Origin of the sequence: Allosalinactinospora lopnorensis (assembly GCF_000981225.1) — a bacterium.
Lineage (GTDB): Bacteria > Actinomycetota > Actinomycetes > Streptosporangiales > Streptosporangiaceae > Allosalinactinospora > Allosalinactinospora lopnorensis.
Genome location: NZ_LAJC01000004.1, coordinates 1 through 57,671, shown reverse-complemented (window position 1 = coordinate 57,671; position 57,671 = coordinate 1). Strand labels below are relative to the sequence as shown.

The 57,671-nt window shown below is 68.8% G+C and carries 41 protein-coding genes, 5 pseudogenes and 1 riboswitch (1 of these 47 running past the window's edge); of the genes and pseudogenes, 32 read left to right on the top strand and 14 right to left on the bottom strand.

Annotation, left to right across the window (positions count from 1 at the left end):
* The 5 genes and pseudogenes from VS93_RS30930 to VS93_RS02625 form a co-directional block, all read left to right on the top strand.
* A pseudogene (locus tag VS93_RS30930) lies at positions 1–3,053 on the top strand (beta-ketoacyl synthase N-terminal-like domain-containing protein); its annotated part reaches 1,543 nt to the left of the window's first position; the annotation flags it as partial.
* A gap of 123 nt (positions 3,054–3,176) precedes the next feature.
* A pseudogene (locus VS93_RS33205) lies at positions 3,177–5,035 on the top strand (acyltransferase domain-containing protein); the annotation flags it as partial.
* A complete protein-coding gene (locus VS93_RS33200; protein WP_394298784.1) occupies positions 5,033–7,030 on the top strand; it encodes a type I polyketide synthase in 1,998 nt (665 codons plus the stop codon). The pseudogene VS93_RS33205 and the gene VS93_RS33200, both read left to right, overlap by 3 nt.
* Position 7,031: 1 nt before the next feature.
* Positions 7,032–9,863 (top strand): type I polyketide synthase, encoded by a 2,832-nt coding sequence (locus tag VS93_RS32810; RefSeq protein ID WP_052745479.1) that lies wholly within the window; start codon positions 7,032–7,034, stop codon positions 9,861–9,863.
* A gap of 135 nt (positions 9,864–9,998) precedes the next feature.
* A complete protein-coding gene (locus VS93_RS02625) occupies positions 9,999–10,433 on the top strand; it encodes a CBS domain-containing protein (protein WP_046468415.1) in 435 nt (144 codons plus the stop codon).
* 136 nt (positions 10,434–10,569) lie between these two features.
* Here the strand turns inward: VS93_RS02625 and VS93_RS02620 are convergent, their stop codons facing one another.
* Complete coding sequence (locus tag VS93_RS02620; RefSeq protein WP_046468414.1) at positions 10,570–11,004, bottom strand: MerR family transcriptional regulator; 435 nt, start codon at positions 11,002–11,004, stop codon at positions 10,570–10,572.
* Positions 11,005–11,166: 162 nt separating this feature from the next.
* Here VS93_RS02620 and hrpA point away from each other — a divergent pair, with 162 nt between their 5' ends.
* The 9 genes and pseudogenes from hrpA (at position 11,167) to VS93_RS02575 (ending at position 22,105) form a co-directional block, all read left to right on the top strand.
* The gene (gene hrpA, locus VS93_RS02615) at positions 11,167–15,117 is read left to right on the top strand and encodes an ATP-dependent RNA helicase HrpA (RefSeq protein ID WP_046468413.1); all 3,951 of its coding nucleotides are present in this window, start codon (positions 11,167–11,169) and stop codon (positions 15,115–15,117) included.
* A gap of 387 nt (positions 15,118–15,504) precedes the next feature.
* Positions 15,505–17,079: a sensor histidine kinase gene (locus tag VS93_RS27555; protein ID WP_162231628.1), complete on the top strand. Its 1,575-nt coding sequence runs from the start codon at positions 15,505–15,507 to the stop codon at positions 17,077–17,079.
* A gap of 57 nt (positions 17,080–17,136) precedes the next feature.
* A pseudogene (locus tag VS93_RS02605) lies at positions 17,137–17,561 on the top strand (roadblock/LC7 domain-containing protein).
* A 70-nt stretch (positions 17,562–17,631) separates the two neighbouring features.
* On the top strand, positions 17,632–17,991 hold the full coding sequence (locus tag VS93_RS02600) for a DUF742 domain-containing protein (RefSeq protein WP_082126565.1): 360 nt from the start codon (positions 17,632–17,634) through the stop codon (positions 17,989–17,991).
* Complete coding sequence (locus VS93_RS02595; RefSeq protein ID WP_394298782.1) at positions 17,966–18,571, top strand: GTP-binding protein; 606 nt, start codon at positions 17,966–17,968, stop codon at positions 18,569–18,571. The genes VS93_RS02600 and VS93_RS02595 overlap by 26 nt, the downstream gene beginning before the upstream one ends.
* A 334-nt stretch (positions 18,572–18,905) precedes the next feature.
* Positions 18,906–19,973: a lactonase family protein gene (locus VS93_RS02590; protein ID WP_046468411.1), complete on the top strand. Its 1,068-nt coding sequence runs from the start codon at positions 18,906–18,908 to the stop codon at positions 19,971–19,973.
* A 140-nt stretch (positions 19,974–20,113) separates the two neighbouring features.
* Positions 20,114–20,719 carry a biotin transporter BioY gene (locus tag VS93_RS02585; RefSeq protein WP_173434240.1) on the top strand — a complete coding sequence of 202 codons (606 nt, stop codon included), beginning with the start codon at positions 20,114–20,116 and terminating at the stop codon, positions 20,717–20,719.
* A gap of 52 nt (positions 20,720–20,771) precedes the next feature.
* Positions 20,772–21,509 carry an energy-coupling factor ABC transporter ATP-binding protein gene (locus VS93_RS02580; protein ID WP_046468410.1) on the top strand — a complete coding sequence of 246 codons (738 nt, stop codon included), beginning with the start codon at positions 20,772–20,774 and terminating at the stop codon, positions 21,507–21,509.
* Positions 21,506–22,105, top strand: coding sequence for an energy-coupling factor transporter transmembrane component T family protein (locus tag VS93_RS02575; RefSeq protein ID WP_046468409.1), 600 nt, complete (start codon positions 21,506–21,508; stop codon positions 22,103–22,105). The genes VS93_RS02580 and VS93_RS02575 overlap by 4 nt, the downstream gene beginning before the upstream one ends.
* Here VS93_RS02575 and VS93_RS02570 read toward each other — a convergent pair.
* Positions 22,102–23,430 (bottom strand): Gfo/Idh/MocA family protein, encoded by a 1,329-nt coding sequence (locus VS93_RS02570; RefSeq protein ID WP_046468408.1) that lies wholly within the window; start codon positions 23,428–23,430, stop codon positions 22,102–22,104. The two genes, VS93_RS02575 and VS93_RS02570, sit on opposite strands and share 4 nt — an antisense overlap.
* A 307-nt stretch (positions 23,431–23,737) precedes the next feature.
* On the opposite strand from VS93_RS02570, the gene VS93_RS02565 reads away from it, so the two are divergent.
* Both VS93_RS02565 and VS93_RS02560 read left to right on the top strand, forming a co-directional pair.
* The gene (locus tag VS93_RS02565) at positions 23,738–24,685 is read left to right on the top strand and encodes a serine hydrolase (protein WP_052745477.1); all 948 of its coding nucleotides are present in this window, start codon (positions 23,738–23,740) and stop codon (positions 24,683–24,685) included.
* Between the two features lie 99 nt (positions 24,686–24,784).
* Positions 24,785–25,795 carry a threonine aldolase family protein gene (locus VS93_RS02560; protein ID WP_046468407.1) on the top strand — a complete coding sequence of 337 codons (1,011 nt, stop codon included), beginning with the start codon at positions 24,785–24,787 and terminating at the stop codon, positions 25,793–25,795.
* A gap of 89 nt (positions 25,796–25,884) precedes the next feature.
* Here the strand turns inward: VS93_RS02560 and fabG are convergent, their stop codons facing one another.
* The 3 genes from fabG to VS93_RS30905 all read right to left on the bottom strand — a co-directional run bounded on the left by fabG (position 25,885) and on the right by VS93_RS30905 (position 27,310).
* A complete protein-coding gene (gene fabG, locus VS93_RS02555; protein WP_046468406.1) occupies positions 25,885–26,643 on the bottom strand; it encodes a 3-oxoacyl-ACP reductase FabG in 759 nt (252 codons plus the stop codon).
* 129 nt (positions 26,644–26,772) lie between these two features.
* The gene (locus tag VS93_RS30910) at positions 26,773–26,982 is read right to left on the bottom strand and encodes a hypothetical protein (protein ID WP_236700302.1); all 210 of its coding nucleotides are present in this window, start codon (positions 26,980–26,982) and stop codon (positions 26,773–26,775) included.
* 46 nt (positions 26,983–27,028) lie between these two features.
* Positions 27,029–27,310, bottom strand: a complete 282-nt coding sequence (locus VS93_RS30905; RefSeq protein ID WP_236700301.1) for a pyridoxamine 5'-phosphate oxidase family protein — start codon at positions 27,308–27,310, stop codon at positions 27,029–27,031.
* 147 nt (positions 27,311–27,457) lie between these two features.
* On the opposite strand from VS93_RS30905, the gene VS93_RS30900 reads away from it, so the two are divergent.
* The 5 genes from VS93_RS30900 (at position 27,458) to VS93_RS02530 (ending at position 31,115) form a co-directional block, all read left to right on the top strand.
* Positions 27,458–28,057, top strand: a complete 600-nt coding sequence (locus VS93_RS30900; protein WP_236700300.1) for an amidohydrolase family protein — start codon at positions 27,458–27,460, stop codon at positions 28,055–28,057.
* On the top strand, positions 28,057–28,212 hold the full coding sequence (locus VS93_RS30895) for a hypothetical protein (protein WP_236700299.1): 156 nt from the start codon (positions 28,057–28,059) through the stop codon (positions 28,210–28,212). The genes VS93_RS30900 and VS93_RS30895 overlap by 1 nt, the downstream gene beginning before the upstream one ends.
* Before the next feature lie 234 nt (positions 28,213–28,446).
* Positions 28,447–29,208: a glycerophosphodiester phosphodiesterase gene (locus VS93_RS02540; protein WP_046468405.1), complete on the top strand. Its 762-nt coding sequence runs from the start codon at positions 28,447–28,449 to the stop codon at positions 29,206–29,208.
* Between the two features lie 289 nt (positions 29,209–29,497).
* The gene (locus tag VS93_RS02535; protein WP_052745476.1) at positions 29,498–30,046 is read left to right on the top strand and encodes an ATP-binding protein; all 549 of its coding nucleotides are present in this window, start codon (positions 29,498–29,500) and stop codon (positions 30,044–30,046) included.
* 247 nt (positions 30,047–30,293) lie between these two features.
* On the top strand, positions 30,294–31,115 hold the full coding sequence (locus VS93_RS02530; RefSeq protein WP_046468403.1) for a helix-turn-helix domain-containing protein: 822 nt from the start codon (positions 30,294–30,296) through the stop codon (positions 31,113–31,115).
* A gap of 117 nt (positions 31,116–31,232) precedes the next feature.
* Here VS93_RS02530 and VS93_RS02525 read toward each other — a convergent pair whose 3' ends face one another.
* The 5 genes and pseudogenes from VS93_RS02525 to VS93_RS02505 all read right to left on the bottom strand — a co-directional run bounded on the left by VS93_RS02525 (position 31,233) and on the right by VS93_RS02505 (position 35,918).
* Positions 31,233–31,466 (bottom strand): DUF397 domain-containing protein, encoded by a 234-nt coding sequence (locus tag VS93_RS02525; protein WP_046468402.1) that lies wholly within the window; start codon positions 31,464–31,466, stop codon positions 31,233–31,235.
* A 240-nt stretch (positions 31,467–31,706) separates the two neighbouring features.
* Entirely contained in the window at positions 31,707–32,630 is a 924-nt protein-coding gene (locus VS93_RS02520) for a metal ABC transporter substrate-binding protein (RefSeq protein WP_236700298.1), read from the bottom strand.
* Between the two features lie 106 nt (positions 32,631–32,736).
* Entirely contained in the window at positions 32,737–33,405 is a 669-nt protein-coding gene (locus VS93_RS02515) for a potassium channel family protein (RefSeq protein WP_046468400.1), read from the bottom strand.
* Between the two features lie 19 nt (positions 33,406–33,424).
* A pseudogene (locus VS93_RS02510) lies at positions 33,425–34,725 on the bottom strand (TrkH family potassium uptake protein).
* 281 nt (positions 34,726–35,006) lie between these two features.
* Positions 35,007–35,918, bottom strand: a complete 912-nt coding sequence (locus VS93_RS02505; RefSeq protein ID WP_046468399.1) for a cation diffusion facilitator family transporter — start codon at positions 35,916–35,918, stop codon at positions 35,007–35,009.
* A gap of 85 nt (positions 35,919–36,003) precedes the next feature.
* Between VS93_RS02505 and cmtR the strand changes: the two genes are divergently transcribed.
* The 3 genes from cmtR to VS93_RS29980 all read left to right on the top strand — a co-directional run bounded on the left by cmtR (position 36,004) and on the right by VS93_RS29980 (position 40,613).
* Positions 36,004–36,351 carry a Cd(II)/Pb(II)-sensing metalloregulatory transcriptional regulator CmtR gene (gene cmtR, locus VS93_RS02500; protein WP_046468398.1) on the top strand — a complete coding sequence of 116 codons (348 nt, stop codon included), beginning with the start codon at positions 36,004–36,006 and terminating at the stop codon, positions 36,349–36,351.
* 508 nt (positions 36,352–36,859) lie between these two features.
* Positions 36,860–40,117, top strand: a complete 3,258-nt coding sequence (locus VS93_RS02495; protein ID WP_046468457.1) for an efflux RND transporter permease subunit — start codon at positions 36,860–36,862, stop codon at positions 40,115–40,117.
* Between the two features lie 340 nt (positions 40,118–40,457).
* Entirely contained in the window at positions 40,458–40,613 is a 156-nt protein-coding gene (locus tag VS93_RS29980) for a hypothetical protein (protein ID WP_173434239.1), read from the top strand.
* Positions 40,614–40,761: 148 nt separating this feature from the next.
* Here the strand turns inward: VS93_RS29980 and VS93_RS02490 are convergent, their stop codons facing one another.
* Complete coding sequence (locus tag VS93_RS02490; RefSeq protein ID WP_046468397.1) at positions 40,762–41,190, bottom strand: ATP-binding protein; 429 nt, start codon at positions 41,188–41,190, stop codon at positions 40,762–40,764.
* Positions 41,191–41,754: 564 nt separating this feature from the next.
* Here VS93_RS02490 and mgrA point away from each other — a divergent pair.
* The 8 genes from mgrA (at position 41,755) to VS93_RS02450 (ending at position 52,926) form a co-directional block, all read left to right on the top strand.
* The gene (gene mgrA, locus VS93_RS02485) at positions 41,755–42,831 is read left to right on the top strand and encodes an L-glyceraldehyde 3-phosphate reductase (RefSeq protein WP_046468396.1); all 1,077 of its coding nucleotides are present in this window, start codon (positions 41,755–41,757) and stop codon (positions 42,829–42,831) included.
* 269 nt (positions 42,832–43,100) lie between these two features.
* Complete coding sequence (locus VS93_RS02480; protein ID WP_052745475.1) at positions 43,101–43,445, top strand: GNAT family N-acetyltransferase; 345 nt, start codon at positions 43,101–43,103, stop codon at positions 43,443–43,445.
* A gap of 566 nt (positions 43,446–44,011) precedes the next feature.
* Positions 44,012–44,995: an ABC transporter permease gene (locus VS93_RS02475; RefSeq protein ID WP_046468395.1), complete on the top strand. Its 984-nt coding sequence runs from the start codon at positions 44,012–44,014 to the stop codon at positions 44,993–44,995.
* A gap of 76 nt (positions 44,996–45,071) precedes the next feature.
* Positions 45,072–45,992, top strand: coding sequence for an ABC transporter permease (locus VS93_RS02470; protein WP_046468394.1), 921 nt, complete (start codon positions 45,072–45,074; stop codon positions 45,990–45,992).
* 19 nt (positions 45,993–46,011) lie between these two features.
* Complete coding sequence (locus VS93_RS02465) at positions 46,012–48,135, top strand: dipeptide ABC transporter ATP-binding protein (RefSeq protein ID WP_046468393.1); 2,124 nt, start codon at positions 46,012–46,014, stop codon at positions 48,133–48,135.
* A 46-nt stretch (positions 48,136–48,181) separates the two neighbouring features.
* Complete coding sequence (locus VS93_RS02460) at positions 48,182–49,891, top strand: ABC transporter family substrate-binding protein (protein WP_046468392.1); 1,710 nt, start codon at positions 48,182–48,184, stop codon at positions 49,889–49,891.
* Between the two features lie 326 nt (positions 49,892–50,217).
* Positions 50,218–50,387: riboswitch (M-box (ykoK) riboswitch) on the top strand.
* Positions 50,388–50,737: 350 nt separating this feature from the next.
* Positions 50,738–52,075, top strand: a complete 1,338-nt coding sequence (gene mgtE, locus VS93_RS02455) for a magnesium transporter (protein WP_046468391.1) — start codon at positions 50,738–50,740, stop codon at positions 52,073–52,075.
* Positions 52,076–52,416: 341 nt separating this feature from the next.
* Positions 52,417–52,926, top strand: coding sequence for an RDD family protein (locus VS93_RS02450; RefSeq protein ID WP_052745474.1), 510 nt, complete (start codon positions 52,417–52,419; stop codon positions 52,924–52,926).
* Between the two features lie 115 nt (positions 52,927–53,041).
* On the opposite strand, the gene VS93_RS02445 is transcribed toward VS93_RS02450, so the two are convergent.
* The 3 genes and pseudogenes from VS93_RS02445 to VS93_RS02435 all read right to left on the bottom strand — a co-directional run bounded on the left by VS93_RS02445 (position 53,042) and on the right by VS93_RS02435 (position 57,565).
* Positions 53,042–53,893, bottom strand: coding sequence for a MinD/ParA family ATP-binding protein (locus tag VS93_RS02445; protein ID WP_236700296.1), 852 nt, complete (start codon positions 53,891–53,893; stop codon positions 53,042–53,044).
* A gap of 1,596 nt (positions 53,894–55,489) precedes the next feature.
* Positions 55,490–56,173 (bottom strand): annotated as a pseudogene (locus VS93_RS33670) (ISL3 family transposase); the annotation flags it as partial.
* Between the two features lie 570 nt (positions 56,174–56,743).
* Positions 56,744–57,565 carry a hypothetical protein gene (locus tag VS93_RS02435; protein WP_236700295.1) on the bottom strand — a complete coding sequence of 274 codons (822 nt, stop codon included), beginning with the start codon at positions 57,563–57,565 and terminating at the stop codon, positions 56,744–56,746.
* Positions 57,566–57,671 lie beyond the last annotated feature (106 nt).

Genomic DNA, 57,671 nt, shown 5'->3' with positions numbered 1-57,671 from the left:
TGGTGCGCGGATCCCCTTCCGAGGGAGGGCTCGCCTTCCTCTTCCCCGGTCAGGGCTCCCAACAGGTGGGGGCGGGACGGCGACTGCACGAGCTGTACCCCGTGTTCGCCCGGGCGTTCGACGATGTCTGCGCCGAACTTGATGGACGGCTGCCCAGAAGCCTCCGCGATGTCATGTGGGCCGAGAAGGGCTCAAGCGACGCTGCCCTCTTGGATCAGACTCAGTACACCCAGCCTGCGTTGTTCGCGCTGGGCGTTGCGATGTACCGGCTGATGGAGTCATGGTCGGTGTGTCCAGCTCATCTCGCCGGGCACTCCATCGGCGAACTCGCCGCAGCCCACGTGGCCGGGGTGCTGTCGCTGCCCGACGCATGCGCGCTGGTCGCAGCGCGTGCTCGGCTGCTGCAGCAGTGTCCGAACGGGGCGATGATCGCGGTGCAGGCCAGTGAGGAGGATGTCCTTCCCCTCCTGGAAGGCCAGGGCCGGCGGGCCGGGATCGCCGCGGTCAACGGTCAGGAGTCCGTGGTCGTCTCCGGTGAGGAGGCGACGGTCAGCGGGATCGCGGAGCAGTTGGCCCGCCGGAACCACAAGATCCGGCGACTCAAGGTCAGCCACGCGTTCCACTCTCCGCTCGTGGAACCGGTCCTGGCGGAGTTCCGCGCTGAGACTCAGCAGCTGACCTTCGAGGCCCCGCGTGGTCCGCGCATCGTGTCGACGCTGACAGGGCGGCTCGCAACGGCCGAGCAGCTCTGCTCGCCGGACTACTGGGTGGAGCATGTCCGGCGGCCGGTCCGGTACGCCGACGGTGTGGCCACCCTGCACGACGAGGGCACCCGGGTGTTCTGCGAGCTCGGGCCCGGCGGCGCCCTGGCCACCATGGGGCACGAGGCGTGCGGCGACACTGGTGCGGTATTCCTGCCCGGCCTGCGCGACGGTGCTGAAGAGCGCTCGATCACCGCCACACTCACAGGGCTGTATGTCAACGGCGTCGACGTCGACTGGCGAGCTGTGTTCGAGGGTCGGGGACGGGTCGTGGATCTGCCCACCTACACGTTCCAGCGGCGGCGCCACTGGTTCGAGGCGCCCGCGAACGGCGTGGTCGACGCGCCGCGGGGCGCGGCAGACGGCGGCGCACGGCCGTCCGATGGAGCCGAGGCCGACGACGGCGAAGACGAAGGGGAGCAGGCGCCGATCCGAGGCCTGCTGGAGATGCCCAAAGCACGGCAGGAGCAGACCGTACACGAGCTGGTGCGGGTGAATACGGCGATCGTGCTGGGACACGACTCGCCGGAGGAGATCCGGACCACGCAGACGTTCCGGGACATGGGGTTCGATTCGGTCATGGCCGTGGAGCTGCGCACCCGGCTGGCCGAGGCCACCGGGCTGCGGCTGCCCGCGGCACTGCTGTTCGACCACCCCACACCCGAGGATCTGGCCGGCCACCTCTGCGTCCAGCTTCTGGGAGAGGTCGCCCCCGCATCCGAAGACGCCCCCGAGGCTGCCGGCGATCTGGGAGAGCCGATCGCCATCGTCGCCATGAGCTGCCGTTATCCCGGCGGCGCGGACTCCCCGGAGGAGCTGTGGCGGCTGGTCGAGCAGGGGACGGACGCGATCTCGGAGTTCCCCACGAACCGCGGCTGGGACCTCGACGCACTGCACGGCCCCGGCCGCATGGAATCCGGGGGCTCGGCCACCCGGCACGGCGGGTTCCTGCACGAGGCCGATGAGTTCGACGCCGCCTTCTTCGGGATCAGCCCGCGGGAGGCCGCGGCGATGGACCCCCAGCAGCGGCTGCTCCTGGAGGCGTCGTGGGAGGCGTTCGAACGGGCCGGTCTCGTCGCCGACGGGTTACGAGGCCGGCGGATCGGGGTGTTCGTCGGTGCGATGGCGGCCGATTACGGCCCACGCCTGTACGAAGAGCACGAGGAGACCGAGGACTCGGGCGGATATCGGCTGACCGGGGGGACCGTGAGCGTCGCCTCCGGCCGGATCTCCTACGTCTACGGTCTTGAGGGGCCCGCACTCACCATCGACACCGCGTGCTCCTCGTCGCTGGTCGCGCTGCATCAGGCCGTCCAGTCCCTGCGCCGGGGCGAGTGCACGATGGCTCTTGCGGGTGGTGCCGCCGTCATGGGATCTCCCGGAATGTTCGTGGAATTCAGCCGGCAGCGCGGGCTCGCTGCGGACGGCAGGTGCAAGGCGTTCGCGGCGGCCGCGGACGGCACGGCCTGGGGCGAGGGCGTGGGACTGGTGCTGGTTGAGCGGCTGTCGGATGCTCGCCGGCATGGGCGCACAGTGTTAGCCGTGATGCGCGGGAGCGCGGTCAACCAGGACGGGGCGTCGAATGGGCTAACGGCGCCGAACGGCCACTCCCAGCAGCGTGTGATCCGGCAGGCGCTGGCTGACGGCGGGTTGTCAGTGGGCGATGTCGATGTGGTGGAGGCCCACGGGACGGGCACGCGGCTGGGGGATCCGATCGAGGCGCAGGCGTTGCTGGCCACGTATGGGCGGGACCGGCCGTCGGATCGGCCGGTACGGCTCGGGTCGTTGAAGTCCAATATCGGGCATACGCAGGCGGCCGCGGGCGTGGGCGGGGTCATCAAGATGGTGCAGGCGTTGCGGCACGGGACATTGCCGCCGACGTTGCACGTCGATGAGCCGTCGCCGCGGGTGGACTGGTCTGCGGGGGCGCTGGCGCTGTTGACCGAGCCGGTGGAATGGCCGGGCGGTGCAGAACCGCGCCGGGCGGCGATCTCCTCCTTCGGTATCAGCGGAACGAACGCCCACCTCATCATCGAGGAGCCCCCGGCCGAGCAATCCGCCGTTGACGGCACCGAGACGACCACCGTCTCGGGGGCCATCATGGGCGGGGGACCTCTTCCGTGGGTTGTTTGCGCAAGGTCGGGGACGGCGCTGCAGGCGCAGGCCGAGCGGGTGAGTGAGGCGGTTTCGGCCGACCCGGCGATGGCGGCGGCCGATGTCGGGATGTCGCTGGCCACGATGCGTTCGACGTTCGATCACCGGGCGGTTGTGCTGGCCCGGGACCGTGACGGCTTCCTGGACGGCCTGGCCGCGTTGGCTGCCGGGGAGCCGAAGGCCGATGTGGTGCGGGGGGCCGCTGGAACCTCGCAGCGCGTCGTCTTCGTGTTCCCCGGACAGGGGACCCAGTGGCCGGGGATGGCGCGGGAGCTGCTGGAGACCTCGCCGGTGTTCGCGGAGCGGATGGCGGCGTGCTCCGAGGCGCTGGACCCGTTCGTCGACTGGTCGCTGCTTGACGTGGTGCGGGGTGAGCCGGGCGCTCCCTCGTTGGAACGGGCGGAGGTCGTGCAGCCGGTGCTGTGGGCCGTTATGGTCTCGCTGGCCGAGGTGTGGCGTTCGATGGGGGTGGAGCCGGCGGCGGTGGTCGGCCATTCGCAGGGGGAGATCGCGGCGGCGTGCGTGGCGGGGGTGTTGTCCCTGCGGGACGGGGCGACGATCGCGGCGTTGCGCTCCCAGGCGGTGGCCGCCCTTGCCGGAAGCGGCGGGATGGCGTCCATCGCACTCCCGGCGCAGCGGGTTCAGCAGCGTCTGGCGCAGTGGGACGGGCGCGTCCACCTCGCCACTGTTAACAGTCCCGTGTCGACCGTGGCGGCGGGCGAGCCCGACGCGCTGCGTGACCTGGTGGCCGAGTACGAGCCGAGGGGGTCCGGGCTCGGGTGATCGATGTCGACTACGCCTCGCACACGCCGCACGTCGAGGCGATCCGGGAACGGGTTCTGGAGCAGCTGGCGGGGATCGCCCCAGGGGAACCGGAGGTCCCGTTCTACTCCAGTCTCACGGGCGGGGTGCTGGAGGGCGAGCCGCTGGACGCCGGGTACTGGTACCGGGGTCTGCGGCACACGGTGCGGTTCGAGTCGGCGGTTCGGGCCCTGAGCGATGCCGGCCACGAGCTCTTCATTGAGGTGGGGCCGCATCCGGTGCTGGTGGGCGGGATCACCGAGACCCTGGAGGACGCCGGTGCCGCCGGTACGGCGGTGGGGACGCTGCGCCGTGACGAGGGCGGCCAGGAGCGGTTGCTGAGATCGGCCGCTGAGGCGTTCGTGCAGGGCGCCCCGGTCGATTGGGGACGCCTTTTCCAGGGGAGCGGGGCCCGGCGCGTGGATCTGCCGACCTACCCGTTCCAGCGCCGGCGCTACTGGCTCAATGCGCCTAAGGGGGCCGGTGACGCGCGCACCCTCGGCCTGGCCCCTGCCGAGCATCCGCTGCTGGGCACCGCATCCGAGGTGGCCGACGGCGGTGGTGCGCTGCTGACCGGCCGATTGTCGCTGCAGACGCATCCGTGGCTGGCCGACCACGCCGTCGCCGGCACCGTCCTCCTGCCCGGCACCGCGTTCGCCGAACTCGCCATCCGGGCAGGCGACGAAGTGGGATGCGCCAAAGTGGACGAGCTCGTCGTCGAGTCGCCGCTGATTCTTCCGGAACAAGGCGGCGTCCAACTCCAGTTGGTCGTGCGGCCACCGGACGGGTCCGGCCGGTGCGCCTTCAGCGTGCATTCCCGAGGGGAGGACGCGACCGGGGACCGGTGGCAGCGGCACGCCATCGGTGTGCTCAGCGGCACCGGTCAGACACCTCCGCACGACACCCTGCTCCCGTGGCCGCCCGCGGGCACGCTGCCGGTCGACCTCGACAGCGGCTACGAGCGGCTCGCCGGAATGGGCTACGCCTACGGACCCGCGTTCCGCGGGCTTCGATCCGCGTGGCAGCGGGGCGAGGACGTCTATGCCGAGCTCGCCCTGCCCCCGGAACTACAGGACGAGGCCCCCTCGTTCGGTCTGCATCCGGCGCTGCTGGACGCGGCGCTCCACGCGCTCCGACTCGCTCAGGCCTCCACTGACGAGCCGATCCAGCTTCCCTTCGCCTGGAGCGGTGTCTCCCTGCACGCCACCGGCGCCCTCGCCGCGCGCGTGCGCATATCCGCGACCGGGCAGAACAGCGCGTCCCTGCTCGTCACCGATCCCGCGGGCGCGCCTGTGGCGTCGGTCGACAGGCTGGTGATGCAGCCGGTGGCGGTCGAGAAGATCGGCGCCGTTCGCTCTCGCGCGCGGGGTTCGCTCTTCGCGCTGGACTGGGTGCCGGTCCCGCGGCCGCAATCGGAGCCGGCACGCGGCCAATGGGCTTCACTGGGGACGGAGAGCGCGGGGATGGGCGCTGGAGACGCCTATCCCGACATGGCCGCCCTGGGCAAAGCGATCGATGCGGGCGCTCCCGTCCCCGACGCGGTGTTCGCGCCGTGCCCGGTGGTCGGCGCCGCCAAGGACGCGCAGGCGGTACGTTCGGCCACGCTGCAAACGCTGAACACCCTCCAGGCGTGGCTGGCCGACGAGCGTTTCACCGCGTCGCGGTTGGTGCTGGTCACCCGGGGAGCCGTCGCGGTGCGGCCCGGTGACGAAGTCCACGGGCTGGCGCAGGCTCCCATCTGGGGCCTGGTGCGCTCCGCCCAGTCGGAGGAGCCCGGGCGGTCGGTCCTGCTCGATCTCGACGATGTGGGGCCGGAAGTCGTCTCCGAGCACGATGCGGCGCTGCTGGAGCAGGCACTGGCGGCGGACGAACCGCAGCTCGCCCTGCGCGACGGAGACATCTACGCCCCCCGTCTGAGCAGGATCGGTGCGCGAACGGCCGCTGAGCCGCCGGAAGGCGCCGGCGCTGCGGGGACGCCCCTGGACCCCCACGGCACCGTCCTCGTCACCGGCGGAACCGGGACTCTGGGGGGCCTTGTAGCCCGGCACCTGGTGACCGCGTATGGGGTCCGGAACCTTCTCCTGATCAGCCGGAAGGGCGACGCCGCCGAAGGGGTAGCGGAGCTGCGGGCCGGGTTGACGGAACTGGGGGCCCGGGTGTCTGTTCAGGCGTGCGATGCCGCCGACCGCGACGCACTCGCCGCGCTCCTGGCGTCGATCCCCGACGAGCACCCACTGACAGCCGTGGTGCACGCGGCGGGAGTGCTGGACGACACCACGATCGCCTCCCTGAGCGCGGACCAGACCGATCGAGTGCTGCGCCCCAAGATCGACGCGGCACTCAACCTGCACGAGTTGACCGCCGACCGGCCGCTGGCGGCCTTCGTCCTCTTCTCCTCCGCCATGGGCACGATCGGCGGCCCGGGACAGGGCAACTACGCGGCGGCCAACACCTTCCTGGACGCGCTCGCCCACCACCGGATCTCCCGCGGTCTGCCCGCCACATCACTGGCCTGGGGGCTCTGGGAGCAGGCCAGCGGTATGACCGGCCACCTCGGTGATACGGGCGTGGCCCGCATGCGACGGTCCGGGCTCGTCCCCATGTCCTCCGCGCACGCCTTGGCGCTGTTCGACGCGGCCTACGACCTCGGCCGCCCGTACGTGGTCACAGCGCACCTGGACACACAGGCGCCCCCGACCCAGGACGGGCCGCCTCCCTCCGTACTGCGGGACTTGGTGCCCGGCCCGGCCCGCCCTGTCGCGAATTCCGCGCCGACCGAAGCCCCCGACCTGGCCCGGCAGCTCTCGGGCATGACCGGGGCGGAACGGGACCGCGCCCTACTCGACCTGATCCGTGCGCACGCCGCCCAGGTCCTGGGGCACGACACTCCCGACGCGGTCTCACCCGGCCGCCCATTCACCGAGCTCGGGTTCGACTCGCTCACCGCTGTCGAGTTCCGCAACCGGCTCGGCGCGGCGACCGGGCTGCGGCTGCCGGCGACGCTCCTCTTCGATTGCCCAACCCCTGGGGAGGTCGTTCGGGAGTTGCACGGGCGGTTGGCTCCCGAGCCCGCTGCCACGGCCGAAGACGGCGATGAGAAGGACGAAGCACATAGGGCGGTGGAGTCGATCCCGCTGAGCAGGCTCCGCGACTCCGGCCTGTTGGACGCGCTGCTGGATCTCGCCCGCGGCGACAGCGGGGCGGCGGGAGCGGATCCCGGTACTGCGGCCGACTCGATCGACGCCATGAAGGTCGACGATCTTGTCGGCTTGGCATTGGGCGACGACGCCCACGGAGAGGGCGGTGAACTCTGAGATGACGACCGAAAACGACAGACTCGTCGCGGCGCTGCGTTCCTCCCTGAAGGAGAACGAACGCCTGCGGGAGCAGAACCAGCGGCTCGTGGAACGGGCCGCAGAGCCCATCGCGATCGTGGGGATGGGATGCCGGTTCCCGGGCGGGGTGGAATCTGCGGAACAGCTGTGGGACCTGGTCGCGCAAGGAACCGACGCCGTCTCCGAATTCCCGGCCGACCGGGACTGGGACCTGGACCAACTGTTCGCCGACGACCCGGACCAGCCCGGTACGAGCTACGCCCGCGAAGGCGGCTTCCTCTACGACGCCGGCCACTTCGACGCCGGGTTCTTCGATATTTCGCCGCGTGAGGCGCTGGCCACCGATCCGCAGCAGCGGGTACTGCTGGAGGTCGCGTGGGAAGCGCTGGAACGGTCCCGCATCGACCCGGCATCGGTACGGGGAAGCCGCACCGGTGTCTATATCGGCGCGATGGCCCAGGACTACGGCTCACGGGTCCACGAGGCGATGGAGGGCTTCGAGGGCTACCTGGTCACGGGGGACGCCGAAAGCGTCATCTCCGGCCGGGTCGCCTACACCCTCGGCCTGGAAGGGCCGGCGGTCACCGTTGACACCGCCTGCTCCTCCTCACTGGTGGCACTGCACCTCGCCTGCCAGGCGCTGCGACAGCAGGAATGCGCGATGGCGCTCGCGGGAGGCGTCACCGTGATGTCCGGCCCCGAGGTGTTCGTCAAGTTCTCCCGGCAGCGCGGCCTGGCGGCGGACGGCCGCTGCAAGTCCTTCGCCGCCGAGGCCGACGGCACCGGCTGGGCCGAAGGGGCGGGCGTGCTCCTTCTCGAACGACTCTGCGACGCCCAGCGCAACGGGCACCAGATCCTGGGCCTGATCCGCGGCAGTGCCGTCAACCAGGACGGCGCCTCGAACGGGCTGAGCGCTCCCAACGGCCCGTCCCAGGAGCGGGTCATCCGTCAGGCCCTGGCCGCCGCCGAATTGACTCCTGCGGACATCGACGCCGTTGAAGCCCACGCGACCGGCACCCCGTTGGGCGATCCCATCGAGGTCCAGGCGCTCATGGCGGTCTACGGCCCGGACCGGCCCGACGACCGTCCGCTGTGGCTGGGCACACTGAAGTCCAACATCGGCCATGCTCAGGCCGCCGCCGGGGTCGGCGGGGTCATCAAGACGGTCATGGCACTCCGGCACCGGACCCTGCCCAAGACCCTGCACGCCGACCGGCCGTCGCCCTACGTCGACTGGTCCGAGGGAACGGTACGGCCGCTGACCGAGACCAACCCCTGGCCGCAGACGGAGCGCGCCCGCCGGGCCGCGGTATCCGCGTTCGGGATCAGCGGGACCAACGCCCATCTCGTCCTGGAGGAGGCGCCGCCGCGAGACGAGGCCGGCAGTGGTGTTCCGGCGCCGAGCGCGGGCGTCGCGCCGGAGCTGCCGTGGCTGGTCTCCGGGCGCAGTGAAGCGGCCCTTCGCGCCCAGGCGCGGCGCCTGTACGCACGCGTGCGGGAAGATCCCGACGCCGGCATCGCTGATGTGGGGTTCTCCCTGGCCGCTACCCGTACCCACTTCGAGCACCGCGCCGCCGTCATCGCCGGTGGACGCGAACAGCTACTCGAAGGGCTGCGGGCGCTCGGCGAGGGAGAACCGGCGCCGAACACAGTGCAGGGCCTCGTTCCCAGCGACCCGGGAGGCGCCGCCTTCCTTTTCACCGGCCAGGGGAGTCAGCACCCGGGGATGGGCCGCGAGCTCTACAAGGCGTTTCCGGTATTCGCGGAGGCACTCGATGAAATCTGCGCCTACTTTGACGGTCTGCTGGAGCGCCCACTGCGCGAGGTGATGTTCGCGCCGGAAGGATCGCAGGACGCGGTCCTGCTGGACCGGACCGGGTTCACCCAACCGGCGCTGTTCGCCGTCGGGGTCGCCCTGTACCGGACGCTGGAACAGTGGGGGATCGCTCCCGCGTACCTCATGGGTCACTCCATCGGCGAGCTCGCCGCCGCGCACGTCGCCGGGATCCTCTCCCTCCAAGACGCGTGCGCCCTGGTCGCGGCCCGGGGACGCCTTGTGGAGGCGTTGCCGCCCGGTGGCGCGATGGTCGCTCTCCAGGCCACCGAGGACGCCGTCCGGGAATCCCTGGCCGGGCGTACGGACGGTGTCGCGGTCGCCGCTGTCGACGGGCCGACAGCGACCGTCATCTCCGGCGACAACGACCCCGTGGTCGAGGTCGCCCGCGAATGGGAGGAACGCGGAACGAAGACCGCCCGGCTTCGGGTCGGCCACGCCTTCCACTCGCACCGGATGGAGCCGGTGCTCGACGACTTCCACCGCGTCGCCCGCGGCCTGTCGTTCCGGCCCCCGAGCATCCCGGTCGTCTCCAACCGCACCGGTCGGATCCTCACCGCCGAAGAGGCCACCGACCCTTCCCACTGGGTTCGGCATCTCCGCGAAACCGTCCGCTTCGGCGACGGCCTGAGCCGGCTCCGGGACAAAGGGGTCGGTGCCTTTCTCGAACTCGGCCCGCACGCCGTGCCTGTGCCGGTGGGCGTGGAACGCCGACCAGCAGGAGGCGGCGCCGGTACCGCTACCGATGCGGCTCCGGCGGAGGTCATCCCGCTCCTTCACGGCGATCACCCGGAACCGCGGTCCCTGATCACCGCTCTGGCCCTGGCCCACACCCATGGTGTCGCCGTCGACTGGGCCACCCTGTTTCCCGGAGCCCGGCCGGTCGACCTGCCCACCTACCCGTTCCAGCGGCGGCGTTACTGGCTGGCCGACCGGCCGGCGACCGCCCGGTCGGCTGGTGCGCCGCATCTTCTCTGACATGGGGCGACGTGGACGGACAACAGTCATATATGTGCCGCGCGGATTGTGGGTAGAGGACTCACCATCAGGCCCTGCCGCCGCGGACGGCAGTGAACGGGAACGGCAGGGCGGACACTCAAGGGGGGAGTCCACATGACCAGTGCGGCGCAGATCATGCACAAGGGCGCCGAGTGCGCCGACGAGAACGAGACCGTGAACCAGGCCGCGCGCAGGATGCGCGATCTTGGAGTAGGTGCCCTGCCCATCTGCGGGGAGGACAGGAGGCTGCACGGGATCCTCACTGACCGCGACATCGTGATCAAGTGCCTGGCCGAGGACAAGGACCCGGCGCAGTGCCGCGTCTCCGAGATGGCGGCCGGCAAACCGTTCTATGTCGACGCGGACGCCGACATCGAAGACGTGCTCCGGCAGATGAAGCAGCATAGGATCAAGCGCCTGCCGGTGATCCGGGAGCACCAGTTGGTAGGCATGATCAGCGAGGCCGATCTCGCGCAGCACCTGCCCGAGGACAAGCTGGGCGAGTTCATCGAGACCATAAAGTCCGGGCCCGCGGACCGCGTGTCCTGACGACCGGGGTGTTCCCGGCGCCGCCCGGATCCGGTCCGGGCGGCGGCCCCGGGAACACGGGTTCAGCGGAGTCAGCAGCAGTCACAGCGGTCGCAGCACTCGCAGCCGGGGTCGGAGCAGCAAGGACACATGACGGTCACCTCCCTCCGGTGTCTGCGCGGTCGGGCGGGCACCAGGTTTCGGAGATGGGAGCCGGACAGTCCGGGCCGAGCTGCTCCAACGTGGTCACCAGCTCCGCGCGCAGCGCGGACAGCCGCTCGACCTCAGTGTCGATCTCGGCGATACGCCGGCGTAGCAGCCCTTCGGCCGGTTCGCACGGGCACACCCCGGTGTCGCGCAGGACCAGCAGCTCCCGGATCTCGGCCAGCCGCAGCCCCAACCGCTGCGTCCCGCGGATGAACCGCAGCCGTTCCACCGCGGCCTCGCCGTAGCGGCGGTGGTCCCCGGACGTACGGGCGGGGGCGGGCAGCAACCCCGTCCGCTCGTAGTACCGGACCGTGTCAGGGCCAACCCCTGCCCGGGCGGCGACCTGGGCGACGGTGTAGGTCTCGGCGACCTGACCAGTCTGCATGAATTCAGGTTAGAAGTCGGAGTGGGGTCCGGGTTCAAGTCTTCCGCGCCGGGAATTTCCGCGGATCCGCATCCGCTTCCTTACTAGCTGGGGCCGCCGGCGCGGACGCCGGGCCCGATGCGCGGGAAAACCCCTTGCCCGCACTCTTATCCTTTGCACTGTATGGAAACGTCGCCGGTGAAATCCCCACTCTCCGAACTCCGCGCACGACTGCCCGAGCTGATGCCGGCCGACCGGCACCGGCTGCGCCGCCGTGTCGACGGGCTGCAGAAGGTGCGCGGCGAGCGCAAGCGGGCGGCCGTCATCGCCGAGATCACCTCCGACATCGAGCGGGCCGAACAGCGTGTCAAGCAGCGGCGCGCGGCCGTGCCGGCGGAGATCCGCTACCCCGAGGCGCTGCCGGTCAGCCAGCGGAAGGACGACATCGCCGAGGCGATCCGCGACCACCAGGTCGTGATCGTCGCCGGCGAGACCGGGTCCGGTAAGACCACCCAGCTGCCCAAGGTCTGCATGGAGCTGGGGCGGGGTGTCCTGGGCACCATCGGCCACACCCAGCCGCGCCGACTCGCCGCGCGCACCGTGGCCGAACGCATAGCCGAGGAGCTGTCGTCGCCGCTCGGCGAGACCGTGGGGTACAAGGTCCGTTTCACCGACCGCTCCGGCGACGACACCCTCGTCAAACTCATGACCGACGGCATTCTGCTGGCGGAGGTCCAGAACGACCGGATGCTGCGCGGGTACGACACGCTGATCATCGACGAGGCGCACGAGCGCAGCCTGAACATCGACTTCCTGCTCGGCTACATCAAGCAGCTGCTGCCGCGCCGCCCGGACCTGAAGGTGATCATCACGTCGGCCACCATCGACCCCGAGCGCTTCTCCCGGCACTTCGGCGATGCTCCGGTCGTGGAGGTCTCCGGGCGCACCTATCCGGTCGAGGTCCGCTACCGGCCGATCGCCGACGAGGACGAGGAGCCGGATCGCGATCAGACGCAGGCGATCTGCGACGCGGTCGACGAGCTCCAGGGCGAGGGGCCCGGCGACGTCCTGGTCTTCCTGAGCGGGGAGCGGGAGATCCGCGACACCGCCGACGCCCTGGAGAGGCGGCGGCTCCGGGACACCGAGATCCTCCCCCTGTTCGCCCGGCTCTCCTCCGCCGAACAGCACCGCGTGTTCGCCCCGCACCAGGGGCGCCGGATCGTGCTGGCCACCAATGTCGCCGAGACCTCGCTGACCGTCCCGGGAATCAGGTACGTGATCGATCCGGGAACGGCCCGCATCTCCCGCTACAGCCACCGCACCAAGGTCCAGCGGTTGCCGATCGAGGCCGTCTCCCAGGCGTCGGCCAACCAGCGCAAGGGCCGGTGCGGGCGCGTGGCCGAGGGCATCTGCATCCGGCTGTACTCGGAGGAGGACTTCCTCTCCCGGCCGGAGTTCACCGACCCCGAGATCCTGCGGACCAACCTCGCCTCCGTCATCCTGCAGATGGCGTCGCTGGGACTCGGCGACATCGCCCGGTTCCCGTTCGTCGACGGTCCGGACCACCGCCAGATCAAAGACGGCGTCCAACTGCTGCAGGAGCTCGGCGCGCTCGATCCGGCCGGGAAGGAAACCGGTCGGAGCCTTACTCCGCTCGGCCGGAAACTGGCGCAGCTGCCGATCGACCCGCGGCTGGCGCGCATGGTGCTGGAGGCCGAGGACAACGGGTGCGTCCGCGAGGTCATGATCATCGCCGCGGCACTGTCCATCCAGGACCCGCGGGAGCGGCCGGTGGACAAGCAGCAGGCGGCCACGGAGAAACACGCCCGCTTCGCGGACAAGAACTCCGACTTCCTGTCCTACCTGAACCTGTGGGAGTACCTGCAGGATCAGCAGAAGGCGCTGTCCGGCAACCAGTTCCGCCGGCTCTGCCGCTCGGAATTCCTCAACTACCTGCGCGTGCGCGAATGGCAGGACATCTACAGTCAGCTCAGGCAGGTGGTCAAGGGCATGGGGGCCACGCTCAACAGCGCCGCCCCCGATCCGAAGAACGTGCACATCTCCCTGCTGGCGGGCCTGCTTTCGCACATCGGGCTGAAGGACCCGGAGAAGCACGAGTACCTGGGCGGGCGCGGCGCCCGCTTCGCGATCTTCCCCGGCTCCTCACTGTTCAAGAAGCAGCCCCGGTACGTGATGGCGGCCGAACTGGTCGAGACGTCCCGGCTGTGGGGGCGCGTGGTCGCCCGCATCGAACCGGAGTGGGCCGAATCGCTGGCGCGGCACGTCGTCAAACGCACCTACAGCGAGCCCCACTGGGAGAAGAAGCGGGGCGCGGTCATGGCCTACGAGCGGGTCACGCTGTACGGGGTGCCGATCGTCGCCGGGCGGAAGGTGCCCTACGGCCGCATCGACCCGGAGACGTCCCGGGAGCTGTTCATCCGGCACGCCCTGGTGGAGGGGGACTGGGACACGCACCACGGGTTCTTCCACGAGAACCGCCGGCTGCTGGAGGAGGTCGAGGACCTGGAACATCGGGCGCGCCGCCGGGACATCCTGGTCGACGACGAGACGCTCTTCCAGTTCTACGACGACCGCGTCGGCACGGAGGTGGTCTCCGCCGCGCACTTCGACACGTGGTGGAAGAAGGCCCGCAGGAGCGAGCCCGACCTGCTCTCGTTCGAGAAGTCGATGCTGATCAACCAGGGCGCCGACGAGATCAGCGAGCAGGACTACCCGGATGTGTGGCGCCAAGGGGAGTTCACCTTCCCGCTGACCTACCAGTTCGAACCGGGGGCCGAGGCCGATGGCGTCACCGTGCACATCCCGCTCACCGTGCTCAACCAGGTCAGCGAGGACGGCTTCGACTGGCAGATCCCGGGACTGCGGGGGGAGCTCGTCACGGCGCTGATCCGCTCGCTGCCCAAACCCGTCCGGCGCAACTTCGTGCCGGTCCCCGATCATGCGAAGGCGGTCCTCGACCGGCTCACCCCGTACGAGGAACCGCTGCAGGACGCGCTGGCGAGGGAACTGTCCCGGATGAGCGGCGAGAGGGTGCCGTCCGACAGCTGGCGGCTGGACACGGTTCCCGGCCATCTACGGATCACCTTCCGGGCCGTCGACGCCGAGAACCGGAAGCTGGCCGAGGGCAAGTGCCTCGACGACCTGCGCGCGCAGCTCAAACCGCGGTTGCAGGAGGCGATCTCGGAGCAGGCCGCGGGCATCGAGAAGGAGGGGCTGACCGACTGGGATTTCGGCCCTCTGCAGCAGACCTTCGAACGCAGGTCGGCCGGTGCGACCGTGAAAGGGTACCCGGCCCTGGTCGACGAGGGCGACAGCGTCGCGATCCGGATCTTCGACACCGAGGACGAGCAGCGGACGTCGATGTGGGCGGGTGTGCGGCGGCTGCTCCTGCTGCGGATCCCGTCACCGGAACCGCTGGTCCGGCGCGGCCTCGACAACAGAAGCAAGCTCGCGCTCAGCCACAACCCGCACGGCGGTATCCCGGCGCTGATGGACGACTGCCTGCTGTGCAGCGTCGACGCGCTGATGGCCGAAGCGGGTGAGGACGGTGGCGGGCAGCGGGCAGGCGCGGCGCGAAGCGCCTCCGCGGTCGTCTGGGACGCCGAAGCGTTCGACAAGCTGCGGGAGTACGTCCGGGCCGAGCTCGCCGACACCCTCGCGGGCGTCGTGTCCGAAGTGACCCGGGTGCTCGCCAAGGCCCACGAGGTGCAGCGGAAGCTGAAGGGCACCACGAGCCTGGCGGTCCTGCCGTCGCTGAACGACATCCAGGGGCAGCTCGCCGGACTGGTTCACAAGGGGTTCGTGACCGAAGCGGGGCGCCACCGGCTTCCTGATCTGCACCGCTACCTCCGTGCGATCGAATACCGGGTGGCGAAGCTTCCGGAGAACCCGCGCCGGGACCAGGTGAACATGGCCAAGGTCGAGCAGATGCGTCAGACCTGGGAGAAGCTCGTGTCGTCGCTGGGGCCCGACCGCGCCGCGGCCCCCGACGTCGTCGAGATCCGCTGGATGCTGGAGGAGCTTCGCGTCAGCTACTTCGCGCAAGAGATCGGCACCGCCTACCCGGTTTCGGACAAGCGCATTCTCCGGGCCGTCGAGGCCGCACGGAGCTGAGTGACCGCAGGATCAGGGTCTCGGGCCCGGAATCCGGCCACCCGGATCCAAGGAGTGGTGTAAATCACATAAGGCGGGTGTGTGCCTTCTGCGGTGCGCGATCGTGGCCGGTCCGCGAGGTGATGGGGGAGAACGTCGTAATTGGCCCGTAAGAGGGCTGGAAATGCCTTCTGGGTTAAGGGTTCTGTGCTAGCGTGACCGCCGATTCGGCTGTTACTTGGCGGAATGGAAAGCGGCTCGCATACCAGCCGTTCGGAGTGATACGGACTCCGGATGGCCGGAGGGCGGAACATGACCCCTCGTATCCGTCGGGCCGTCGTGAAACACAGGTCAACCCACCGCCGGGTAACCGTCACTAGTCAATCCCTTGTATCGAGGAGATGTGCTGTGGCACATGCACCGTCGTCCGCTGATCACGGGGATCACCCCCTGGCCCCCATGATGCAAGCGGAGAATAGCGCCCCGGCCGCGCCTCGGGGTGGACGGTGGCGCCGGTTCCTGAACAGAATCGGGATCGGTAGGAAGCGCGTTCCCGGGCACTACGCAGCCGCACAGCCACCCGCCACCCCCATTGTCCCTCCGCCCTACGGGGCGTATCCGCCCTACGGCGGCCAGCAATGGGACTGGGAAGCAGCCCAGAGGTACTACCAGCAACAATACGGGGCATCGCAATGGTACGCGCACCCCCAGGGGTACGCCCCGCAGCAACCGGGCGGACAGCAGTACGCTCCCTACCAGACGGGGTGGCAGCAGTCGTTCGCTCCCCAACCGGCGGCGGCCCCGCCCACCGCGCCGCCGCAGGCCGCTCCTGAGCCACCGCCTGCGGCCCCTCAGCCGGAACCCGAGCCGGAGCCGCAGCCCGCTTCGAAATCCAACGGGCAGCAGCAGAAGCTGGTCACGGCCACGTTGGCCGGTCTGGCCATGCGCGATCTCACCCTCGTCGAATCCATGATCGAGATCGTCGAGGATATGGAGGACAGCAGCGAGGACCCCGAGATCCTCGGAAAGCTGTTCAAGATCGACAACCTCGCCACGCGAATGCGGCGCAACGGCGAGAACCTCCTGGTCCTCGCCGGCCAGGACACCGGCGATCCGTCCACCGAACCGGTTCCGCTCCTCGACGTCGCCCGCGCGGCGATCTCTGAGATCAGCGAGTACCAGCGGGTTCAGCTCGGTCGGCTACCGGAGCTGTTCGTCTCCGGCAACGCCGCTGATGACATCAGCCACCTGCTGGCCGAGCTCATGGACAACGCGACGGAGAAATCCCCCGACCACGCCCAAGTTGTGATCAGCGCCCAGGCGATGCCCGGTGGGCGGCTGCTGATCACCGTTGAGGACGAGGGGATCGGTATCCCCCCGGAGCAGTTGGAGTCCTTCAACGACCGGCTTCGCGGTGAACCGGTTCTCGACGAAGAGGTCATGCGGCACATGGGCCTCTACGTGGTCAGCCGGATCGCCCACCGGTACGGGGTCGAGGTGCAGCTCGAAGGGCGTGCGTTCCGCGGTGTGAGCGCACACGTCGTGCTGCCGGCCGAGCTCTACACCACGACCGGGCCCCGCCCGGCTTCCGAACCGAGCCGGCACCCGATGGCCGCGTCGTCCGCGCAGCCGGACAAGCAGTCGGCCTCGGCAGGCCAGCGGTCCGCGGCGACCGCTTCGCGGGCGCAGGGCTCCAGCCCGGAACAGCCTGCTCCTTCCCCCCGAGTGCAGGAGGACAGCAGCGCCATGGAGTCGTCGCAGTCGCCAGTGACCTCGGCTGGCCTGCCGCGCCGCAGTGCCCACAGGAACACAGCTCCCGTTCCGATGGCTCCTCCGGAGGAAGCGAACTCCAGCGAAGACGACACGGCTGCCGGCCAGTCCGAAGAACAGTCGGACAGCGGTGCCGACAGAGCCGAGCGCATTCGCGCTGACCTGGAGGGATTCATCGAAGGGCAACAGCAGGCGGCGAGTTCCGATGACTAGATCCGCAATGAACGGCCCACGCGTACCTGAACACACCGAACGAGAATCTGGACGGACATGGATAATCGCTTGAGTGAGAGCGCTGAGAACTTCGCCTGGCTCATCTCCAACTTCGTCTCCGAGGTACCAGGGGTCGAGCACGCGATCGTGGTCTCCTCCGACGGCCTGCTGCTCACCTCCTCGCGCGACTTCCCCGAGCAGCACGCCGAGCAGCTCGCGGCGATCGCCAGCGGACTGCAGAGCCTGGCGGAGGGAACCTCCAAGATGTTCGCCAAGGGGGAGACCGAGCAGCTGATCCTGCGGATGCAGAACGGCTACCTGTTCGTCATGTCCATCAGCGACGGCTCATCGCTGGCGGTGCTGACCTCAGGCGAAGCGACATGAAGATCGTCGCCTACCAGATGACGCTTCTCGTGGAGAGCGCGGGCCACGCGCTCACCCCGCAACTTCGGTCCCAGCTGCGCGAGGTCATGGCCCCGTGATGTCCCCCCAGCCTTACTCTGCCCCTCCACCACGGGGCGCGCATCGGAGCACGAAGAGGTTGCCACCGCTATGAGTTATCGCAGGAGAAAAGGCGCTCGGATCCGGCCGTACACCTTCACGGGCGGTCGGACCCGTTCGCGCCATCCGTTGATGGTGCAGACCCTGGTCTCGGTTGCGGACGCCGGTGCGACGCCCCCGACGAACCTTCTACCGGAGTCGCAGAACATCTATCGGATGTGCAGAGAGACGCGTTCGGTCGCCGAGATCGCCGCCGAACTGAAGATTCCGATGGGGGTGACCCAGGTACTGCTGAGCGACCTGGCCGATCAGGGTCACGTCTACATCCACCCCACCATCACCGGCCACAGTCCGTCAGAAAACCAAGTTCTGGAGAGGGCGCTCCGTGGACTCGAACGTCTCTTCCAATAATTCCCCCGGCTCCACGTCACTGGTCTCCACCAAGATCGTCATCGCCGGAGGTTTCGGCGCGGGCAAGACCACGCTCGTCAGTTCGGTCTCGGAGATCCCCCCGGTGTCGACCGAAGCCGTAATGACCGAGGCCAGCAGGGAGCACGACGACACAACGGTCACCCCGGACAAGGTGACCACGACCGTCGCCATGGACTTCGGGCGGCTCACCCTGGACCAAGAGCTGATCATGTACATGTTCGGCACACCGGGGCAGGCCCGCTTCTGGTTCATGTGGGACGACATCGTCCGGGGCGCGGTCGGGGCGGTCATCGTGGTGGACAGCCGCCGCCTGGCCGACAGTTTCGACGCGGTCGACTACTTCGAGAAGCACCAGACGATTCCCTACGTCGTGGCACTGAACAAGTTCGACGGTGAGCTCGGTTACACGATCGAGCAGGTCCGCGAGGCGCTGGAGATCGGTCCCGGGGTGCCGATCATCGACTTCGACGCCCGCGACCGCCGTTCCTCAGGCGGTGTCTTGACCTGCCTCCTGGAGTACGCACTCTCCCGCCCCAAGTCCGGCGAACTGGTCGGATGACGGGGGGAGGGCGCGGCCTTCCCGACCCCGACGGCGAGCGCCCGTCTCGCCGCACACGTGCGCCCCGCGAAGACAACGTCTCCGCGGGGCCTCTGTGCTGCCCGCAGGACACCGGCCGGCTCCGCACCGGTGCCGGGCCGGTTGCTTCCCGGACGGAACGGCGCGCACGCCGAGGAACCCGGGCCGGAATGTCGGCATCCCGGGGCGCGGGAGTGGCGTGTCCCGGCGCGCGGCGTGCCCCCTGGTACGTTCGGGCACTTGTGGGACCGGAAAGGGCGCGGTGCCGCCGCCCGCGGAGAGCGACCGCCTGGGCCCGTCCTGGCGAAGGGGGAGTATGACCGGGCTGCGGTTGCTGTGGATCGGGAGCTATACCTCCGGCTCCGAGCCGACCGGTGCGGGGGCGGGAATCTACCGGGTGTGGTTCGACCCGGGGACAGGGGAGCTCTCCGGCGGCGAAGTCGTAGCGGACACGGTCGGGCCGTCGTTCCTGGCGGCTCCCCTGGACGGCCGGCGGCTTTACGCGGTCAACGAGGCCCAGCGGGGCGGCGTGAGCGGATTCGCGGTCGACGCCGGCGGGAGACTGAGCGAACTCGGCTCGGCCCCGACCGGTGGCGGATCGCCGTGCCATCTGCTCGCGCACTCGTCCGGGCGGTACGTGGTCGTGGCGAACTACGCCGATGGCGGTGTCAGCGTGCACCCGGTCACGGTCGGCGGCGCGCCAGGGGAGCGGGAGACACTGCTGGCGCACAGCGGCAGCGGGCCGGATCGGAAGCGCCAGGAAGGGCCGCACGCCCACTGTGTCCGACCGGCTCCGGGCGGGCGGCACCTGCTGGTCGCTGATCTGGGCACCGACGAACTGCGCTGCTACGCCTTCGGTCCGGACGGTGTCCAGGCGGGCGCCGCCGTAGCGGCGCGGCTGCCTCCCGGTACCGGGCCGCGGCATCTGGCCGTCCACCCGAGCGGGCACATCTATGTCACCGGGGAACTCGACTCCCGGATCCACGTGCTCCGCTGGGATCCCGTGACAGCGACCGCGACGCCTGTGGCGGACACCGCGGCCACCACGGTGCGGGGGGAGCGGAACCATCCCGCGGAGATCACACTGTCCGCCGACGGCACCCGGCTCTATGTCTCCAACCGCGGGCCCGACACCATCGCGGTCTTCGAGGTCACCGAGAACGGCTCTGTTCTGCGCCACCTCGCCGAGACCCCGACGGGCGGGGGGACTCCGAGGCACTTCGCGCTACTGGAGGGCCGGGCCGGCGAGCGCGGCCATATCGTCGCCGCCAACCACGACTCGGACAGCCTCGCGGTACTGGAACTGCAGCCGGGAACCGGGATACCGGCCGATACGGGGCACCGCCTCATGATCCCCGCCCCGGCCTGCGTTCTGCCGGGCTGACCCCGCTGCGGCCCGCCGATCCCTACAACCCGCGCGGGGCGAACCCTGTCCCGTTCCCCACCCCTCCTGTGAACCGGGCATAGCCGACAATAGGTGGCGTACAGTCCGCTTTCGGGTGTCACGACGAGACAGGAAGAACCATGGCAAACGACCCCACGTCCAGTGTCCGGTACCGAGGGCTCACGGCCCGCGACGCGGCGCTCATCGCGGTGTTCGCGGCACTGCTCGCTGTACTGAGCATGCCGTTCTCGATTCCGGTCGGGCCGGTTCCCATCACGTTGCAGACGCTCGGTGTGATGCTCGCGTCCAGCCTCCTCGGGGCGAAGCGCGGGACGCTCGCCGTCCTCACCTTCCTGGCCCTCACGCTGGCCGGGCTCCCGTTGCTGCCCGGCGGACGCGGCGGACTGGCGCCGTTTCTCGGTCCGACCGGCGGGTACCTGCTCGGTTGGGTGGTCGGGGCCTTGGTCATCGGCCTCCTCGCGCAGCGCATGATGCCCCGCTACCGCTTCTGGCCCGGTCTGGGGATCAACATCCTCGGCGGCATCGTCGTGGTCTACCTCGTCGGAGTGCCGTGGAGCGCCGTTGTGCTGGGCGACGAACTCCTCGCCGCGGTCGTCGGCGTTTACCTCTTCCTCCCGGGCGATCTGGCGAAGGCGGTCCTGGCCGCGGGGATCGCGGCGGCCGTGTACCGCGCGTACCCGATTCCGCCGGCCGGACGGCGGGTCGCCGAGGAAACGGCGGCGTAGACCGCTACAGCGTTCCGTGCCGTTCCGTACCGACCAGGGATGATCTCGCCTCATGCTGCAACTGGAGAATGTGACGCACGCCTATGACGGGCGAACGGTGCTCCATGACGTCTCCGCGGACCTGACCGAGCGCCGGATCGGGGTGATCGGTGCGAACGGATCCGGGAAGTCCACGCTCGCCAGGATGCTCAACGGGCTGCTCGTTCCCGACTCCGGGCGGGTGCTTCTGGACGGACGCGACACCCGCAGGTACGCGAAGGAGATCCGGCGGCGGGTCGGATTCGTCTTCGCCGACCCCGGCACCCAGATCATCATGCCGACGGTCGGGGAAGACGTCGAGATCGGGCTGCGCGGCAGTGGGCTGAGCCGCATCGAGATCGAGGAACGGGTGGAGCGTATCCTGCGGCGGCACGGCCTCGACGGACACCGGGACCACCCCGCGCACCTGCTTTCCGGCGGGCAGAAGCAGATGCTGGCGCTGGCCTCGGTCCTGGTCACCGAACCCGAGATCCTGGTCTGCGACGAACCGACGACCCTGCTCGACCTGCGCAACGTCACAATGATCCAGCGAACCCTCCGCACGCTTCCGCAGCAGATCGTTCTCCTCACGCATCACCTGGACACGCTGGGAGACTTCGACCGCGTGCTCGTCATGGACGAGGGGCGCATCGTCTTCGACGGTGTCCCCGACGTCGCCGTGGCCCACTACACGCAGCTCATGCGGCGCAGGCTGGACGATCCCCCGCGGGAGGAGCCTCCGGAGCCCGTCGGCGGGGAACCCGCGCCGTGAGCATGCTCGGCCTCTATGTCCCCGGCGACTCCGCGGTCTACCGGATCCCGGTGGGCGCGAAACTCCTCGGCCTGTTCGGTGCGGTGACGGCCGTCATCGTGGTCGGCCATCCGTGGACCGCGGCCGCGGCGGCGCTCGGCTGCGCGCTGCTCTACCCACTGTGCGGGCTACCGCCGCGGTACGCCTGGCGGACGCTCCGTCCGGTGCTCCCGTTCCTCGCGCTCATCGCGCTGTTCCAGGCGTTCACCGGCGACTGGCAGGTCGCGCTCCGGGTCTGCGCCCAACTCGCTGTCGCCGTGCTGCTGTCCGGTCTGGTCACGCTCACCACCCGGGTGAGTGAGATGCTGGCCCTGTTCGAGCGTCTCGCCCGCCCGTTGCGGTTCGTCGGTGTGCGGCCGGAACGCGTGGCCCTGGTCCTCGCCCTGACCGTCCGCGCCATCCCCATGGTCGCCTCGGCCTGGCGGGCCTCGCGCGAGGCCTACCTCGCCCGCGGGCTGCGGGGTCGTCCGCACCTGATGGTGGTGCCGGTGATCGTCGGCTTGGTCCGATCGGCCGAGGCCATGGGCGAGGCCATGACGGCCCGCGGCGTCGACTAGCCCGACCGGGCCGGGCCGTAGAGCGCCTCCGGCCAGGTCCCCGCCCACTCCTCCGCGTCCGCGGTCCAGGCGGGGGTGTCCAAGCGGATCACGCGTCCTTCGCGGCGGGCCTGTTCCGCGGCGAACACCAGCAGGTGGGAACGGAGCGTGTCCTCGCCGTCCGTGATGACCTTGGCGGGGTCCCGGGCCGCGACCGCGGGGAAGAAGGAGGCCAGGAGGTTGCCGTCGCCGCCCCCGTGCCCGGATCCGATCAGGCCGTCGTTGTGCTCGGCGACGTCCAGTGTCTCTGTGGAGTCGGTCAGGAAGTCATGGTGGGTGATCCGGGTCCCGTCGCAGTACAGCTCGCCGTGTGTGCCGTGGACGAAGGTCTCCCGGGGCCGCGCCCGGTTGAACGCCGACACGGTGAACGTCGCGGTCGCGCCCCCGGCGAACTCCAGTGAGACGACCTGGTGGTCCACCACGTCGTTGTCGGAGCGGTAGACGCAGCGGCCGTAGGGCCCTTCGCGCAGGGCCTCGGTCACGGTCCGCTGCGAGGGGACGGGGGTGAGGACCGTAAGCGGCCATCCGGTGACGCCGCGGTCCAGGAACCGCCCGTAGATCCGCGGGGCGGAGTAGGGACAACTGTGCTCGACCGGGCAGTCGAGGCAGCGGTCGGCCGCGCCTTCAGGCGCCTGCTCGGGGCGGAAGTGCCGCAGCGAACCGAACGACGACACCGCCACGGCCTCTCTGCCGACGATGTGCCGCAGCCAGTCGAGGTCGTGACACGACTTGGCCAGCAGCATCGGAGCGGAGTCCTCGGTCCGGCGCCAGTTGCCCCGCACGTAGGAGTGCGCGTAGTGCCAGAATCCGACGGGTTCGATGTGGTCGACGCTCACGACCTCCCCGATCCGACCGGAGTCGACGAGCGTCCGCAGGAGCCGGGTGTACGGCGCGTAGCGCAGCACGTGGCAGACCCCCAGCAGCACGTTGTTCCGCCGCGCGGCTGCCACGATGGCCGCGCACTCCTCCGGTGTCTGCGCGAGGGGCTTCTCGACGAGAAGGTGGTACCCCAGGTCGGCGAACGCGATGGCGGGCCGGAGATGCAGGTCGTCAAGCGTGCAGATCAGTGCGACGTCGGCCAGCCGGGGGTGTGCCGCGGCCTCCTCCCACCCGGAGAAGCGCCGCTCCGGCGGTAGGTGGTGGGTGTCGGCCAGCGGCTCGCGGTACTGCGCGCGAGGCTCGGCGACCGCGACCACTTCGGCGACATCGGGGTGGCGGCGGATCCAGTCGGCGTAGCGGCCGCCGCGCGCGCCCGCTCCCACGATGAGAACCCGAACCGGTGCCATGCGCCTCGCTCCCCTCGGAGTGTGCTTCCGGGTGTGCCTTCGGATCCGGGGAAAACCCGGGGCCCGCGCCTCCTGACGATTGTCCGTTAGGTGCGGCGTTTCCCGCGAGTCCCGGCCCTCTCCCTCCTCCGCCGTGCGGTGGGCGTACTACTCCAATGCCGCTTAATCGGACGAATCGGTATGTCGTATTAGAAAGCAGTGTTTGCCCTCTGTTACCGTTCCAGAACGGCCCGGTGTCCTCCCGCTCGCCGTGCCTCATCTTCCGCTTCCCCCCGGGCGTTCGAAGGTGAAGGGAGTGCGACACCGCATGAGCGAACTCGACGATCCCGGAGAAGACCAGCGGAACCCCGAGGCACCGCGGCCGCGGTGGCGGGTCGCCATCGATCTTGCCCTGCTGGCCGCCGCGTTCGCGGCGGTGCTCACCTTTGCCCTCCTTCCGCCCCTTGCCGGGGAGCAGGAGGAGCAGGCCGAAACACCACCGCCGCCCCAGCCCTCGGCCACCGACGACGAGGTCCGCCTGACCTCCGCGGAGGAGGAGCGCATCACTGGCGGCCTCGACGGGTACCTGGCCGACCGCGAAGGCCGGCTGGCCCTCTCGGTGCAGGAGCTGACCACCGGGATCACCTACGACTACCAGGCTGACCGGGAGTTCGTCACCGGAAGCCTGGTCAAGCTGGACATCCTGGCCCTGCTGCTTCTCCAGGCCGAGGACGAGGAGCGCGAGCTGACCCGGCAGGAGCGCGAGCTCGCCGGGCAGATGATCCGGTACAGCGACAACAACGTCGCCGACACCCTCTACGAGCTCATCGGTTTCGACACCGGCCTGACAGAGGGGAACGAGCGCATCGGGCTGCGGGACACCGAGCCCGGAGCCGGAGGCGTGTGGGGCGCGACCACCACCACGGCCGCCGACCAGCGGAACCTGCTGCGCAGCATATTCACCAACGACGGCCTGCTCTCGGAGGCCAGTCGCGGATACGCGCGCGAACTGCTCGACGAGGTCGCGCCGGAGCAGGCGTGGGGCGTCTCGGTCGCGGGCGACCCCGAAACGGCCGAACTCAAGAACGGCTGGGTCCCGCTGGAGAGCGACGGCGGCCGTTGGGCCATCAACAGCGCGGGCCGGGTCGCGGTCGGCGACCAGGAGTACCTGATCGCTGTGCTCTCCGACCACCACCTGGATTACGGGAGCGGGGTCGAGTGCGTGGAGCACGCCGTCACCGAGGTCATCGACGCCATCGAGAGGAAGCTGGACTGAAGGGCCCGCCGTTGCGGACGGCCGTCCGCGGTCGCGGGCGGACCAGGGTGGCTAAGCTGAACCCCGACGATCTCCCGCGTGGAAAGGGGAAACGGCGCCGTGATTGATCTGCGTTCCGACACCATCACCCGTCCTACGCCGGAGATGCGGCAGGCGATGGCCGATGCCGAGGTCGGCGACGACGTCTTCGGTGAGGATCCCACTGTCCGCCGGCTGGAGGAGGAGGTCGCGGCCCTGCTCGGCAAGGAAGCGGCGCTGTATGTGCCCTCCGGTCACATGGCCAACCAGATCGCGGTCTACGTCTCGGTCGACAGCGGCGAGGAGGTCTGGGCACACGAACTCGGGCACGTCGTGGCGAACGAGCAGGGCGGCCTCTCGGTTCTGTGCCGGGCGCTGCCCCGCACCTACAGTGCGCCGGAAGGGTACCCGCCCCAGGAACTACTGGAGCACTGGGCCGCCGGGATCGACGACGTCCACCGGGCCCGACCCGGCCTCGTCAGCCTGGAGAACACCTTCATCGGGCGGGTGGTCCCGATCGCCGCGCAGCGGCGTGTGGCCGACTTCGCGCACACGAACGGCATGCGCCTGCACCTGGACGGGGCGCGGCTGTGGAACGCGGCCGTCGCCCTGGGGGTGGCCCCGGCGCAGGTGGCTTCGGGGACGGACACCGTGTCGGTGTGCTTCTCCAAGGGGCTCGGCGCGCCGGTCGGTTCGGCCGTCGCCGGAGACGCCGGGACCATCCGCAGGGCCCGCCGCGCCCGCAAGCTGTTCGGCGGCGGTATGCGCCAGGCAGGGATCATCGCAGCCGGCGCCCTCCACGCCCTACACCACCACATCGACAGGCTGGCCGACGACCACGCCCGCGCCGAGCGGCTGGCCGACGGGATTTCCCGGGTCTCCGGGCTGAGTGCCGTCGCCCGCACCAACATGGTCCTGGTGACGACCCCCGAGGGGAGGGCCGCGCGCTACGCCGAGGCGTTCACCGGGCACGGTGTCGGCTGCTTCCCGATGGGCCCGCAGACCATCCGGCTTGTCACCCACCTGGAGATCACCGACGCCGATATCGACGAAGCCGTCGCAGGCATCGGCAAGGCCGCCTCGCTGCTCTGATCCCGCGGGCGCGCCGCCGGCCGCGGTACGCCCGAGGAACCGGGGCGGGATCCGAAGCGCGCCGGGGCGCCAGGATCCCGGAGCGGCCGCTAGTCCAGAGGACCGCCGGCGATGTAGATGACCTGGCCGGAGACGAACCCGGCCTCCTCACTGGTGAGGAAGGCGATGGTGGCGGCGACGTCCTCGGGCGTGCCGGCGCGGCGGACCGGGATGCTCTCCGCCGCGGCGTTCTTGAAGTCCTCGAACTCCATGCCGACGCGGGCGGCGGTGGCCTTGGTCATGTCCGTGGCGATGAACCCCGGTGCCACCGCGTTCGCCGTCACCCCGAATTTGCCGAGCTCGATGGCGAGTGTCTTGGTGAAGCCCTGCAGGCCCGCCTTGGCCGCCGAGTAGTTGGCCTGTCCCCGGTTGCCTTGTGCGGAGGCGCTGGAGAGGTTCACGATGCGCCCCCAGCCCTCGGAGGTCATGTGGGACTGGACGGCCCGGCTCATCAGGAAGGAGCCGCGCAGGTGCACGCCCATTACGGCGTCCCAGTCCTCCTCGGACATCTTGAACAGCAGGTTGTCGCGGATCACTCCCGCGTTGTTCACCAGGATCGCGGGCGCGCCGAGGCGTTCGGCCACCTGGTTGACGGTGGCCGTCACCTGGTCGGCGTCGCTGACGTCGGCTCCGAGCGCGATCGCGGTGCCGCCGGCGGCGGTGATCTCCTCGGCGGTGTGCTGCGCGTCCTCCTGCTTGAGGTCGATGACGGCGACCGAGTGGCCTTCGGCCGCCAGTCGCCGCGCGGTGGCCGCACCGATTCCCCGGGCTGCCCCGGTCACGATCGCGACACGCGGGGTCTCAGACATAGCTTTACCTCCAGATGGGTGGTCCGGGACACATGGCAGCGATCCTATCCACTTCATACCGACTAGGTGGTATGCGGGGTCGGCGTGTGGCCGCCAGAGAAGCGGACACGTAGGCGGTCGCGGCGGGACTCAGGCCGGGTCGAACGTCCACCGCGTCGGCGAGCCCTCGAAGTCGTCCAGGTCCAGTGCGATCACCCGGGACGGCCGCACGCGGACCGTGGAGTTCAGGCCGGGATCCAGGAACTCCATCGCGTAACTCGTCCGGTACTTGGCGTTGATCAGCGCGAGCAGGTACTCCAGCACCGTTTTCTCGGTGACGATCCCTGCCCGGCCCTCCACGACCACGGGCTGCTTGGTGTCGGCTGTGGAGACACTGATCCGCGGATCAAGTCGCAGGCTTGCGTGACCGGCGCCCGCTGCAGAACCAGAGCTCCTGGGCGTCCCACACGGCCCAGACCGGCATGGTGTGCGGGCGGCCGTCGGGCCAGACCGTGCACACCCAGTAGTCGTGCGAGGTCCGCAGCCGCTCCTCCGCCCAGGACCACGGCAGCAGGCCGCTCCCCTCATGGGGGCTCTGAATGCCGTAGCCGGGCATGAACGGGCGGCTGGCACGCGGTTCGGTCATGACGTCTCCCAGGTAGGTCGCCGTGCCGCCTGGCGTCAGCATCCCACGCGGGCTCGGCCGGGACCAGGCCCGACCGAGTGCGACCCGTGGACAGGTCTCGATGTGCTCCAGCCCCTGGCGTGGTCGATCCTTGGAACGAGGTACGGGTCGGCACCGTGCCGCGTCCGCGAGCAAGAAGGGCAGCCAGAGGTGTTTGACGCCCATTTCCACATCATCGACCCCCGTTTCCCGCTTGTGGCGAACCAGGGCTACCGGCCCGAACCGTTCACGGTGGCCGACTACCGCGCTCGCGTCGCGGACCTGGGGGTGACCGGAGGAGCCGTGGTGGCGGCCTCATACCAGGGGGAGGCACCGGACCATTTGGTGGCCGCGCTCCGTGAACTGGGGGAGGGGTTCGTGGGGGTGGCGCAGCTGCCCCCGGAGGCCTCCGACGCCGAGCTGCGGAGGTTGCACGCGGCCGGGGTGCGCGCGCTGCGGTTCAACGTGCACCGCGGTGCCGGCCGTGGCGACATCGACGCGCTCGTCGACCTGGGGGCGCGTGCCGCACGGCTGCTCGACTGGCCCGCGGAGTTCTACATCGACTCGCGGGAGCTTCCCGACCTGGCACCCAGGATCGCGGCCCTGCCGCGCGTCAGTGTGGACCACCTCGGGCTCTCGGCCGACGGGCTGCCCGCCCTGCTCGATCTCGTCGCCTCGGGCGCTCGGGTCAAGGCGACCGGGTTCGGCCGCGGCGACATCGACATCGCCGCCGCACTGCGCTCGATCGCCGCCGTCGATCCGGACGCCTGATGTTCGGCACCGACCTGCCCTCGACGCGGGCCGCGCGGCCGTTCCGTACCGGCGACCGGGATCTGGTCGTTCGGGTACTCGGCTCCGAACTCGCCGAACGCGCGCTGTCGGCCAATGCCCGCGCCTTCTACGGGCTCCACAGCGAGGAGGCGTAGTAGCTCCTGTCCCCGGCCACGGGGAGGCCGAGTACCGGGCGGTGGGCTGCTGTTAAGGCGTAAAGCGGTGAAAATTTGCCTGGTGGCGGGATATCTTGGCGCTAGAGGGCGCCCCACCGGGGCAAGGCCGGGACAGTGGGTGAGGTCGGGGCGTGCTCTCACCGCCGGCCTGCGGTCCTCGACGGCCTTGGCGCCGGCGCGGGCTCCAGCTAGCGGGCAGGGAGGGCGGTGCGGATGATCGTCGTCGCTCATCGGGGAGCATCCGGCTACGCACCCGAGAACACGTTGGCCGCGCTGCGGCCGGCCCGCGCGTACGGGGCCCACATGGTCGAGATCGATGTGCGGACGACCGCCGATGGCGAGTTCGTGGCCATGCACGACCCGACCCCGCGCCGCACCACCGACGTGGCCCGCGTCTTCCCGGACCGCCGATCCTGGCGTGTCTCGGAGTTCACGCTCGCGAAGATCCGCCGCCTCGACGCCGGGTCCTGGTTCGGCCGGCGTTTCGCGGGAGAGCCTGTTCCCACTCTTGAGGGGGCGCTGGACACGGTGCGCGCCAGTGGCATGGGTGTGCTGGTGGAGCTCAAGGTCGAGCGCCGGGATCCCGGGATGTGCCGCCGGCTGATCGCGTGCCTGCGTGCCGACACGTACTGGCGGGAGGCGATCGGCGAAGGGCGGTTCATTCTGCAGAGCTTCGATCCGTTCGCCCTCCGTGCAGTCGCGGCCTCTGTGCCGGGCCTGCGGGTGGCCGTGCTCGGCAGGGCCTACAGGCGGCTCGGACTGCGCAGGATCGCCCGCTACGCCCACCTGATCAACCCGCACCACCTCCAGGTGACCGCTCCTTATGTACGGCACGCCCACGCGCGGGGACTCGCCATGTTCGGCTGGACGGCCAACAACGAGCACGCGATCCGCCGACTGGTCCGCGACGGGGTGGACGGGATCATCACCGATTACCCGGATCGAATCCCCGGTGATCACGCGTTCGCCGCTTAGCGGCGAGACGGCGCGGAATCCGGAATATCGCCGGAGTATCCGGCTCACCTCCTCTTTTCCTTTCCGTGTGTGAGGTACGTGACAGCTTCCGAGCGGCCATCCAGGAAAGGTTGAGAGGAAGTCTGAGTTTTTGCTGAACCTTGTGCGCTCCGTGGCCTAAGATTGTCTGCACGGGGAAGATGCACGTGCATCCGGGCCTTGCACGTGGGAACCTCGAAGGGTGCCGGTAACGGCCCGCGCCGGTACCGCCAGGCGATCGTGACGACTGCAGACGGCGAAGGGGATCGCGGTGACCGGACAATCAACCCAGGACTCGATGGGTAGGACGTGGGAAGAGGGACATACGTCGGCCCTCGATGCAGGGCCGCCCCGAGCGTGGTGGCTTCCCGCGCTGCGCCAAGGGACGGCGCAGAGGGGCGCGCCGAGGGGAACGGGCAGTTACGACTCGCTTACCTGGCGGCTGGAAGCCGATACCGGGGCGCCGGCGACGGCCCGCGAGATCTCGCTGGCCGTCCTCCGGGAGTGGAACATGGCCCGCTTCGCTTCCAACGTCGAACTGGTCGCCTCCGAACTCGTCACCAACGCGCTGCGGCATGGGCCGAATCCGGGACCGTGCGGCATCGCTGATGCCCCTTTGGTGCAGCTGAGTCTGCTGCGACGCGGAGGGGAATTGGTCTGCGCCGTCCGCGACGCCAACGACCGGCTCCCGGTGCGCCGGGAACCCGACTTCATGCTGGAAACCGGGCGCGGGCTGCATCTCGTCTCGTGCTTCGCGACCAGTTGGGGCGTCGTGCCCACCGTCCCCGTCGGCAAGTTCGTCTGGGCGCTGTTCAGCTGATCGACCGCCTGATGTTCTTTACTTTAAAAGACGTGAGCGACTCCACCGCTGTGTCAATTCCTGTTCGTAGTGTCCCGTCATCCCAACGGAAGTCCCCAACAGCGATATCGTGTAACCGTGCAAGGGCGCCGCTGGGCGTGGAGGCGGCTCCTCTCGACAGTAGGTTGGCGAAGCAGTGAAGGGTGGGGGAGCAGTGGCTGTGGACTTTGCCCGCTTGAAAGAGGGCAGCGGTCCTACGGTTCGCCGTATGCTCCTCGGCTCCGAACTGCGCAAGTACCGCGAGGCCAAAGGGATCAGCCGCAGCGACGCCGGCCACGAGATCCGCGGCTCGGAATCCAAGATCAGCCGCATGGAACTGGGCCGCGTCGGATTCAAACAGCGCGATGTCGAAGACCTGCTGAAGTTCTACAGCGTCGAGGACCAGGAACTGGTCGACACGCTGGTCCAGCTCGCAAAGGACACCAACAAGCCCGGCTGGTGGCAGCAGTACGGCGAGGCGCTGCCCGACTGGTTCCAGGCCTACGTCGGCCTGGAGGAAGCGGCCACCCGGATCCGGCTGTACGAGGCCCAGCTCGTTCCCGGCCTGTTGCAGACCGAGGAGTACGCTCGCGCCGTCATCGCGGGAGGATCCTCCGGTTCCGACCCCAACGTGGAGGACCGCGTCGCAGTGCGGCTGCGAAGACAGCGACGCCTGGAGGAGCACACCGGCGTCAAGCTGTGGGCGATCCTCGACGAAACCGTGTTGCGCCGGCCCGTCGGCGGCCCCGGCATCATGCGCAGACAACTGCAGCGGTTGATCGAACTGTGCGATCACCCCAATATCACGTTACAGGTCATTCCGTTCAGCATCGGGGCGCACGCGGCCGAAGCCGGTTCCTTCACGATTCTGCGCTACCCTGATTTCGACCTTTCCGACATCGTCTACCTGGAGCAGCTCACCGGCTCGCTCTGCCTTGACAAGCGGACTGAGGTCGACACCTACACGATGGCGATGGAACGGCTGAGTGTTGTTGCCGAGCCGCCCGTGGAGACCCGGGGCATCCTCAAGAGCATGATCGGCGAGATCTGACCACCGGGGCTCGAACGGAAAAGAGGGGCGGAAGCGAAGGAGCCCCACCCCCCCTGGTGTTGCCGTGGAGCTCCTCCTCCGCGTCACGTAACGCGTTTTGACGGCGCTGGGGAGAGTTCAGCTCAGCAGGTTGTCGAAGTCGCCGTCCTTGGCGCCCATGATCAGCGCATCGATCTCGGCCTGGGTGTAGACCAGCGCCGGACCACTGGGGAAACGGGAGTTCCGCATGGCGATGGAGCCGTCGGGGAGCTTGGCCATCTCGACACAGGCGCCGCGGGAGTTGCTGCGCAGGCTCTTCTGCCAGACGGCGTTTTGCAGTTCTGCGGCTGCGATGCCGTTGTAAGCGGTCACGTGAAGCTCCTTACATCCAACTGAAGTGCGGGTTCGAGTACGACGCGTCTGTGCACTGTCGTATGCACGTGCATCAGCACCGTACTTTGAACAGGATAGCGCACGTGCATACGGACTGTCCGAGACTTTTGCAGGTGGGTACCGTTGTGTAACAATCCGCAAAATCCCAGGTGGGATTGCATACGAACGGCCCCGCCGAGCAGCTCGGCGGGGCCGTTGTCCGATGCCCTCCGGGCAGACTCAGGAACAGCGAAGGGCGGAACCCAGCTCGTCGAGGTTGGCCCGCATGACCGAGGGATAATCGTCCCCGGGGGACTCCTCGGTGATGCCTTCGAGCGGGTCGAGCACCGCGGTCTTCGCCCCGGTCTCCTCGGCGATCGTCTCGGCGGTCTCGGGCGGGGCCAGAGTCTCGGTGAAGACCGTTGTGATGTCGTGTTCCTCGACCAGATCGGCGACCTCGGCCATGCGGGCCGGGGAGGGCTCGGATTCGGGGTCGATTCCGCTGACGCTGATCTGGTTCAGGTCGTAGTCCTCGGCGAGGTAGCCGAAAGCCGCGTGGTTCGCCACGATGTCGCGGCTCTCGCAGTCCTCCAGAGTGGCGGCGTACTCGCCGTCGATCTCCGTCAGCTCCTCGATGCTCGCCTCGGCGTTGGCCCGGTACTCGTCGGCGTGCTCGGGGTCCACCTCGGCCAGGTGCTCGGCGAGGCCGTCGGCGGCCTCGCTCATGCGGCTCGGGTCGAGCCACATGTGCGGATCCTCCTCGCCGTGGTCGTGCCCGTAGTCGTCCTCACCGCCGGCAGGGAGCAGGTCGACCAGCCCGGCGACATCAAGCGCGTTCTCCGCGCCCTCCTGGGCGACGGCGTCGTCGATCGCGGGTTGCAGGCCCGTGATGTAGAACGCGACCTCGGCCTCGCTCACCCGGCCGATCTCGCGCGGGGACAGCTCCAGGCTATGCGGATCGACGCCGGGCTCGGTCAGGTTCCGCACCTCGACGCGGTCACCGCCGACCTGGGCGGCCAGCCATTCGAGCGGGTAGACGCCGGTGACCAGGCTGAGGCCGGGGTCCGCGCCGTCCCCTCCGCCGGAGGTGCCCTCGTCGCCGCAGCCGGCCACAGCCGTGATCACCACACCGGCGGCGCATACCGCCGTCACCTTCGCTGACATCCCAGATCGCATATCGCCAATCATCGGGAAAATGAAAATGATTGTCAATTCTGGGGCTGTCCGGACATGGGACACCAAGGGGACGCGGAGCGGTGTCCCCGAGAGCTCAGCTGATCTCCGCGAAGCGCTCGACGTCCTCGGTCTTTCCGGCGACGACGATGATGTCGCCCTTCTGCGGGATGGTCTCGGCGGTCGCGTAGGTGAAGGCCTCGCCGTGCCGCTTGATGCAGACGACGGTGATGCCGTGCTTCGACCGGACCCCGGTTTCACCGAGCTTGCGGCCGAGCAGCTCGCGGGGGGCGCGGGTCTTGCCGAGCGCGAAGTTCTCCTCCAGCTCCACGTAGTCCAGCATCCGGCCCGAGACCAGGTGGGCCACGCGTTCACCCATGTCGTGTTCGGGAAGGACGACGTGATGGGTGCCGATCTGCTGCAGGATACGGCCGTGTCGGCGGCTGGTGGCCTTCGCCCAGATGTCCGGGACTCCCATGTCCACCAGGAGGGAGGTGGCCAGGATGCTCTCCTCCAGGTGGGTGCCGATGGCGACCACGGCCCGCTTGAACTCGTGCGCACCGACCTGGCGCAGTGCCTCGTCGTCGGTGGCGTCGGCGACCACGGTGTGGGTCAGCATGTCGGCGTAGGACTGGACCAGTCGTGGGTTGGAGTCCATGCCCAGGACCTCCCAGCCGTGCGTTACGAGTTCCAGAGCGAGGGAACTACCGAACCTGCCCAGCCCGATGACCAGTACCCGTTTGTCGTTGGGCCTAGCGCGCTGCACTGGCACTCCTCAGTTTCCGTCAGCCGATGATCGGCCGTGACTCGGCAAAGTCGTAACGACGGCGCCGCTCGCGCAGTGCCAGTGCCGAGGCGAAGGTGATGGGACCGATCCGGCCGGCCACCATCAGCACGACCAGCAGCAGCTGTGCGGCCGACGGCAGCTCCGGAGTGATCCCGGTGGACAACCCGACAACTCCGCTCGCTGACACTACCTCGAACAGCACCTGGATGACGTCGAACGGTGTGGTGGCGAGCAGGGCGACCGTGGAAACGACCACCACTGTCATCAACAGGAACAGCAGGCTCAATGCTTCCCGGATGGCGCCGGGGGAGAGGCGGCGGCCGAAAACGTGCACCTGCGTGTGGCCGCGGATCTCCGCCCACACCACCAGGAAGATCACCGCGAGGGTCGCGACCTTGATGCCGCCGGACGTGCCGGCGCTGCCGTTGCCGACGAACATCAGCATGATGGTGACGAGCAACGTGGACTCGTCCATCGCGCCTACGTCGACGACGTTGAACCCGCCGCTGCGCGGCATGACCCCGTGGAACACGCCGTCGATCAGTTTCGCCGGCCAGTTCAGTGGGCCGAGTGTGGCGGGATTGAACCACTCCAGCACGAGCACGACCAGTGCCCCGCCGAAGTAGAGCAGCAGCGTGGTGTAGATCGTGAGCTTGGCGTGCAGGGTCCACTTGTGCGGGAACGCAGGTGCCGGCGCAGTTCCAGCAGCACCGGGAAGCCCAGGCCGCCCAGGATGGTCGCGACGGCCACCGTCAGCAGGATGGCAGCATCGCCGGAGAAGCGCATGAGGCTGTCGTCGTAGAGGGACAGTCCTGCGTTGTTGAAGGCGGAGACCGCGTGGAAGACACCGCTGTACACAGCGGAACCCAGGGGGATGTCGTACCCCAGCCACATCCGGGGGATGAGGATCAGGGCGACCACCCCTTCGCAGGTCAGACTCACCATGCCGATACGCCGCACCACGTCGCGGACGTCTCCGATGGCGAGGTTGCGGGTCTCGGCCTGGGTGCTGAGCTGCATGCGCAGCCCGAACCGGTGGATCACCACGGCGCCCAGCACCGAGGCCAGCGTCATGATGCCGATACCGCCGACCTGGATCAGCATCATGACGACGACCTGGCCGAACACGGAGAGGTCCGTGCCGATCGCGATCACGCTCAGCCCGCAGACGGCCAGTGACGTCGTCGCGGTGAACAGCGCATCGACGGGGGCGAGTCCTTCGTTCCCGGTGGTCGCGGCGGGCAGCATGAGGAGTCCGGCCCCGGTGAGATCGACGATGGCGAAGAAGGCGACGAACATCCGTGCGGGACGCCCCCACGGTATGCGCGGTATGTCCTGGCCCGGTGAGACGCTGCGCCTGCCGCGGTGTAGCAGGCGCACGAGGCGGCTGCGTAAGCCGGAGTCCCTCAGTGGCACACTCCGCCTCCACTCTCGTCGTCACCGCTGGTCGGAAGCGATGTTCCCATAAAGAGCCGTGGATGCACGCCTGCGAGTACCCCTTAGCGCCGGGTCTCCGCTCCGCGGTGTCCCGGCCGGATACGATGCGCCGCGGTGGAGGAGGGCCACCGGGGAGCGCTCCTTCAGTGGTGGCGCGCACCTTCGTGGTCGACGTGCCCCTCGGGCTCTATCTGCAGGGTGGAGTGCTCCACATCGAAATGGCCGGTCAAACAGGCGTGCAGCTCATCGAGCATCCTACCGGCGTCGGCGAGCCGATCCTCGGTGACCACGACATGCGCCGACATGACGGGGACGCCGGAGGTGATGGTCCAGGCGTGCAGGTCGTGGACGTCAATGACCCCTGGTTGGCGCAGCATGTGCGCGCGGACCTCGTTGAGGTCCATGTCGCGCGGTGTGGCCTCCAGCAGGACGTGCACCGCCTCGCGCAGCAGGTTCCACGCGCGGGGGACGATGACGGCGGCGATGGCCAGGGAGATGAGGGAGTCGACGCGCTCCCAGCCGGTGAGCCAGATGAGGATCCCGCCGGCGATCACGCCGAGCGAGGCCAGCGCGTCGCCCATGACCTCCAGGTAGGCGCCGCGGACGTTGAGGCTCTCCTTCTGCCCGGTCCGCAGGACGAGCAGCGCGACGATGTTCATCACCAGCCCGATCGCGGCCACGATCACCATCCCCGGCCCGGCGACCGGGTGCGGGTTCTGTAGCCGGTCGATGGCCTCGACCACGATGAATGTGCACAGTGCGAACAGCACGAGGGCGTTCAGGGCGGCGGCCAGGATCTCGGCGCGCTGATAGCCGAACGTGCGCTTCATGCACGCGGGGCGGGCGGCGATCCACACCGCGGCCAGGGCGAGGGCCACTCCGAAGGAGTCGGTCACGGTGTGCCCGGCATCGGCGAGCAGCGCCAGACTGCCGGTCGCGACGGCGCCGAGGACCTGTACGGCCGCGACGCTCAGCATCATGAGCAGCACGACGGCGAGGCGCCCTCGATTGGCGGCGCCCGCGGTCGGCTGCCCGTGTCCGTGGCCGGCACCCATGTGCTCCCCTTGGTCGTCCGGTGAGGCATTGTTCAGCCGTCACTGTTTATACAGTCTAAGCTGTCAATACAGCAAACAATGTACAATGATTTTCATGTTGACCTCTGACCAGCGGCTCTCCGCGATCCAGCGCCTTGGCCGCGCCCTCTCCGACCCCACTCGCTGCCGGCTTCTCCTGGCCCTGCTGGAAGGGCCCGGCTACCCGGCGGGGCTCGCCGAGCGGCTTGGTCTGACCAGGCAGAACGTCTCCAATCATCTTGCCTGCCTGCGCGAGTGCGGGTTGGTGCGCACCACGGCGCGTGGACGCCAGGTGAGCTATGAACTGATCGACGCCTCACTGGTCCACGCGCTGGAGGACCTGCTGGATGTGGTCTGGGGCGTTGCCGACGAGCACGTGCCGCCCGGTGAGACCACGCCGATCCCGGTCGACTGATCGGCGCCCGCGCTCGTCTCCAGGATGCCTTCGCGCGCGGCGCGGCACCAGGCGCGGGCGCGCCGGTGTGGACCGTACCCATCCGCGGCATGGTGAGCACCCCGGCATGCCGCCGCGTCGCCGATGTGGCCGCAATAGGCCGCCCGACCAGGGAACCCCTCCGCGCCACCCACGACGGCCGTCCAGGAATGGGCTGCTCAGGGCCTTAGTGTCCCTGAGGCGCCGCTGACATTTCCCTGACATTCCCCCGATACCGCGCGACTCGCGCTGACTTCAGATATGACGCGAAGTATCGTTGGTTTCGCGTGCCCGGCAAACCCGTGCGATCCCCTGTTCATCCGCCCGCACGGGTCGACATCGACCGCTCTTCGCAGCGGTGCCGTCTTCCGCAGCCGAAAAGCCTTCCCACAGGAGCACAAACTCTCATGTCCAGAATGGCCAAGAATCCCCTTGGCGACCCCACCAAGACTTCCCGAACAACGGGCATGCGTAAGGGCGGGTGGGGCTCGTGAACCGGCTGGCGCAACTCTCGCTCGCGAATCGTGCTCTCATTCTGCTGATCACACTGTCGGCGGTCATCTTCGGGCTGCTGGCCACGACCTCGGCCAAGCGCGAGCTGATGCCCGAGTTTGAACTGCCGATGGTGATGGTGAGCGCCCAGTACGAAGGGGCCTCGCCGCAAGTGGTGGAGAACGAGGTCACCGAGCCGCTGGAGCAGGCTGTCAAGGGTGTCCCCGGCATCACCAGCTACACCTCCACCTCCAGCAACGGCAGTGCCTCGATCGTCGCCGAGTTCGACTACGGGGACGAGACCGAGGATGTCGTCCGGTCCGCCCAGCAGGCCGTCGACCAGGTCGGACCGGCGATGCCGGACGGCGTCGACCCCTCGGTGCTGTCGTTCAACTTCGACGACATGCCCGTCCTGATGCTGGCCGCCGGTGCCGACAACGGGGATGAGCAGGCCCTGGCCGAACCACTGGAAGAGCAGCTCATTCCGGAACTGGAGTCGATCGACGGGGTGCGTGCCGCCGAGCTCACCGGCGTCCGCGACTCCACGGTCGTCATCACGCCTGACGAGGACGAGCTGGAGGACGAAGGGCTGAGTTCCGCCGACCTGACCGGTGCGCTGCAGGCCAGCGGCGTACTCTCCCCGGGTGGCGACATCACCGAGGACGGCCGCACACTGACCGTCACCACCGGCGGGCAGCTGGAGTCGATCGAGGACGTAGAGGACGTCTGGGTGCTGCCGGGCGGGAGCGGTGGTGCCGGGGCCGCGGAAGCCCCCGCCGCCGGCGATCCGGGCGCGGGCGCATCCGGGGCCGCGCAGGCGCCCGCCGATCCGGTGCGGCTGAAGGACGTGGCCGAGGTCGAGCTTAGGGCCGACGACGAGACCACGATCACCCGGACGGACGGCAATCCCAGCCTCGGCATCATGATCACCAAGACTCCCGAGGGCAACACCGTCGAGATCTCCGAGACGGTTCAGGAACGGGTCGACGAACTCGCCCCGCTCCTCAGCGCGGACGCCGAGATAAGCGTCGTATGGGACCAGGCGCCCTACATCAACGACTCCATCACGGCCATGGCGGAGGAAGGCGGACTCGGGCTGACCTTCGCGGTCCTCGTCATCCTGCTGTTCCTGCTCTCCCTGCGCTCGACGCTGGTGGCGGCGGTGTCCATCCCGACATCGCTGCTGGCGGGGATGATCGGGATGCAGGTGTTCGATTACTCGCTGAACATCCTCACGCTGGGTGCGCTCACCGTTTCCGTGGGGCGTGTCGTCGACGACTCCATCGTGGTGCTGGAGAACATCAAACGGCACCTCGGCTACGGCGAGGAGAAGCTCACCGCCGTCCTGACCGGTGTCCGCGAAGTCGCCACCGCGGTGACCTCCTCCACCCTGACGACCATCGCGGTGTTCCTGCCGATCGCGTTCGTGGGCGGCCAGACGGGCGAGATCTTCCGCCCGTTCGCGGTGACCGTCAGCCTCGCCCTGGCGGCGTCACTGCTGGTCGCGCTGACCATCGTGCCGGTACTCGCCTACTGGTTCAGCAGCACCAGGGTGGTCCCGCCCGAGGAGGCGGAGCGGATCAGGGCGGAGGAGCAGCGGCGCGAACTGCGTACTCCCCTGCAGCGCATGTACCTGCCGATCATCCGCTGGACCACCCGGCACCGGATCATCACGCTGGGTGTGGCCGTGTTCCTCTTCTTCGGCACGATCGCGCTGGTGCCCAACGTCAAGACCAACTTCCTGGGCGACGAGGGGGAGAACACCTACCTCGTCAACCAGGAGCTGCCCATGGGCACCTCGCTGGCGGAGGCCGACGAGGAGGCGAAGAAGATCGAGGAGAAGCTCGCCGGGCTCTCCTGGGTGGAGTCCTACCAGGCGTCGATCGGTAGCGGCGGCGACCCCGTCGAGCAGATGATGATGGGGGGCGGTGCCGACACCACCCAGTACACGATCACCGCCGACCCCGACGGCGACCAGGCGGAGTTCAAGGAGAAGCTCCGCGCGGCCCTGGACGACATCGACACCGACACCGACATCCGCCTCGACGAGACCGGCGGCATGGGCGGCGCGGGCCTGGAGGTCGAGGTCAAGGCCGAGGACTCCGAGACCTTGGAAGAGGCCGCGGAACTGGTCGAGGACACGCTCGCCGACATCCCCGGCGCCGAGGACGTCGAGAACAACATCACCGACGCGCAGCCGGCGCTGGAGGTGCAGGTCGACGGTGAGGAGGCCGCGGACGAAGGGCTGACCGAGGGGCGGATCGGCGAGGCCGTCAGCGAAGCGTTCCAGGGCGCCGACGTCGGCGCCGCGACCATCGACGACACCGAGCGGGACATGGTCGTCCGGATGGAGGAGAAGCCGGACAGCGTTTCCGCGCTGGAGGACCTGGAGATCGCGACACCCGACGGCAGCGAGGTGCAGCTCACCGATGTCGCCGATGTCGAGGAGGTCACCCAGCCGCCCGAGCTGACCCGCGCCGACGGCGCGCGCACCGCGACCGTGTCGGCCTCGCCCACGGCCGACGATCTCGGTGCGGTCAGCACCCAGCTGACACAGGAACTGGAGGAGCTCGACCTGCCGGATGGCGCCACCGCCACCCTCGGCGGCGTCAGCGCCGACCAGGAGGAGGCGTTCGTCGAGCTGGGTGTGGCCATGCTGGCGGCCATCGTGATCGTCTACCTGATCATGGTGGCGACGTTCAAGAGCCTCATCCAGCCGGTCATCCTGCTGGTGTCTATCCCGTTCGCGGCGACCGGCTCCCTCGGCATGCTCCTGCTCACCGGTGTTCCGATGGGACTGCCGGCGCTGATCGGCATGCTGATGCTGATCGGCATCGTGGTCACCAACGCGATCGTCCTGATCGACCTCGTCAACCAGTACCGGAATGAGGGCATGGAGCTGGGCGAGGCGGTCGTCGAAGGGGCCCGCCACCGGCTGCGTCCCATTCTGATGACCGCGATGGCCACCATCTGCGCTCTGACGCCAATGGCGCTGGGTATCACCGGGGGCGGCGCCTTTGTCGCGGAGCCGCTGGCACTTGTGGTGATCGGCGGCCTGCTGACCTCCACGCTGCTGACGCTGGTCCTCGTACCGGTGCTCTACACGATGGCCGAGGCGCGCAAGGAGCGCCGCCTCCAGCGCCGTACGGCCAAGCGCGAGGCCAAGCTGGCCGCCGCGCGCGCCGAGAACGGTGGCGGCACCGACGACGGCGGGACGGAGAAGGGAGAGACGGGGGACGAGACCGGCCGGGCGTGAACCCCGGCGGTCCCCGGGTGCCGCGCCAGCCCGCGGAGGCTGGCGCGGCACCCGTTTCGTCCCTTTGGGGGGAGACGCGACGGTCATGGCGCGGGCGTGCGACCCTGGGTGCGGGGCCGCGATTTGTTATTTGGCCCTCATGACGGGCAAGCTGCAGCTTGTGACTCCTCCCCCGTCCCGCAAGATGGGGGTTTCTCGCTTGCCTCCACCGAGGTAGGCGGCAGACAAGAACAGGCCAGTGCCCTTGGAAACAGGCGGAGCGCGAAGGTGCGCGGCCGGGGGAGACCGCCACATGCAAGCGAATCGCCCTGCGGGCCAGGGCCCCTCGCTAGGAGACTCAATGGAAAGCAAGAAGAACGAACTCGACGAGCTCGTGCGTGAGGAACTCGGGGACGAGCCGTCGCAGGAAGCCAAGGACTATGCTCGGGAGCTGTACGAGAAGTACCGGTTGCCCGCCACGCCACCAGAGGAGACGGCCCCCGGGGAGGACACCTAGTGCATGGGCTCTCGCCCAGCGATGCCCGCATGATCACCGGCACGATGACGATCGGGGTCTCCCCGCACCGGGGGGACCCTTCGTCATGTCCGGGAGGCGGAACGGTCTGGTCCGCCAGCCACGGTGTCAGTCGCTGAACGAGGGGCCGTTAGTCCCAGAGAAGCTCGAACCAGACCAGCTGTCCCAGACCGTCGGCGCGGGGCTCGGTGCCCCACTTCACGGCCATCGCATCGACGAGGTCGAGACCGCGCCCGTGCTCGCTGGTGTCGTAGGGGTCCCGGTGCTGGGCGCGGGGCTCCTCCAGGCTGCCGAGGTCGCGTACTTCCACGCGGGTCCAGCCCGAGGTGAGGTAGACGGTCACCTCGAACTTGCCGCCGGGGGAGCCGGACGCGCTGTGCGTGACGGCGTTGGTCGACAGTTCGCTGGTGAGCAGGGTCGCGGTCGCGAGCACCGGTGAGGCGGCAAGCTGCCGTTCGACGAAGCGGCGGGCGTACTTGATTTGGTTGGGCAATCCCGGAAACCGGCGCCGGGCCGGCGGGCCCGGCACCTCGGCCGGTGGTGTGGGCTGCTCTTCCATAGACTTTGCCGGACGTTGGAGTGGATGGTGGGTACTGTCCGGGCGCGGGCTCGGGATCCGGGCGCGCCCGAGGTCCCGCGAACTCGCGGTTGGGGTATCGGACATGTGCTGATCACTCCCCGGGGCAGTGCATCGGCGTCACGTTCGGACCGCGGTGACGTGCTGTGTGGCCCCCTTCAGGCGTCCGATGCCTCCTGCGCGAGGTCACGGCGCAATGCGGGGATGGCCGGGAGCCACTGGGGTAGTGGACGCTCTCTCGTGGTTTGTTCGTTGCTGGTCCTTGGAGGTTCTCAAGGCCATGAAGGCCATATCCACGCTCAGGATACGTGGGCTGACTTCCGGTGAAGCGGGTGGGGTCGGGAACTCGTGCCGCTCTGTGGACAACCATAGAGCGGTGGCCAGCCAGGATCCGAGGGCAGCCGTGCTCCGATCCGCATTTTAACCCCCAAACCTGGCCGAAATCGGTCATATCGGTGGAGTTGGGGTCGCAGGTGCGGCCCGACCGGCCGGCGGACCAGGTACTCCCCCGCGCGAACCTCCGCCATCAGATGGGATCATGGGGTCATGGTGCGAGAAGCCGACATTCCTCGACTGGATAGCCCGAGCGCGGGCGTCCACGAAGCCGACCCCTCCCGCTACGACGGGCGGATGCCCTACCGCCGGAGCGGGCGCAGCGGTCTGGACCTGCCCGAGATCTCCCTGGGGCTATGGCAGAACTTCGGTGACGACCGGCCGCTGGAGAGCCAGCGGGCCATCCTGCGCCGCGCGTTCGACCTCGGTGTCACCCATTTCGACCTGGCCAACAACTACGGACCGCCGCCCGGATCCGCGGAGCTCAACTTCGGCCGGATCCTCCGCGAGGACTTCCGGCCGTACCGCGACGAACTGGTCATCTCCACCAAGGCCGGCTACGACATGTGGCCGGGGCCCTACGGTATCGGCGGTTCCCGGAAGTACCTGCTCTCCAGCCTGGACCAGTCCCTCGCCCGCATGGGCCTGGACTACGTCGACATCTTCTACAGCCACCGCTTCGACCCGGACACCCCGCTCGAAGAGACGATGTCGGCGCTCGACACGGCCGTGAAGTCAGGCAAGGCCCTCTACGCCGGCATCTCCTCCTACTCGGCGGAGCGGACGGCCGAAGCCGCGGCGCTCCTCCGCGATATGGGGACCCCGCTGCTGATCCACCAGCCCTCGTACTCCATGGTGAACCGGTGGATCGAGGAGCAGGACCTGCTCGGGACACTGCAGCGCGAGGGAGCCGGTTGCATCGTCTTCTCCCCGCTGGCCCAGGGGCTGCTCACCGGCAAGTACCTGGAGGGCATCCCGGAGGACTCACGGGTCAGAACGGGGAAGGCGTTCTCGGCGGACTGGCTGAGCGAGGAGAACCTGAGCAGGGTCCGCGCGCTCAACGGCATCGCGAAGAGACGGGGCCAGAGCCTGGCCCAGCTCGCGATCTCCTGGGTGCTCCGGGACGCCCGGGTGACTTCGGCGCTCATCGGGGCGAGCAGCGTCGCCCAGCTGGAAGACAGCATCGCGGCGGTGCGCGGCCCGGAGCTCACCGGCGAGGAGCTGGCCGAGATCGACCGGTACGCAGAGGACCTCGGTGTCAACATCTGGCGGCGCTCCAGCGAACACTGACCGATGGTGCCGCCCCCGCGGCAAGCGGGGGCGGCACCATCCTTGTGCGGGGCGGCACTCCCACACAAGGGTGGTGCCACGGGGCGGTGCCAGAATGGTCGAATGCCATCGATACGATCGGCCCGGGAGAGCGATACCCAGGACATGGGGGAGATCTTCTACCAGGCGGCCCTGGCCGCGTGGCCGCACATCATGCCGGCGGACGCGCTGAAAGCCGAGCCCCGCAGGCCGGAGATGTTTGCTCGGGCCGTCCGGGCCCGGAGGTCGTGGTGCACGTCGCCGACTCCGCGCGATCGAGCGGAAACGGCACGGTGGTCTCGGGGCTCGTCGTCACACGGCCGTCCGCCGACGACGATGCCGGTTCCGACGTGGGAGAGCTGCACATGTGCTACGTCCATCCGGAGGCGTGGGGGAGCGGGGTGGCCGACGCGTTGATGGCGAGCGCGCTGGACGACCTCCGCGGAGCCGGCCACCGGCGCGCGACATTGTGGACCGCCGAGGCGAATCACCGCCCGCGCGCCTTCTACGAGCGGCACGGCTGGGCCCTCGACGGCGCCTGCCGTTCCAAGACGCGCATGGGCAGTACTTTGCTGAGATACGCAATCCCGGTGTGAGAAAACCCTCGCGTGCCCGATATTTCCGGCGGAACGAGCCGGCCGCGGCGAACCGAATGGACCCCGCCTCTGCGTCGCACGTGCGACGCGGCTCTCGCGAGGCGGACGGGCGTCTGTGGTGAAAGAAACATTCACCGGCCCGGCGGGCGAAGCTCTATTCTCGGCGGGTATGCGCGCACTCTCCCGGAACGGGCATTTCAGCGGTATTTTATCGAAATATTGTTCGAAGCCTACGAACTGTGCGCCACTCACCCCGTACGTTCCGTTAATATCCCACGTAAATGTTGCGGCACGGCGGAATCCGAGGCCCGTTGCCGTTTCTTGATGTGCAGGTTACCGGTCAGTGTCTTAGAGTAACCCACACTCTTGGGAATTCGGAGCACGGACCGTGAACCGGATTTTGTGTATGTTTCGGTTGTCGTCGAGGGTCGATCCCCACCGGTGGCGCGGGACTTATCGAACTCATGCCCGCATGAGTGCGCTTGTGCCGTTCCGGGGGGCAATTCCGGCCGTTCACGGCAGTTGTCGAACGTGTACCGCTCGGGCGATGAGGTGGGAGGCCCCAATTGGGGAAGTTCCTGGTCAGGCGACTAGTGAACTATGTCGTGCTGATCATGCTGGCCACGACCTTCGCCTACCTCCTGGCAGCGACAACGCTGAGCCCCCGGGTCAATTATGAAGAGCGGAGCCCCCGGCCGACCGAGGAACAGGTCGACCAGCGCCTGGACGAACTCAATCTGAACGACAAGACACCGCTCGCCGAGCGCTGGGTCGTATGGGCCTCCGGCGTCGCGAAAGGCGACTTCGGGAAGACCGTAACCGGGACCCCGGTAAACGACGAGATCGAACGTCGTGTATGGGTCTCACTTCGGCTGATCATCGTGGGAACCGTCCTCGGCAGTGTGATCGGTGTGGCCGTAGGCGCGTACGCGGCGGTGAAGCAGTACCGGCTGTTCGATAAGGCGTCGACCGCGGGAGCGTTTTTCGTCCTGGCGGTTCCGGCCGTGGTCATCGCGCTTTCCCTGCAGGTTTTCGCCACCATGTTCAACCAGGCGGTCGGTGCCCAGGTATTCGTCTATAACGGCGAGGGCACTTTAGGCCTCGAAGCGGGATTCTGGGGCACCTTATGGGATCGTCTCAAGCACATGATCCTGCCGACGCTGGCACTGGCACTGGCCCAGTTCGCCGCGTTCAGCCGGTACCAGCGCAACATGATGCTCGACGTCCTCGGCTCCGACTTCGTGCGGACGGCCCGGGCCAAAGGACTCAACCGGCGAGACGCACTACTCAAGCACGCGCTGCGTACCGCTCTGATCCCCACGGTCACCTACTTCACCTTCACATTCGGCGTGATGATGGCCGGCACGACCTTCACCGAGAAGATCTACAACTGGAACGGCATGGGCTCGTGGGTGGTCGATTCGATCGTCACCAACGACGTGCACGCGGTGGCCGCGGTCTCCTGCTTCATGGCGGTGTGCATCATGGCGGCCTCGTTCCTTTCGGACATCCTCTACGCCTGGCTCGACCCGCGGGTGAGGGTGAGTTGATGACGCCGCGCCGACCGCACCCGCCGGCCTCCGCCCCCGGCACCCGCCCGCTTCCGACCCGGCTGGAGACGACGCCATGAGCATGTCCGCCGAACACGCGGCCCTCGAAGCCGACCCCGGCCACGGCGGTGCGGACGAGGTCCGCGTTTCCGGCCGGTGGGTGAACGTGCTCCGGCAGATGCTCGCCACGCGCCGGGTCATCGTAGGACTCGCCTGCATCGTGCTGCTGACCGCCATGGCCTGGATCGGCCCGCTGTTCAACCCATGGGAGTTCGGTGAGCGCGACTACAGCGCGTTCCTGCAGCCGCCATCGCCCGACCACTTGTGGGGAACCGACGACACCGGCCGCGACATCTTCGTCAACACCATGGTGGGCCTGCAGAAGTCGATCGTCATCGGGATCCTGGTGGCGGTGCTCTCCACGTTCATCGCGGCGGTGGTCGGCGCCTTCGCCGGGTACTTCCTCGGTGTCACGGACCGGGTCCTCATGTGGATCACCGATCTGGCGCTGGTGCTGCCCAGCTTCCTGATCCTGGCGATCCTCTACCCCGCGCTGCGCGACAAGGGATGGGTCGTCTTCGTCATACTGCTCGCCGCCTTCATGTGGATGGTCACCTCCAAGATGGTGCGCGGCATGACCATCTCGCTGAAAGAGCGCGAGTACGTGCTGGCGGCCCACTACATGGGGGTACCCGCCTGGAGGATCATCTTCCGGCACATCATCCCGAACATGTCGTCGCTGCTGGTCGTGGACGCCACCATCAACGTCAGCGCCGCCATCATCACCGAGACCAGCCTCTCCTACTTCGGGTTCGGCGTGCAGCCCCCGGATGTCTCGCTCGGTTCGCTGATCGCCGCCGGGTCGCGATCGGCTACCACGCATCCGTGGTTGTTCGTCTTCTGCACCGGCCTGCTCGTCGTGCTGGTGCTGGCGGTCAACCTGATCGGCGACGGCCTGCGCGATGCCCTCGACCCGCAGTCCAAGCACAGGTCCTAGACAAGGGGCGGCAAGAGCAATGACCGGCACCGAGATCCAGACGAGTGCAGCAGTGGAGCAGCGCAACGGCAGCGCTCCTGTCCTCGAGGTCAGCGACCTGCACGTCACCTTCCCCGGTGAGGGGAAGGGGCCCGACATCAGGGCCGTGCGCGGAGTGGGCTACAGCCTCAGGCGGGGCGAGATCCTCGGCATCGTCGGCGAGTCGGGCTCGGGGAAGTCCGTCTCCTCGCTGGCGGCGATGGGCCTGCTCCCCGACCACGCGCGGGTCACCGGGTCGATCCGGCTGCACGGCGAGGAGCTGCTGGGCCTGGACGACCGCAGGATGTCCGCCAAGCGCGGCGAGACCATCTCCATGATCTTCCAGGACCCGTTGTCCGGGCTCACCCCCGTCTACGCGGTCGGCGACCAGATCGCCGAAGCCGTGCGGGTGCACAATCCGGCGGTCTCCAAGGCGGAGGCCGCCGACCGCGCGGTCGAGCTGCTGGAGCTCGTCGGCATTCCCAACCCCGCGCAGCGGTACCGCGCCTTCCCGCACGAGTTCTCCGGCGGCATGCGGCAGCGCGTGATGATCGCCATCGCCATCGCCAACGGCCCCGATGTGATCATCTGCGACGAGCCCACGACCGCGCTCGACGTCACCATCCAGGCGCAGATCCTGGAGGTGCTCAAGACCGCCCAGCGCGAGACCGGCGCCGCCATCGTGATGATCACCCACGACCTCGGCGTCGTGGCCGGGCTCGTGGACCGCATGCTGGTCATGTACGCTGGCCGGCCGGTCGAGATCGGCGCGGTCGACGACGTCTACTACCGCACCCGGATGCCCTACACGATGGGCCTGCTCGGCTCGGTGCCCCGGCTCGACGACGAGGAGAAGGCCCCCCTGATCCCGATCAGGGGGAACCCGCCCTCCCTCAGCGCCCTGCCGTCCGGCTGCCCCTTCGCCCCCCGCTGCCCCCTGGCGATCGACGCCTGCAGCGAGGCCGAGCCCGAACTGCAGCCAGTCGGCGCCGAGGGGCACGCGGCGGCCTGCGTCCGCACAGGGGAGATCGAGGAGCACGGCTGGTCGGCCGCCGACGTCTACCCGCTCCCTGAGGCGTCCGGGGCCGGCAGCGGGCAGCCTCCCCGTGAGTACCGCGAGACCGTCCTGGACGTCGACGGGCTGGTCAAGCACCACCCCCTGATGAAAGGCGCGGTGTTCAAGCGGCGCGTGGGCACGGTGTACGCGGTCGACGGGATCTCCTTCGAGATAGCCGAGGGAGAGACGCTGGGGCTGGTCGGCGAGTCCGGATGCGGCAAGTCCAGCACGTTGATGGAGATCCTGAGCCTGCGGACCCCGCAGAGCGGAAAGGTGACGGTACTGGGCAGGGAGTCCGGCCGGGCCGGCCACCGGGAGCGGTTCGAGATCCGCCGCGATGTCCAGGTGGTCTTCCAGGACCCGATGTCCTCCCTGGATCCGCGCATGCAGGTGTTCGACGTCGTCGCCGAACCGCTGCGCACCCACCGTCACCCGCGCGCCGGGCTGCGGGCCCGGGTCAACGAGCTGCTCACCCTTGTGGGCCTGGACCCCGCGCACGCCGCCCGCTACCCGCAGGAGTTCTCCGGCGGCCAGCGCCAGCGCATCGGCATCGCCCGCGCCCTCGCCCTGAAACCCAAGCTGCTGGTCCTGGACGAACCGGTGTCCGCTCTGGACGTCTCGATCCAGGCCGGCGTGATCAACCTGCTCGACGACCTCAAGGCCGAACTCGGCCTGTCGTACCTGTTCGTGGCGCACGACCTGTCGGTGGTCCGGCACATCGCCGACCGCGTGGCGGTCATGTACCTGGGCAGGATCGTGGAGATCGGCGCCGCGGACTCCCTCTTCTCCGCGCCGGCGCACCCCTACACCCAGGCGCTGCTGTCGGCCATCCCGGTGCCCGACCCGGAAAAGGAGCGAACCCGGAGCCCCATCGTGCTGGAGGGTGACCTTCCCAGCCCGGCGAGCCCGCCGTCCGGCTGCCGCTTCCGGCCGCGATGCCCCAAGTTCCGCACGCTCAGCACCGCCGAACAGCAGGCGTGCGTGGACACCGAACCGGGACTCAACGCGGTCTCGCAGGACGACCACGGCGCCGCCTGCCACTACGCGGAGAAACGCACCGTCGTCTGACCCCGCCCCGGCCGCCGGCCGGCACACCCAAGGAGGAAGATAAAGGATGCGAATCGGACGGAAAGTGGCCCTGGCCGCTCCGGCCCTGGCTCTGGCTCTGGCCGCGACAGCCTGCTCGGGTGGCGGGGGCGACGATGACGGGGCGGCCGCCTCGCTCGACGACATCGCGGCGTGGGACGTCAACCAGCAGGACCGGGACGCCCTGGAGGACGGCGGCACCCTGAACTGGGGCACCAGCCAGCCGATCTCCCAGTTCATGCTGCACCACACCGACGGCAACCTCGGCGTGGCCGCGGACATCATGGCCTCGGTAATGCCGATGCCCTTCAAGTTCGATGAGAAGGGCGAGGTCTACAACTACGAGCCCTACGTGCTGGACCACGAGCTCAGCGACGACGGCCTGGAGCTTCGCATGGAGCTCAACCCCGACGCCCAGTGGTCCAACGGCGAGCCGATCACCTGGGAGGACTACGAGCAGCAGGCCATGACCCTCAGCGGTGAGGAAGACGGCGACTTCGGCGCCCCGGGCCAGGTGTACGGCTACGAGCGCATCGACTCGGTCGAGCAGGGCGACGGCGAGTACGAGTTCACCGTCCACTTCTCCGAACCGTTCGGCGAGATCGGCATCCTCTTCGAGCACCTCTACCCCAAGGAGGTCATGGCCGACGCCGACAAGTTCAACGAGGACTACCTTGAGGACATCCCCATCACGGCCGGCCCGTTCAAGTTCGATGAGCTCGACAAGGGCAACGAGACGCTGACCGTCGTCCGCGACGACGACTGGTGGGGCGAACCGGCCAAGCTGGACCGGATCATCTTCCAGCCCGGCGATCCCGAGGCGCAGGCGAACTTCTTCGTCAACGACGAACTCGACACCTTCTACGTGGGCTACGAGGCCGCGGTGTACGAGAGGGCGCAGGAGCGTGCGGACGGCCGCATCACCGAGGCCATCGACAACGGCTACCGCTACATCGAGATGAACGCGGACACCGACGAGCTGTCCGACGTCGACGTGCGGCACGCCATCATGCTGGGGATCGACCGCTCCGCCCTGGCCGCGGCCTCGCTCAACTCCATCGACTGGCCGGAGGACCCGACCGTCAACCGGCTGCTGCGCTCCAGTTCCCCCGGGTTCCAGGACAACTCCGGCGACCTGGGCGAGCAGGACGTAGAGCGCGCCGAGGAGCTGCTCGACGAGGCCGGCTGGACCCGCGACGGCGGCGAGGGCGTGCGTACCAACGACGACGGCGACGAGCTGAGCCTGCGCTACTTCTGCCCGGCGGGTATCCAGGCCTGCACCAACGAGGCCGAGATCACCCAGGATCAGCTGGGCGAGATCGGCATCGACATCAGCGTCGAGACCCGGCCGACCGACGCCTACTTCGAGGACCACATCTACACCGGCGACTTCGAGCTGGCGTCCTTCGTCCAGGTCGGAACGACCCCCTACGTCGGCGAGGGCTTCGAGAACTACGCGGGCCCGTTCGACGAGGAAGGCGAGGACTGGGGCAACAACAACAGCCGCGCCTCCACCGAGGAGATCAACGACAAGTTCGACGAGCTGGCCGAGGAGACCGACCCCGAGAGCTACAACGCCATTGCCAATGAGATCGACGCGCTGCTGTGGCAGAACGGGCAGGGCATCCCGTTCTTCCAGCGAACCGGGACCTGGGCGGTGCCCGAGAACCTGGCCAACTTCGGCGGGTTCGGGCTGGCCTCCCGCACCTACGAGGACATCGGGTTCACGGCGGAGTAGGGTGACCCGTCACTGACGGTCCCCCGGGAACCCCGAGCAGTACGGCCGGGGCCCGCCGGAATTCTCCGGCGGGCCCCGGCCGCCGTTCGTTCGGCGCCTTTATCGCACGCCGCGGAACGGCCCCGCCATCTCGCGGGCGGCGGAGACTCCGGGCGCGATCGTGCGCGGCGCCCGTGCGCACCGCAACGGAAGAGCGGGAAGAAAGCGCCGGTTCCGTACGGGAAATAGCCGCGCGATCAGGGGCGGAGCCGGAGAATTCGAGTGATCTCAATTACCGGTGCGTCCCGAAATTTGACGTATCGGCGCGATCTGTCCATTATGGAAGGGCAGCACCTCGTTCGGTGAGGCTCCTGCGCGAATACAGGCCACTGGTCCGCCGCTGTCGAGAGACTCCGTCGGGCTAGGACAGGTCTCCCCGGCTTAAGGGGTGACCCCAAGTGGCTTCCCATCAGGGATCACGTCGCGCAGTGTCAAAGCTCTGACGTGGAGGTGTCCTCTTCCGAGGACCAGGACCCGACCTACGTTCAGGTGTCCGTCCACGTCACCGCCGCGCCGTTCGTCGTGCCGCCGCCGCGGGCGACCCGCCCGCGGTCGAAGGAGCGCTCTGGCCGGTCCGGGCGCGAGCCGAGGAGGTGAGGCATGAGTACGGGTCGAAGTCGCCCTGCCCCGACCGCGTGGCATGCCGCCCCGGTGCGCCCGAACAGCGCACGCTGAGGCCGACCGCCGCACGGTTTTCCATCCCTTTCCCTTTATTCCGCGGGTGCGCGGACTTTTGCGCCCTATTTCAATGGCGTCGGCTTTCCGCGCCGGGAATTCCTTTGCCATTGCCCAATGCAGGGAGAAACCATGCAGCACGTACGGACGTCTTTGCGGATCCGCCTCGACTCCCCGCACGGCGGGTCCGTGGAGGGCTGGCTCCATGACGTCACCGACCCCCGGGAGCGCGCCGAGGAACTCGCCCGGCTCGACACGGACCGGGCGGCGCGGCTGTCGGCGCTGCTCGGCCCGCACGGAACCGCGCGGCTCGCCGACTCGGTGGACCGGCACACCGCGGCCGGTCTCCTCGGTCAGCTCGGTATCGCCGGCGGGATCGAGGTCCTGAAGGTCATGCGCCCCGACCGGGCGGCCGGAATCCTCCGCGAGATGCCGGTCCCGCTCGTGGTCGAACTGCTGGCCCGTATGGGCCGGGGCTCCTCAGCGGCGCTGCGCTCCGTGCTGTCCTGGCCGGCCGACAACGCGGGCGCGCACATGACACCGGAGTTCGTGTCCCTCCCGGTGGACACTCCCGCGGGCGAGGCGATCGACCAGGTGCGGAGCAGCGCCGCAAGCGGTGCCGCGACCACTTACCTGTTCGTCACCGGCGAGGATCGGACGCTGCGCGGCGTCGTCCCGTTCCGCGCGCTGGTGCTCAGCCCGTCGGAGAGGCCCGTAGGCGACCAGATGGTGACCGACGTCATCTCGGTCTCGTCGCGCGAGGACCGCGAGGAGGCGGCGCGGCTGCTGAACGACCACGGCCTCGCGGCGCTCCCCGTTGTCGACGAAGGCCGGATCATCGGCGTCATCCCGGCCGACAGCGTCGCCGACATCGCCGAGGAGGAGGCGACGGAGGACGCCGAGCGGCAGGGAGGCTCGGCCCCACTCGAGGTGCCCTACCTGCACGCCTCGCCGTGGACCCTGTGGAAGAAGCGGATCCTGTGGCTGCTCGTGCTCTTCGTCGCCTCGGCCTACACCGGGACCGTGCTCAACCACTTCGAGGCCGAACTCGAAGCCGTTATCGCGCTGGCCTTCTTCATCCCGCTGCTCATCGGTACCGGCGGCAACACCGGAACCCAGATCACGACGACCCTCGTGCGCGCGATCGCGATCGGCGAGGTCGGACTGCGCGATATAGGACACGTCGTCCGCAAGGAGGTGAGCACCGGTGCCCTCGTGGCGCTGACGATGGCCGCGGTGGCGATGGTCCGCGCCTGGGCGCTGGGGGTGGGGCCGCAGGTCGCTCTGGTCGTGGTGCTGACGATCGCCGCCATCGTCCTCTGGGCGGCCCTGGTGTCCGCGATCCTGCCGCTTGTCCTGCAGCGGCTCGGTGTCGACCCGGCCGTGGTCTCGTCCCCGTTCATCGCGACCCTGGTCGACGGGACGGGTCTGATCATCTACTTCGAGATCGCGAAACTCGTCCTGTGGTGAAGAAGGCGGCCGACCCGCGGCAAGCCACAGCGGCGGGGGAGCCGCCATGATGAAATGGGCGGGGTACCGAAGGTATGGAGTATCGAAGGCACGGATCCCCATGAGGTGCAGACACTGATGAACTATCCGCCGCCCGGCCAGCCCCCGAACGAGGACGGACCCTTCCCCCCGCCCCAGCAGCCCTATGGCGAGCAGCCGCACGGAACTCCGCGGAACCCCTACGGCCAACCGCCTCCCGGGGACCATTCGTACGGCCAGCCCTACGGACCCCCACCGCCGCCACCGGGGGGCCAGGGGCAGCCGTACGGCCGGCCTCACGGATGGCACCCCAACCCGCGCCAATGGTGGACGGGAAGCCGCTGGCCGAATGGTGGCAGCGCCTGGTGGCGCGCATCATCGATTCGCTCGTGGTGATCCTCCCGGTGTTCCTCGTCTACATGATCGTGTTCAGCGCCATGGTCACCGGAGCCACCGGGCCCGTCGTCCTCGGCGGGGGCACCCACTTCGGCGCGGACCTGTTCGCCGGCCTGCTGGTGCTCGGTCTGCTCGTCGGCTACGAGACCTTCATGCTGCACAACTACGGCCGTACCGTCGGCAAGATGACGATGGGCGTGCGCGTTCTGCCGCTCGCGGAAGCCCCCCAGCCCAACGGCGGGCTGTCCGTGAACACCTCGGTCGTGCGCGGACTGATGTGGTGGGGACCCACTGCCCTGGGGAACATGATCCCCTTCATCGGCCAGCTCATCCACCTCTTCCCGCTCCTCAACGGCCTGTGGCCGCTGTGGGACCAGCCGAGTCGGCAGTCGCTGAACGACAAGGTCGCCAACACCGTCGTGGTTGTCGACCGCTGAGGGGCCAGGACCGGCGGTGGCGTGAACGCGCCGCCCCCATTCTGCGCGCCCTTGCGGACGGGGGCCGACGGGGGCCGCGTTCACGTCTCACCGGCCAGAGGGCGGGGATTCCGGTCTACCTGCGATCGCTGAATCCCGCGGTGACCTCTGCGGCGAGTTCCATATAGCCGAAAAGGGAACGCGTGCGCAGCCGGTCGAGGTCGATGAGATTCCCCGGCCCCAGGCGCGCGTCCCTGGGAACCCGAAAGGTTTGGTGGCACCGTTGTGAAAGTTGTTCCTGCAGGCTGTCGAGTTCCGTCCGTCCGCCGCCGGGCGTCCGCGCAAGTATGAGCAAGGCGGCTGACGCGAGCTCACCGTACCCCAGTTCTGTGATCTCTTCGAGCGCGGTCGCGGCGCGGTTCGCGCCTTCACGTGACGGGTGGGCGACGAGCACGAGCTGGTCGGAGCGCTCGAGGATCGCGGGCACCGCCGGGCGTTCTATGACGCTGCCACCGTCGACGAGAAGCAGAGAGTAGAACCGTTGTACGGCGTCGACTATCCGGTGGTAGTCGTCGCTCAGAAACTCGCCGTTGGTGTCAGCTGGGGTAGAGGGCAGCACGTCCAACCCCGAGGCGTCCTGAGCGATGAAATGGCTTATCTCGGAGTAGCGGAGCACGCTCTCCGGATCGTCCAAGAGATCGCGCAGGGCGCGCTCCGCGGGTGTCTGGACAGGGAGGCGAGTGCTCAGCGGAGCGCCCCCTGGATCGGCGTCGACAGCGATGATCCGATCACCGCGTTGTGTTGCCAGGGTCGCACCGAGCCCGAGCGCGGTGGTGGTCGCGCCGACGTTCCTCTGTGCTCCAAGAACGGCGATGGAGTGGTGATAACCGGGAATCGAGGCTTTCCGTATCGCGGCTTCGAGGCGTCGGCGGCGGAGTTCTGTCTTGGAGTCCCCAGGGTTGATGAGACCTCCGGTCACGGTGAACACCGCCCGCCGCCATCCTCCGCGGGGCGCCGGGTGCTCACGGTGAATCAGCGCGTCGGAGCTTAGGTCGGGGGAGAGCTTCGGTGAGGCCGCGGAGCCGTGGCGCTTTGCTCCTGCTGGTGAGGGGCCCTCTTCAGCGTGTGGCTCGGGGAGAGGCTGAGTGGGCGGCACTACGCAGGCCTCCTAAGGCTGCGATTCTAACTTCTAGGCGGTTCGGGGGACATTTTACGCGCGCAGAACGATCTTGTATCGACGGACTCCAATTTTGGGTCGAAATTTGGGCCCTAGGGCCCAAGTAAAAGGCGGAGGGCCCAAGGGAAACGAGGAAGTGCTCTACGGGCCATAGCCGCGAGATGCGGGTGCTTCCCAGAGCTATAGCGGTTTCGTTCGGCTCGAGTTAGCCGCGCGGCGCGAATGTTGCGATGTTTCCACGTGAAGAGGGCCAGCAGTCTCAGAGGGGGCGAATCAACGCGAATTCCTCCGGGGCGAGGGGTTGCCAGCCGGTGCTGTGCTGTCTCGGCCGCTGATTCCAGGGACGCAATTCGTTCAGGCCGCAAGGACTCTGGACAGGCCCGTAGACGCACGGTCCCTCCCAGAGCAGGTCCAAACCCTCGGCGGGCGTCGCGCCGGTTCCAGTTCTGGAGCGAAGCTCGAGGTGTGGGCGAAAGCCCACCAACCCGTTCTGGGCGATCTGGCCAGGCGCGGTTGTCAACGTCGTTCCAATGTGGGCTCTGGTACGGATTCGATGAAGTCTTGCTCTTCTCCGATCAGGCGGCGAGTAACACGCGCTTGCGCAGCAGGTCGGGCTTGGCGCGCCCGTACATCTGCCGCTTCAGCATCTTGAGCCGGTTGACGTGGCCTTCGACCACGCCGGAGCTGTGCGGTAGTGTCAGCCCGGCCACGACGGCGTCCCAGTCCACGGCCCACGCCGCGGACGAAGGAGTCGAGTTCGGGGATCCGCTCGCCCCGGGTCGCCTTCGTCCACTCTTCCAACCGGTGGCCCTGCCGCTCGGCCATCATGCGAGCGAAGCCCTGAACACGCTCGCTGAGGCTAGCCAGTTCGGGACAAGCGCCGAGTACCGCTTTGAGTTGGAGTTGCTGCTCCTGTTCGAGGTGGTTGGGGTGGCTCAGGAACCACGCGGTGACCTGGCGGACGGTGGGCGGCTGCTGCGGCGCCGGCGGCGGTGCGACGCCAGAGCGCCAGGGGCGGATGTAGTCGCGCACGCTCGCATAGCTGCCCCCATAGCCCTGCTGCTGGAGTTCTCCCCAGAGCACGGCGGCGTTGGTGCACCCGTGGGCGAAGCGTTCGCGCGGGAAGGAGTCATAGCGTTGCAGCCTGCGGGGGCGCTTGCCGGTGCCGTCGCGGGCCAGCAGCTCCTCGGCTGCGGCGGCGCGGGCGAAGCGGCGCACGGTGTTGCGCGCGAGGCCGAGTTCGCCGACTATCTCCATGATGGTGCGGCCCCGAGCCAGCAGGTCATGGATTTGCCGGTGGCGCCGGCGGGTGCGCTCGGCCAGCGGCCCCTGCCTGATTCCGGGAGACTCGGCCGGGGGCGACTCAGCCGGCGGTGCGGTCGGTGTCGGCTCGGACGTGGTGCGGGGGAACTCGCGGCGATGGCGGGCAACGGCGCGCTCCACGGCCGCGGCAAGGTTCTGCCACAGGTGGAACCAGTCGGCGACCTGCACCGCACCCGGCGCACCCTGGGCGATGCCGTCGGCATAGCAGCCGGCCCGATCGCGGCAGACGACCTCCACCCCGGGATGCTGGATGAGCCACTTCTTGAGGGCCTGGGCCGAGCGTTCCGGCAGCAGCTCCACCGGTCGCCGGGTCTGGGCATCGACCAGCAGGGTCCCGTAGACGTGGCCTTTGTGCAGGGCGAAGTCATCGACACCCAACATGCGGGGGACGGACACCTCGGGCTCGCGTTCGGCGCGCACCTGGCGCAGCAGCGTCATCCGGCTCACGGCCGCGGCTAAGCGCGCTGCCAGGCGTGCTCCAGCGCGCCCGCCCAGCGCCATGCCGATCCCGGCGAGCACGTCGCTAAGGCCCCGGCTGCGACGGGCGTGAGGCACGGTCAGACCGGGCACCTGTTCTGCGAAGATCCGACGTTCGCAGGCGGGTTCGTCGCAGAAGAGCCGGCGGACTCCCAGATGGATCATCACTTCCTGACCGGAGACAGGGGTGTCGGCGAGGCGGCGCACATAGCGGCTGTGGACGCGTCTCGACCGGGTCGCGCAGACCGGGCAGGCGGCGTCTTCCCCTCGGGTGGCCGCCGCGATCCGCACCGTTGAGCCGGTCCGGTACACGTCATCGATCCGCAGGTCGGCCAGGTGCGGGAAGAGCAGGGTGAGGAGGGAGGAGAGCGACACCGCGCATCATCGCGGGATCAGACGGGCGTCCGCAGGCGATTCACCGAATCCGTGCCAGAGCCAGTATTGGCGCGTCGCCGACAGCGGTTGGACTGGGGCCGGGACACCACGAACGCCAATCCGTGCTGGCTTAGAACAGGGGAAGCCACCGGACCAAGCCCGACTGATCGCTCCACACCGGAATCGCAGCTCCACGTCCGCACCGACAAGACCGTACTGCCGTTGAACGCCGGACTCGGGAACGCGATAAGCAGAGGCTCGTCCTCTGGAGCCCATCAAGCGGCTGGACGAGGTCGGCCAGCCTTTCCGGAGCGGGGATCGCCTGCGGGCGGAACGTTGGGAACGGAAACAGGGTAAGGCCGTCCGTGTCTGGCCGGATGCGTGGTCGTCAGGAGCGGACGGCGCGGACGGTCCTCAGGGGGTGCGCTCAGTATTCGAGGCTCTCCTGCAGTGTTCCCGTGTTGTCTTCGGGGGGTTTGGTGATCTTCACGTCGGTCCCCAGTCGCTGTAGCGGACGGTACTCTCGGCGCGCTCGCCGTCAGGGGTGAGGAGCTGCACGGTGAACTCGCTGGGCAGGGCCTTGTCGGTGACGGCGATCTCCCAGATGACCTCGTCCAGCCCTTGCTCGGCCACCTGCTCGAACTCCTCGTGCTCGGCGTCGGCCAGGTCATGGGTGGAGGTCGTTCCCTTGTAGCGGGTGAGCTCGCCGTCGTCGGAGTCCTCGGTCTCGGGTTCTGCGTCCAGTTCGCCCAGGCGGACCACATCGAGACTCGACTCACCGGAGGCCTCGGCCAAAAAGTTGTTGGTCTCCTTGAGCATGACCTGGAAGATCTCGGCGAACGGCCCGCTCTCCTCCTCGGCCTGGTCGATCTTCTCCTGGGAGATCCGCATCCACTCCTTGTCCCCCAGGATCGGCTCCTCCTCGAGCTTGGCGTACATGACCTCGTCTTCGACGACGATGTGGGCGGTGCTCGGCCTGTCTTCCTCATGGTCCACGACCGTCATCTGCGCGGCCGGGGGATCGGTGAGGAGCAGGGTCATGCTGACGTCCTCCAGTGAACCGGTCTCCTCGTCCCCTTCCGGCTCGACGCTGATCTCCACCTCGACCGACAGTGCCTCCTGCATCCGCTCGGTGACCCGGTCGGCGAGTTCCTTCGGAGAGCCGGGCAGCGAGACCGTCTCCAACTCGGCCACCGGCACCGGAGAAGGCGCGGCTTCCTCCTGCTCCTGCGGATCATTACCTTGGCATGCGGTCATCGCGAACACGACGGTCAGCCCCAGGGCGCTGTGTGAGAGAGGGCGCATCATAGTGCGGGGAGCCTATCGGGTCACGCTTTCACCATGGATCCAGGATCCACACTTTCGGGATGCGCGAGTGGCCGGTTCGGGACAATCCCCACCCGCTTCCCGTCAC

Bases quoted from the DNA above. Each gene is read 5' to 3' on its own strand.
- VS93_RS02465 (WP_046468393.1), top strand. From the start codon at position 46,012: ATGACCGGCACCGAGATCCAGACGAGTGCAGCAGTGGAGCAGCGCAAC.
- cmtR (WP_046468398.1), top strand. From the start codon at position 36,004: ATGATTTTCATGTTGACCTCTGACCAGCGGCTCTCCGCGATCCAGCGC.
- VS93_RS02570 (WP_046468408.1), bottom strand. From the start codon at position 23,430: ATGGCACCGGTTCGGGTTCTCATCGTGGGAGCGGGCGCGCGCGGCGGC.
- VS93_RS02460 (WP_046468392.1), top strand. From the start codon at position 48,182: ATGCGAATCGGACGGAAAGTGGCCCTGGCCGCTCCGGCCCTGGCTCTG.
- VS93_RS33200 (WP_394298784.1), top strand. From the start codon at position 5,033: ATGCAGCCGGTGGCGGTCGAGAAGATCGGCGCCGTTCGCTCTCGCGCG.
- VS93_RS29980 (WP_173434239.1), top strand. From the start codon at position 40,458: ATGGAAAGCAAGAAGAACGAACTCGACGAGCTCGTGCGTGAGGAACTC.
- VS93_RS02435 (WP_236700295.1), bottom strand. From the start codon at position 57,565: ATGATGCGCCCTCTCTCACACAGCGCCCTGGGGCTGACCGTCGTGTTC.
- mgrA (WP_046468396.1), top strand. From the start codon at position 41,755: ATGGTGCGAGAAGCCGACATTCCTCGACTGGATAGCCCGAGCGCGGGC.
- VS93_RS02520 (WP_236700298.1), bottom strand. From the start codon at position 32,630: ATGTCAGCGAAGGTGACGGCGGTATGCGCCGCCGGTGTGGTGATCACG.
- fabG (WP_046468406.1), bottom strand. From the start codon at position 26,643: ATGTCTGAGACCCCGCGTGTCGCGATCGTGACCGGGGCAGCCCGGGGA.
- hrpA (WP_046468413.1), top strand. From the start codon at position 11,167: ATGGAAACGTCGCCGGTGAAATCCCCACTCTCCGAACTCCGCGCACGA.
- VS93_RS02540 (WP_046468405.1), top strand. From the start codon at position 28,447: ATGATCGTCGTCGCTCATCGGGGAGCATCCGGCTACGCACCCGAGAAC.
- mgtE (WP_046468391.1), top strand. From the start codon at position 50,738: ATGCAGCACGTACGGACGTCTTTGCGGATCCGCCTCGACTCCCCGCAC.
- VS93_RS30895 (WP_236700299.1), top strand. From the start codon at position 28,057: ATGTTCGGCACCGACCTGCCCTCGACGCGGGCCGCGCGGCCGTTCCGT.
- VS93_RS02620 (WP_046468414.1), bottom strand. From the start codon at position 11,004: ATGCAGACTGGTCAGGTCGCCGAGACCTACACCGTCGCCCAGGTCGCC.
- VS93_RS02505 (WP_046468399.1), bottom strand. From the start codon at position 35,918: ATGGGTGCCGGCCACGGACACGGGCAGCCGACCGCGGGCGCCGCCAAT.
- VS93_RS02450 (WP_052745474.1), top strand. From the start codon at position 52,417: ATGGTGGACGGGAAGCCGCTGGCCGAATGGTGGCAGCGCCTGGTGGCG.
- VS93_RS32810 (WP_052745479.1), top strand. From the start codon at position 7,032: ATGACGACCGAAAACGACAGACTCGTCGCGGCGCTGCGTTCCTCCCTG.
- VS93_RS02490 (WP_046468397.1), bottom strand. From the start codon at position 41,190: ATGGAAGAGCAGCCCACACCACCGGCCGAGGTGCCGGGCCCGCCGGCC.
- VS93_RS02625 (WP_046468415.1), top strand. From the start codon at position 9,999: ATGACCAGTGCGGCGCAGATCATGCACAAGGGCGCCGAGTGCGCCGAC.
- VS93_RS02565 (WP_052745477.1), top strand. From the start codon at position 23,738: ATGAGCGAACTCGACGATCCCGGAGAAGACCAGCGGAACCCCGAGGCA.
- VS93_RS02590 (WP_046468411.1), top strand. From the start codon at position 18,906: ATGACCGGGCTGCGGTTGCTGTGGATCGGGAGCTATACCTCCGGCTCC.
- VS93_RS02580 (WP_046468410.1), top strand. From the start codon at position 20,772: ATGCTGCAACTGGAGAATGTGACGCACGCCTATGACGGGCGAACGGTG.
- VS93_RS02585 (WP_173434240.1), top strand. From the start codon at position 20,114: ATGGCAAACGACCCCACGTCCAGTGTCCGGTACCGAGGGCTCACGGCC.
- VS93_RS02470 (WP_046468394.1), top strand. From the start codon at position 45,072: ATGAGCATGTCCGCCGAACACGCGGCCCTCGAAGCCGACCCCGGCCAC.
- VS93_RS02600 (WP_082126565.1), top strand. From the start codon at position 17,632: ATGAGTTATCGCAGGAGAAAAGGCGCTCGGATCCGGCCGTACACCTTC.
- VS93_RS30905 (WP_236700301.1), bottom strand. From the start codon at position 27,310: ATGCTGACGCCAGGCGGCACGGCGACCTACCTGGGAGACGTCATGACC.
- VS93_RS02530 (WP_046468403.1), top strand. From the start codon at position 30,294: ATGCTCCTCGGCTCCGAACTGCGCAAGTACCGCGAGGCCAAAGGGATC.